This is a genomic window from Xanthomonas sp. NCPPB 1638 (genome assembly GCF_041475635.2).
GTDB lineage: Bacteria > Pseudomonadota > Gammaproteobacteria > Xanthomonadales > Xanthomonadaceae > Xanthomonas > Xanthomonas cucurbitae.
On sequence record NZ_CM192984.1, the window covers coordinates 2,572,690 to 2,629,926 of the forward strand.

General features: G+C 66.1%; 44 protein-coding genes, 5 tRNA genes and 3 pseudogenes (1 of these 52 only partly in view). 36 read left to right on the top strand and 16 right to left on the bottom strand.

Annotated features, from left to right (window positions below; translation table 11 throughout):
- Positions 1-13 precede the first annotated feature (13 nt).
- Both ACCQ13_RS11180 and ACCQ13_RS11185 read left to right on the top strand, forming a co-directional pair.
- Positions 14-520 (top strand): annotated as a pseudogene (locus ACCQ13_RS11180) (DUF1249 domain-containing protein); the annotation flags it as partial.
- Between the two features lie 213 nt (positions 521-733).
- Positions 734-1,222: an NUDIX hydrolase gene (locus ACCQ13_RS11185; protein ID WP_104604959.1), complete on the top strand. Its 489-nt coding sequence runs from the start codon at positions 734-736 to the stop codon at positions 1,220-1,222.
- 225 nt (positions 1,223-1,447) lie between these two features.
- Here the strand turns inward: ACCQ13_RS11185 and ACCQ13_RS11190 are convergent, their stop codons facing one another.
- Positions 1,448-2,206: a 3-hydroxybutyrate dehydrogenase gene (locus ACCQ13_RS11190; RefSeq protein ID WP_104604961.1), complete on the bottom strand. Its 759-nt coding sequence runs from the start codon at positions 2,204-2,206 to the stop codon at positions 1,448-1,450.
- Positions 2,207-2,346: 140 nt separating this feature from the next.
- Between ACCQ13_RS11190 and ACCQ13_RS11195 the strand changes: the two genes are divergently transcribed.
- The 5 genes from ACCQ13_RS11195 (at position 2,347) to ACCQ13_RS11215 (ending at position 5,990) form a co-directional block, all read left to right on the top strand.
- The gene (locus ACCQ13_RS11195; protein ID WP_167526901.1) at positions 2,347-2,961 is read left to right on the top strand and encodes a CDP-alcohol phosphatidyltransferase family protein; all 615 of its coding nucleotides are present in this window, start codon (positions 2,347-2,349) and stop codon (positions 2,959-2,961) included.
- A gap of 55 nt (positions 2,962-3,016) precedes the next feature.
- The gene (gene phaE / locus ACCQ13_RS11200; protein WP_104604963.1) at positions 3,017-4,150 is read left to right on the top strand and encodes a class III poly(R)-hydroxyalkanoic acid synthase subunit PhaE; all 1,134 of its coding nucleotides are present in this window, start codon (positions 3,017-3,019) and stop codon (positions 4,148-4,150) included.
- Positions 4,147-5,223, top strand: coding sequence for a class III poly(R)-hydroxyalkanoic acid synthase subunit PhaC (locus ACCQ13_RS11205; protein ID WP_104604964.1), 1,077 nt, complete (start codon positions 4,147-4,149; stop codon positions 5,221-5,223). The genes phaE and ACCQ13_RS11205 overlap by 4 nt, the downstream gene beginning before the upstream one ends.
- A gap of 114 nt (positions 5,224-5,337) precedes the next feature.
- A complete protein-coding gene (locus ACCQ13_RS11210) occupies positions 5,338-5,535 on the top strand; it encodes a PspC domain-containing protein (RefSeq protein WP_104604966.1) in 198 nt (65 codons plus the stop codon).
- A complete protein-coding gene (locus ACCQ13_RS11215) occupies positions 5,532-5,990 on the top strand; it encodes a hypothetical protein (protein WP_167526902.1) in 459 nt (152 codons plus the stop codon). Before ACCQ13_RS11210 ends, ACCQ13_RS11215 begins: the two co-directional genes overlap by 4 nt.
- 57 nt (positions 5,991-6,047) lie before the next feature.
- Here ACCQ13_RS11215 and ACCQ13_RS11220 read toward each other — a convergent pair whose 3' ends face one another.
- Positions 6,048-7,259 (bottom strand): NAD(P)/FAD-dependent oxidoreductase, encoded by a 1,212-nt coding sequence (locus tag ACCQ13_RS11220; RefSeq protein ID WP_159407192.1) that lies wholly within the window; start codon positions 7,257-7,259, stop codon positions 6,048-6,050.
- 188 nt (positions 7,260-7,447) lie between these two features.
- On the opposite strand from ACCQ13_RS11220, the gene ACCQ13_RS11225 reads away from it, so the two are divergent.
- From ACCQ13_RS11225 to ACCQ13_RS11240, 4 genes are all read left to right on the top strand, one after another.
- Positions 7,448-7,675 carry a hypothetical protein gene (locus tag ACCQ13_RS11225; protein ID WP_104604972.1) on the top strand — a complete coding sequence of 76 codons (228 nt, stop codon included), beginning with the start codon at positions 7,448-7,450 and terminating at the stop codon, positions 7,673-7,675.
- 100 nt (positions 7,676-7,775) lie between these two features.
- On the top strand, positions 7,776-10,139 hold the full coding sequence (locus tag ACCQ13_RS11230; RefSeq protein WP_104604974.1) for a Tex family protein: 2,364 nt from the start codon (positions 7,776-7,778) through the stop codon (positions 10,137-10,139).
- Positions 10,140-10,299: 160 nt separating this feature from the next.
- A tRNA-Ala gene (locus tag ACCQ13_RS11235) sits at positions 10,300-10,375 on the top strand.
- A gap of 47 nt (positions 10,376-10,422) precedes the next feature.
- Positions 10,423-10,498, top strand: a tRNA-Glu gene (locus tag ACCQ13_RS11240).
- A gap of 164 nt (positions 10,499-10,662) precedes the next feature.
- Here the strand turns inward: ACCQ13_RS11240 and ACCQ13_RS11245 are convergent.
- Positions 10,663-10,749 (bottom strand) — tRNA-Leu (locus ACCQ13_RS11245).
- 139 nt (positions 10,750-10,888) lie between these two features.
- Here ACCQ13_RS11245 and ACCQ13_RS11250 point away from each other — a divergent pair.
- Entirely contained in the window at positions 10,889-11,269 is a 381-nt protein-coding gene (locus ACCQ13_RS11250) for a response regulator (RefSeq protein ID WP_104604976.1), read from the top strand.
- A gap of 528 nt (positions 11,270-11,797) precedes the next feature.
- Positions 11,798-15,115: pseudogene (locus ACCQ13_RS11255) on the top strand (PAS domain S-box protein); the annotation flags it as partial.
- Positions 15,116-15,259: 144 nt separating this feature from the next.
- Here ACCQ13_RS11255 and ACCQ13_RS11260 read toward each other — a convergent pair.
- From ACCQ13_RS11260 to ACCQ13_RS11275, 4 genes are all read right to left on the bottom strand, one after another.
- Positions 15,260-15,335 (bottom strand) — tRNA-Glu (locus ACCQ13_RS11260).
- Between the two features lie 47 nt (positions 15,336-15,382).
- A tRNA-Ala gene (locus ACCQ13_RS11265) sits at positions 15,383-15,458 on the bottom strand.
- A gap of 93 nt (positions 15,459-15,551) precedes the next feature.
- Positions 15,552-16,013 (bottom strand): c-type cytochrome, encoded by a 462-nt coding sequence (locus tag ACCQ13_RS11270; RefSeq protein ID WP_167526903.1) that lies wholly within the window; start codon positions 16,011-16,013, stop codon positions 15,552-15,554.
- Positions 16,014-16,021: 8 nt separating this feature from the next.
- Entirely contained in the window at positions 16,022-16,432 is a 411-nt protein-coding gene (locus ACCQ13_RS11275; protein ID WP_104605575.1) for a c-type cytochrome, read from the bottom strand.
- 204 nt (positions 16,433-16,636) lie between these two features.
- On the opposite strand from ACCQ13_RS11275, the gene ACCQ13_RS11280 reads away from it, so the two are divergent.
- The 3 genes from ACCQ13_RS11280 to ACCQ13_RS11290 are packed head-to-tail and all read left to right on the top strand — an operon-like array spanning position 16,637 to position 24,359.
- Entirely contained in the window at positions 16,637-17,770 is a 1,134-nt protein-coding gene (locus ACCQ13_RS11280; RefSeq protein ID WP_104605573.1) for an efflux RND transporter periplasmic adaptor subunit, read from the top strand.
- Positions 17,767-21,273, top strand: coding sequence for an efflux RND transporter permease subunit (locus tag ACCQ13_RS11285; RefSeq protein ID WP_372372064.1), 3,507 nt, complete (start codon positions 17,767-17,769; stop codon positions 21,271-21,273). Before ACCQ13_RS11280 ends, ACCQ13_RS11285 begins: the two co-directional genes overlap by 4 nt.
- Positions 21,270-24,359 (top strand): efflux RND transporter permease subunit, encoded by a 3,090-nt coding sequence (locus tag ACCQ13_RS11290; RefSeq protein ID WP_159407193.1) that lies wholly within the window; start codon positions 21,270-21,272, stop codon positions 24,357-24,359. Before ACCQ13_RS11285 ends, ACCQ13_RS11290 begins: the two co-directional genes overlap by 4 nt.
- Before the next feature lie 265 nt (positions 24,360-24,624).
- Here ACCQ13_RS11290 and avrBs3 read toward each other — a convergent pair whose 3' ends face one another.
- The 6 genes from avrBs3 to zwf all read right to left on the bottom strand — a co-directional run bounded on the left by avrBs3 (position 24,625) and on the right by zwf (position 34,832).
- The gene (avrBs3, locus tag ACCQ13_RS11295) at positions 24,625-28,302 is read right to left on the bottom strand and encodes a type III secretion system effector avirulence protein AvrBs3 (RefSeq protein ID WP_274391943.1); all 3,678 of its coding nucleotides are present in this window, start codon (positions 28,300-28,302) and stop codon (positions 24,625-24,627) included.
- 539 nt (positions 28,303-28,841) lie between these two features.
- The gene (locus ACCQ13_RS11300; protein WP_104605136.1) at positions 28,842-29,501 is read right to left on the bottom strand and encodes a bifunctional 4-hydroxy-2-oxoglutarate aldolase/2-dehydro-3-deoxy-phosphogluconate aldolase; all 660 of its coding nucleotides are present in this window, start codon (positions 29,499-29,501) and stop codon (positions 28,842-28,844) included.
- Positions 29,502-29,552: 51 nt separating this feature from the next.
- The gene (gene edd / locus ACCQ13_RS11305) at positions 29,553-31,469 is read right to left on the bottom strand and encodes a phosphogluconate dehydratase (protein ID WP_104605134.1); all 1,917 of its coding nucleotides are present in this window, start codon (positions 31,467-31,469) and stop codon (positions 29,553-29,555) included.
- A 212-nt stretch (positions 31,470-31,681) separates the two neighbouring features.
- Positions 31,682-32,401 carry a 6-phosphogluconolactonase gene (gene pgl, locus ACCQ13_RS11310; RefSeq protein WP_104605132.1) on the bottom strand — a complete coding sequence of 240 codons (720 nt, stop codon included), beginning with the start codon at positions 32,399-32,401 and terminating at the stop codon, positions 31,682-31,684.
- Complete coding sequence (gene glk / locus ACCQ13_RS11315) at positions 32,398-33,405, bottom strand: glucokinase (protein WP_104605130.1); 1,008 nt, start codon at positions 33,403-33,405, stop codon at positions 32,398-32,400. Before glk ends, pgl begins: the two co-directional genes overlap by 4 nt.
- Positions 33,402-34,832, bottom strand: coding sequence for a glucose-6-phosphate dehydrogenase (gene zwf, locus ACCQ13_RS11320; protein WP_159407194.1), 1,431 nt, complete (start codon positions 34,830-34,832; stop codon positions 33,402-33,404). The genes glk and zwf overlap by 4 nt, the downstream gene beginning before the upstream one ends.
- Positions 34,833-34,972: 140 nt before the next feature.
- On the opposite strand from zwf, the gene ACCQ13_RS11325 reads away from it, so the two are divergent.
- Together ACCQ13_RS11325 and ACCQ13_RS11330 are read left to right on the top strand one after the other, a co-directional pair.
- Positions 34,973-35,128, top strand: coding sequence for a hypothetical protein (locus ACCQ13_RS11325; protein ID WP_159407195.1), 156 nt, complete (start codon positions 34,973-34,975; stop codon positions 35,126-35,128).
- 123 nt (positions 35,129-35,251) lie between these two features.
- On the top strand, positions 35,252-36,346 hold the full coding sequence (locus ACCQ13_RS11330; RefSeq protein WP_159407196.1) for an ABC transporter ATP-binding protein: 1,095 nt from the start codon (positions 35,252-35,254) through the stop codon (positions 36,344-36,346).
- Positions 36,347-36,498: 152 nt separating this feature from the next.
- On the opposite strand, the gene ygfZ is transcribed toward ACCQ13_RS11330, so the two are convergent.
- Positions 36,499-37,371, bottom strand: a complete 873-nt coding sequence (gene ygfZ / locus ACCQ13_RS11335; RefSeq protein WP_159407197.1) for a CAF17-like 4Fe-4S cluster assembly/insertion protein YgfZ — start codon at positions 37,369-37,371, stop codon at positions 36,499-36,501.
- A 39-nt stretch (positions 37,372-37,410) separates the two neighbouring features.
- On the opposite strand from ygfZ, the gene ACCQ13_RS11340 reads away from it, so the two are divergent.
- The 9 genes from ACCQ13_RS11340 (at position 37,411) to lolD (ending at position 43,909) form a co-directional block, all read left to right on the top strand.
- On the top strand, positions 37,411-37,581 hold the full coding sequence (locus ACCQ13_RS11340; protein ID WP_167526904.1) for a DUF1674 domain-containing protein: 171 nt from the start codon (positions 37,411-37,413) through the stop codon (positions 37,579-37,581).
- 56 nt (positions 37,582-37,637) lie between these two features.
- A complete protein-coding gene (gene sdhC, locus ACCQ13_RS11345; protein WP_104605120.1) occupies positions 37,638-38,030 on the top strand; it encodes a succinate dehydrogenase, cytochrome b556 subunit in 393 nt (130 codons plus the stop codon).
- On the top strand, positions 38,027-38,413 hold the full coding sequence (gene sdhD, locus ACCQ13_RS11350; protein WP_159407199.1) for a succinate dehydrogenase, hydrophobic membrane anchor protein: 387 nt from the start codon (positions 38,027-38,029) through the stop codon (positions 38,411-38,413). The genes sdhC and sdhD overlap by 4 nt, the downstream gene beginning before the upstream one ends.
- Before the next feature lie 34 nt (positions 38,414-38,447).
- Positions 38,448-40,238, top strand: coding sequence for a succinate dehydrogenase flavoprotein subunit (sdhA, locus tag ACCQ13_RS11355; RefSeq protein WP_104605118.1), 1,791 nt, complete (start codon positions 38,448-38,450; stop codon positions 40,236-40,238).
- A 114-nt stretch (positions 40,239-40,352) separates the two neighbouring features.
- Entirely contained in the window at positions 40,353-41,135 is a 783-nt protein-coding gene (locus ACCQ13_RS11360) for a succinate dehydrogenase iron-sulfur subunit (RefSeq protein WP_104605116.1), read from the top strand.
- Between the two features lie 109 nt (positions 41,136-41,244).
- Positions 41,245-41,493 (top strand): FAD assembly factor SdhE, encoded by a 249-nt coding sequence (locus ACCQ13_RS11365; RefSeq protein WP_104605114.1) that lies wholly within the window; start codon positions 41,245-41,247, stop codon positions 41,491-41,493.
- The gene (locus tag ACCQ13_RS11370; RefSeq protein WP_159407200.1) at positions 41,444-41,896 is read left to right on the top strand and encodes a hypothetical protein; all 453 of its coding nucleotides are present in this window, start codon (positions 41,444-41,446) and stop codon (positions 41,894-41,896) included. Before ACCQ13_RS11365 ends, ACCQ13_RS11370 begins: the two co-directional genes overlap by 50 nt.
- Positions 41,897-41,919: 23 nt before the next feature.
- Positions 41,920-43,161, top strand: a complete 1,242-nt coding sequence (locus ACCQ13_RS11375) for a lipoprotein-releasing ABC transporter permease subunit (protein ID WP_159407201.1) — start codon at positions 41,920-41,922, stop codon at positions 43,159-43,161.
- Between the two features lie 37 nt (positions 43,162-43,198).
- Positions 43,199-43,909 carry a lipoprotein-releasing ABC transporter ATP-binding protein LolD gene (gene lolD, locus ACCQ13_RS11380; RefSeq protein WP_167526905.1) on the top strand — a complete coding sequence of 237 codons (711 nt, stop codon included), beginning with the start codon at positions 43,199-43,201 and terminating at the stop codon, positions 43,907-43,909.
- 211 nt (positions 43,910-44,120) lie between these two features.
- On the opposite strand, the gene ACCQ13_RS11385 is transcribed toward lolD, so the two are convergent.
- The gene (locus tag ACCQ13_RS11385) at positions 44,121-45,185 is read right to left on the bottom strand and encodes an SDR family oxidoreductase (RefSeq protein WP_159407202.1); all 1,065 of its coding nucleotides are present in this window, start codon (positions 45,183-45,185) and stop codon (positions 44,121-44,123) included.
- 433 nt (positions 45,186-45,618) lie between these two features.
- On the opposite strand from ACCQ13_RS11385, the pseudogene ACCQ13_RS11390 reads away from it, so the two are divergent.
- From ACCQ13_RS11390 to lpxK, 5 genes and pseudogenes are all read left to right on the top strand, one after another.
- Positions 45,619-48,111, top strand: a pseudogene (locus ACCQ13_RS11390) (DNA internalization-related competence protein ComEC/Rec2).
- Positions 48,005-48,667, top strand: a complete 663-nt coding sequence (locus ACCQ13_RS11395) for a MotA/TolQ/ExbB proton channel family protein (RefSeq protein WP_159407204.1) — start codon at positions 48,005-48,007, stop codon at positions 48,665-48,667. Before ACCQ13_RS11390 ends, ACCQ13_RS11395 begins: the two are co-directional and overlap by 107 nt.
- Before the next feature lie 3 nt (positions 48,668-48,670).
- Positions 48,671-49,123, top strand: a complete 453-nt coding sequence (locus tag ACCQ13_RS11400; protein ID WP_104605102.1) for an ExbD/TolR family protein — start codon at positions 48,671-48,673, stop codon at positions 49,121-49,123.
- Entirely contained in the window at positions 49,120-50,889 is a 1,770-nt protein-coding gene (gene msbA / locus ACCQ13_RS11405; protein ID WP_159407205.1) for a lipid A export permease/ATP-binding protein MsbA, read from the top strand. The genes ACCQ13_RS11400 and msbA overlap by 4 nt, the downstream gene beginning before the upstream one ends.
- Positions 50,886-51,923, top strand: coding sequence for a tetraacyldisaccharide 4'-kinase (gene lpxK, locus ACCQ13_RS11410; protein ID WP_104605098.1), 1,038 nt, complete (start codon positions 50,886-50,888; stop codon positions 51,921-51,923). The genes msbA and lpxK overlap by 4 nt, the downstream gene beginning before the upstream one ends.
- Before the next feature lie 104 nt (positions 51,924-52,027).
- Here the strand turns inward: lpxK and ACCQ13_RS11415 are convergent, their stop codons facing one another.
- A complete protein-coding gene (locus tag ACCQ13_RS11415; RefSeq protein ID WP_159407206.1) occupies positions 52,028-54,151 on the bottom strand; it encodes a TonB-dependent siderophore receptor in 2,124 nt (707 codons plus the stop codon).
- A 151-nt stretch (positions 54,152-54,302) separates the two neighbouring features.
- On the opposite strand from ACCQ13_RS11415, the gene kdsB reads away from it, so the two are divergent.
- The 4 genes in view from kdsB to uvrC are tightly spaced (at most 23 nt apart) and all read left to right on the top strand, a layout consistent with a single transcriptional unit that may run on beyond the window.
- Positions 54,303-55,067 (top strand): 3-deoxy-manno-octulosonate cytidylyltransferase, encoded by a 765-nt coding sequence (gene kdsB, locus ACCQ13_RS11420; RefSeq protein ID WP_223214455.1) that lies wholly within the window; start codon positions 54,303-54,305, stop codon positions 55,065-55,067.
- A complete protein-coding gene (locus ACCQ13_RS11425) occupies positions 55,064-55,528 on the top strand; it encodes a low molecular weight protein-tyrosine-phosphatase (protein WP_104605425.1) in 465 nt (154 codons plus the stop codon). Before kdsB ends, ACCQ13_RS11425 begins: the two co-directional genes overlap by 4 nt.
- A gap of 23 nt (positions 55,529-55,551) precedes the next feature.
- Positions 55,552-56,970 (top strand): hypothetical protein, encoded by a 1,419-nt coding sequence (locus ACCQ13_RS11430; protein ID WP_167526906.1) that lies wholly within the window; start codon positions 55,552-55,554, stop codon positions 56,968-56,970.
- Positions 56,967-57,237, top strand: partial view of an excinuclease ABC subunit UvrC gene (gene uvrC / locus ACCQ13_RS11435; RefSeq protein ID WP_159407207.1) — the beginning only. 1,586 nt of this gene lie beyond the right edge of the window; only the first 271 of its 1,857 coding nucleotides appear in the window; its start codon is at positions 56,967-56,969; its stop codon lies off the right edge, out of view. Before ACCQ13_RS11430 ends, uvrC begins: the two co-directional genes overlap by 4 nt.

Genomic DNA, 57,237 nt, shown 5'->3' on the forward strand with positions numbered 1-57,237 from the left:
GTAGGATCGGTGCATGGCCCAGACCTTGAGCAAACTCGACATCATTCCCCGCCTGAGCCGGTTCGGCTGGTTGATGGGCCTGTATGCAGAGAACTTCCAGCATCTGACCCGCTTGTTCGCACCGGGCGACCTGGCACCGGGGTCGTACGTGTCCTCGATCGGTGATGGCCTGGACCTGCGCCTGGATGTGATCGAGTGCCACCGCTACACCGTCGAGCTGCGGTTGACCTACGATCTGTGCGACCCGGTCACCGGCGAGCCGGATCCCTCGGCATATGTGCGCCTGTACCGCGATGCTCGCCAGGCGGAGACCACGCATTGCTACGTGGGCCGTCGCTGGCAGGACGTGATGGGCATGTTCCCGCCGCCGGCCGAGCTCATCAGCCACCGCATGCGCATGAACACCTTCCTGGGCAAGTGGCTGGAGTATCTGGCCGAACGCGGCCATGGGGTGGCGACCTTGCGGCTGGATTCCGGGTACGTCGCTCCGCCAAGGCCGGGTGCGCAGGCCGTTGTTGGCTGGCATCCATCGCTGCGTTGCATCTGTCGGTGTAGCGGGCGCGACCATGATGGCCGATTGATCGCCACTCGGTCATCGGCCGGCCAGGCTGCAGATCGTGTGGCTGCTGCCCAAGATGCCGGCTCATCAAGGCGACGTGTCTTATGGCGATCACCTCTGCGTCCAGGCCATGGCATCGGTCATACTGATGCGCTTCGTGTCAGATCCTGTGCCATGCCCTATACCCCGATTGTCGCCACCCTGGGCTACCTGCTGTCGCCGGACGGCACGCAGGTACTGATGATCCATCGCAATGCGCGTCCCGGCGATCAGCACCTGGGCAAGTACAACGGTCTCGGGGGCAAGGTGGAGCCGGATGAGGACGTGCTGGCCTGCATGCGCCGCGAGATCCGCGAAGAAGCCGGTGTGGAGTGCGGCGACATGCAACTGCGCGGCACCATCAGCTGGCCCGGGTTCGGCAAGCAAGGCGAGGATTGGCTGGGGTTCGTGTTCCTGATCCGCAGCTTCGACGGCATCCCGCAGGCGTCCAATCCCGAAGGCACGCTGGAGTGGGTATCCCTCGCGCAGTTGGACCAGGTGCCGATGTGGGAGGGCGACCGCAACTTCCTGCCGCTGGTGTTCGATGGCGACCCGCGGCCGTTCCATGGCGTGATGCCGTATCGCGACGGGCGCATGCAGTCCTGGAGTTATTCGCGCGTTTGAGTGGATGGCGTGGCCGCCAGCACGCTGCGCGCAAGCCGCGTAGCCGATGCGGTGCGCCATCGTGAGCGGCCGAGGCGCCGGCCAGCGACTGGCAGCCCCCCTGGAGCCGTCGCACAGTTTTCCACACCGCCTGTGGATGGACGCTGCGCAAGTCTGTGGACAACCAATGGCAGCCCTTGCGCTGCAAGGCTGCCAATCTGGCTGGTGAAAATTTCACCAGTGCGGTTATTGGGCCGTCCAGCCGCCATCGATGGCGATGGATTGTCCGGTAATGTTGCGCGCGGCAGGCGTCATCAAAAAGGCCACCGTACCGGCCAGCTCGTCGTACTCGATGAAGGCGCCCTTGGGCATCGGCTGGAGCATCACCTCGCGGATCACCGTCGCTTCGGCAATGCCACGTGTGCGTGCCTGGTCGGCGATTTGGCGCTCCACCAGCGGCGTGCGCACATAGCTGGGGCATAGGGTGTTGACGGTGATGTCGCAGTCGGCGGTTTCCAGTGCGATCACCTTGGCCAGGCCGACCAGGCCATGCTTGGCCGCGACATAGGCGCTCTTGTACGGGCTGGCCACCAGCGAGTGGATGCTGCCGATGTTGACGATGCGCCCGTAGCCGGCCGCGCGCATGCCAGGCAACACCGCGCGGGTCAGGCGTGCGGCGCCGGTGAGCATCACATCCACCAGCACTGCCCAGCGCTGCATCGGAAACTCTTCCAGCGCAGCCACCTGCTGCAGGCCGGCGTTGTTCACCAGCACCTGCGGCGCGCGCGATGCGCTGGCCAGCGCGCCCGCAATGCTGTCTTCGTCGCCCACGTCCAGCGCCAGTGCCTCGGCCGAGCCGCCAGCGTGGCGCAGCTGCTGCGCGATCTGTTCGGCGGCGGCCAGGTCCATGTCGCTGACCAGCAGATGGTGGCCGTCGCGGGCCAGGTGGGTGGCGATGCCGGCGCCGATGCCGCTGCCGGCGCCAGTGATGAGGATGTTGCGCATCGGGTGTCCTTGAAGGTCGGGAAAGCGTGCGCGGCCGGGAGCGGCCACGCTGCTCGCCAGCCTAGCGGAGTGCGGGGGCAACGGTCGCCTGCGTGGCGCGCGCGCGTTACCCTTTGCACCCCGCTTTCTTCAGGCCCCGCATGAAACGCCATTTTTCGATGCTGCGCGATTTCCAACTCGCGGACTGGTTCACCCTGGCCAATGCCTTCTGCGGTACCGGGGCGATCTTCGCGGCGATGCGCTTCCTGCAGGAAGGCCATCGCGGCGACCTGCTGCTGGGCATGGCGTTGATTCCGCTGGCCTTCGTGTTCGATGCGCTGGACGGGCACGTCGCACGCTGGCGCAAGGCCTCGTCCACGCTGGGGCGCGAGCTGGACTCGCTGGCGGACGTGATCTCGTTCGGCGTCGCACCGGCTGCGCTCGGTTATGCCTGCGGCATGCGCGGTGGCTGGGACTGGCTGGTGTTGAGCTATTTCGTCTGTTGCGGCGTGAGCCGGCTGGCGCGCTACAACGTGACTGCCGAAGAGATCGCCGGCGAGGCGGACAAGGTGCCGTACTTCGAAGGCACGCCAATTCCCACCAGCCTGGCGCTGGTGATCCTGCTGGCGGTGGCCGCCAGCACCGGGCGTGTCGGCGAGGCCCTGTGGTGGGGACAGTGGCAGTTGGGTCCCTGGCAGTTCCACCCATTGGTGCTGCTGTTTGCGGTCTCCGGCTCGCTGATGATCAGCAAGACGCTGCGGATCCCAAAACCCTGACCAGCAAAGCCCGGTACACGCGGTAGGATGGCCGGGTGGACACACCGACGAGGGGATGATGGCAAGCAGTGGCTCGGACAATGGCAATTTTCAGGACAAGGCGCGCCAGTACTGGGCGGCTTGGGGAGATGCCATGCGTCACGGCCAGGCTGGCGCCGCTGCGCAACCGCCGCCTGCAGGCGGCGATGCCCCGCAGGACTGGCGCAAGGCGGTGGATTGGTGGTCGCAGCTGTTGCCCACCCAGGCCGCACCGCAGGCGCAGGAGGCCATTGACCGCTTCCGTAGCCAGGCCGGCGACTGGTTCGGCACCATGCAGCAGGTTGCCGCGCAGTTTGCCGGGCGCGACACCTCGGCCAACGAGGTCTCCGATGCCTGGCGACGTGCCGTGCAGGGGCAGGGCGAGCAATTGATGCAATGGACCCTGGGCTCGCTGCGCGGCGGCAGCCCCGGCGGTTTCGACCCCTGGCTGCAGCAGGCGGCCCAGGCGCTGGGCAAATGGCGGGAGGAAAACGCGCCATGGCTGGACATGCCCGCGTTCGGGCTGAACCGCAATCACCAGGCACGCCTGCAGAAGCTGGCGCGTGCCCAACAAGACTTCCAGGCCCAGTCGCAGGCCTATGGCGAGCAGTTGAAGGCGGCGATCGAGCAGGCCTTTGCTCGCTTCACCAGCAAGCTCGGCGAACACGAAAGCAGCGGCAGCCAGCTGACCAGCGCGCGCGCCCTGTTCGATCTGTGGATCGAGGCGGCCGAAGAGTCCTACGCCGACATCGCGCTGTCGGACCAGTTTCGCGCGGTCTACGGCGGCTTTGCCAATGCGCATATGCGTCTGCGCGCCGCGCTGCAGGAAGAGGTGGAGCAGCTCAGCGAACGCTTCGGCATGCCCACGCGCTCGGAAATGGACGCTGCACATCGCCGCATCGCCGAACTGGAGCGGACGGTGCGGCGCATGCTGCGCAGTGCGACCAGCGCATCGGGCAAGGCGCGGGCACCTGACGCACTCGAGGCCGAGCCGGTGACGGCAGCATCGCCGCGGCGCAGGGCGGCATCGGCCGCGGGGGCGGCGCGCAAGCCGGCTGCTGCCGCGAAGCCGGTCAAAAAGACTGCGGCGACTAAGCCGGCCTCCAGCGCTGGCGCGGGTAAGGCCGCAGGCAAGTCCACTGCCGGCAAGCCGCGTGGAGCCAGGTCATGAAGGGGCCGCTGGGATTCAGTGCCGAAGACCTGATGCAGGAGACGCTATCGCTGCAGCGCAAGTTGCGCGACGGTCTCAAGTTGCTGCCCGGCGTGGAGGATGTCGATTACGGCGTCACCGAGCGCGAGGAAATCTGGCGCGATGGCAAGGTGGTGCTGTATCGCTTCGTCGGCGACCAGGCGCCGGTGGCCAGGACACCGCTGCTGATCGTCTACGCGCTGGTCAATCGCCCGTACATGGTCGACCTGCAGGCCGATCGCTCGCTGGTCAAGGGCTTGTTGAGCCATGGCCAGGATGTCTACGTGCTGGACTGGGGCTACCCGGACCGCTCCGAGCGCTATCTCACGTTGGAAGACTATCTGCTGCGCTACCTCGACGGCGCGGTGGATCACCTGCGCGAGCACGCCGGGGTGGACGCGGTGGACGTGCTCGGCATCTGCCAGGGCGGCACCTTCTCGCTGTGTTACGCCGCGCTGCAGCGGCGCAAGGTACGCAACCTCATCACCATGGTCACCCCGGTGGATTTCCACACCCCCGACAACATGCTGTCCAACTGGGCGCGCATGGTCGATGTGGATCTGTTTGTGGACACCATGGGCAATGTCCCAGCGGACCTGATGAACGCCAGTTACCTGATGCTCAAGCCATTCCGGCTCAACCTGCAGAAGTATGTCGGTCTGCTCGACATCCTCGACGACAAGCAGGCGCTGGAGGATTTCCTGCGTATGGAAAAGTGGATCTTCGATTCACCCGACCTGGCGGGCGAGGCGTTCCGCGAATTCGTCACCCTGTTCTACCAGCGCAACGGGTTGGTCACCGGCCAGGTGCGCATCGGCGGGCAGCTGGTCGATTTGCAACAGCTCGACATGCCGGTACTGAACATCTACGCAGAACATGACCACCTGGTGCCGCCGGATGCCTCGCGCGCCCTGCGTGGGCTGGTGGGGAGTGCGGATTACAGCGAGCTGGGTTTTCGCGGCGGGCATATCGGAATCTATGTCTCCGGACGCGCGCAGCGCGAGGTGCCAGTGGCGATCCATCGCTGGTTGCAGGAGCGCGACGTTGTTGCCTGATGCCGTCGATGCTGATGGGCGCGTGCCTGCGGGCGTCCACCGTCCGGGCCATGCCGTCACGGCATGCTGGCGCGCGGTTTTCTAGACTGCCTGTCACGTTCAAGGAGCCTGACCATGGCCGCTACCGGATTATCCCGTTCCCTCAACGACCGCATGATCGCCGGCGTCGTCGGCGGCATTGCGCGCCGCATGGGGTGGAACTCCACCTTGCTACGCGTGTTGTTCGTGGTGGTATCGCTCGCCTCGGCCGCATTCCCGGGCATCCTGGTCTATCTGATCCTGTGGCTGTTGATCCCGACGCAAACCGATTGAGTCCGCCGCCGCAAGGCCGGCCGGTCCTGCTGGCAGTCGGCGCGTTGTGGACGCTGCCCAACACTGTGCTTGGCCTGCTGGCCGGCGCGCTTGGAAGCTGTTTCGGTGCACGCCCACGCTGGTCCGCACGGGAGTTGGTGATCGTGTTTCATGCCTGGCCCTGGGGGCCGGGCGGGGCGATGACATTGGGTAACGTGATCCTGCTCAAGGGCGCGTCGCTGGATCTGCGCTGCAGTACCTATGCGCATGCGGCCGGGCGCTGCGAGCATCCGCCGGTGCGGCTAGGCGATCACGAACGTGCCCACGTCTATCAATACATGCTGCTCGGGCCGTTGTTCCTGCCGGTGTACCTGCTGTGTGGCGGTATCCACGTGCGCAATCCGCTGGAGCGCGCTGCCGATCGCTATGCGCTGCAAGGCTGCGGCTGGTGGCCTTGGACGTTGCGCAGCGGCTGATGATGCGAAGGCCGTGACGTGGTTCGCTGCTGGCACCCGAACGTTGGCTGGCGGTGCTCAGCGCAGCCGCGAGAAACCGAACAGCGTCGACAGCGGATGCGGCTTGCCCTCCAGCTGCGCCCGCAGCAGGCCCGCGCCAATGGCGCTGTAGGTGATGCCATTGCCGCCGTAGGCCATGGCAAAGGCCACGCGTGGCCCCAATTCCACGTGCTGGCCGAAGAACGGCAGCCCGTCGGCGGTCTCGGCGAACGTACCGGCCCAGGAGAACACCGGACGCAGGCTGACATCGGGCATGCGCTTGCCGATCTTCTGCAACAGCGTCTTCAGCTTGCCCTGGACGCGCGCATCGCGCCGCGCCGGAATATCCACGTCGTCGTCCTCGCCGCCTGCGACCACACGGCCATCCGGCGTGCTGCGCAGATACAGATACGGGCGTGAGGTTTCCCACATCATGGTGTGCTTGAGTGCTCCCATCTCGCGGTCGTGCAGCGGGTCGGTGACCAAGGCATAGCTGCTGCGGTTGCGCGCAACCCGCTGCGACAGCCACTGCTGATTGGAGTAGCCGGCGGCCATGATGACGTGCCGGGCGCGTATGCCAACGCCTTCGTCGGTGCGCAGGTGGACGTACGGGCCCTGGGGGACGACGGAGGCGATGGTGGTACGGTCGAAGATGCGCGCACCGTCTTGTTCGCATTCGGCGAACAGGCGGTAGCACAGCCGGTAGGGATCGACACTGGCAGCCAGATGGCTGAGGATTGCCCCGTCCGAGCGTACGCCGTAGTCGTGCCATAGCGCGGGGCGCGTGATCCAGTCCACCGGAAGCCGATGTGCCTGGCGGGTATCGAACTCGCGACGCAGGTCATTCACATCGCGCGCCCGGCTGGCGTAATACAGGCTGTCCTGGCGGGTGAAATCGCAGCCGCCCAGACTGTCGCATAGATCCTGTAGGTCGACGATGGCCTGCGCGCATGCGCCATACGCCAGCGCGGCCGCTGGCAAGCCGTGCCGCTTGGCCAGATCGATCATCGGCGTGTCGATTTCGTACTGCAGCAACGCGGTGCTGGCCGAGGTACTGCCCCAGCCGATCTCGCGCTGCTCGATTACCAGTACCTCGTGTCCGTGACGCACCAGCTCATGCGCGATCAATGCGGCAGTGACGCCACCCCCGACGATCGCCACTTCGCTGCTGGTGTCTTGCTCCAGGCGTGGATAGGCGCGCATCAATCCATTGCGGATCGACCAGAACGGATAGCCACTCTTGAGGTCCATGCGATGTCCTACAGAGGGGAAGGATGGCGATTGGACGGCCAGGCGGGGTGACGCGGCCGTGATGCGCGAGCTGCCTTGTGCCCGTCACCAAACCGCAAACAGCCGGCGTTAACGTGCGTGGAAAGCTCCTCACGACGCGCTGGGTATGCTCGCGTCCCTAACGTAGTAGTGCAGCAAGGGGGTCTTGTATGTCGGTCGTCCTGTACGTAGGTGGCAGCAAGGATGGCAACAAGGGCGTGGTGCCTTACGGTTTCAGCAAGTCGCGCGCCATGACCGACGCCGGCCCGGAAGTCTATGTGGAACGCATGGTGCCGCTGAAGAACCTCGGGCGGGTCAGGGTGATGGCATTGGAGTCCCTGCACGAAAGCATTCTGGTCGAACGCGCCGCGACCCACTACGCCCACCGCGCCCGCTGAGCGCGGCAGAGGTTTGGCATCGCGCTGTCAATGGGTTTCCGCGGCGGGCGCGCACTGCGAAAATGCGGTTTTCCAGTGAAGCGGGTCGCCCCGCGCCGCCATGCACGATAGCCAGCTTGCCCAGCAGATTGCCCGCACCATCGCCGATGAGATCGGTGCCCAACCCGCCCAGGCGCGCGCCGCCATTGCCCTGCTGGACGAAGGTGCCAGCGTTCCGTTCATCGCCCGCTACCGCAAGGAAGTCACAGGCGGTCTGGACGATACGCAATTGCGTAACCTGGAGACCCGCCTGACCTATCTGCGTGAGCTGGAAGACCGCCGCGCGGCCATCCTGTCCAGCATCGACGAGCAGGGCAAGCTCAGCGACGAACTGCGCAACGAGATCGCCGCCGCCGACACCAAGTCGCGGCTGGAAGATCTGTATCTGCCCTACAAGCCCAAGCGCCGCACCCGTGCGCAGATCGCACGCGAAGCCGGGCTGGAGCCACTGGCCGACGGGCTGTTGACCGACCCGACCCAGGCACCCGAGGTGGCGGCGGCGGCCTTCATCGACGCCGAGAAGGGCGTGGCCGATAGCAAGGCCGCGCTGGAAGGGGCCCGCGCTATCCTGATGGAGCGCTGGGGCGAAGATGCTGCCCTGGTTGGCGAGCTGCGCAGCTGGTTGAACGATAACGGCATCATCCGCGCGCGCGTTGCCGAGGGCAAGGAAGAGGCCGGTGCCAAGTACCGCGATTACTTCGACCATGCCGAGTCGCTGGCAAAGATCCCCTCGCACCGCCTGCTGGCGTTGTTCCGCGCGCGGCGCGAAGAGTTCCTGCATCTGGACCTGGACCCGGGCACCGATGCCGAGGCGGGGCACCAGTACGCCGAAGGCCGGGTGGCGCGCAATGCCGGTATTTCCAACGGCGGCCGTCCGGCCGACCGCTGGTTGCTGGACGCCTGCCGGCTGACCTGGCGCGCCAAGCTGCACATGCACCTGCTGCTGGACCTGTTCAATCAGGCGCGCGAAAAGGCCGAGGCCGAAGCGATCGCGGTGTTCGGCGACAACCTCAAGGACCTGATGCTGGCCGCCCCGGCCGGACCGCGCGTGGTGCTGGGCCTGGACCCGGGCATCCGCACCGGCTGCAAGATCGCCGTGGTCGATGCGACCGGCAAGCTGGTGGCCACCGAAACCATCTATCCGCATGAGCCCAAACGGCAGTGGGGCCAGTCGCTGCAGACCATCAGAACGTTGTGCATGCGGCACAACGTGGAGCTGATCGCGATCGGCAACGGCACTGCCAGTCGCGAGACCGACAAGCTGGCCGGGGAGGCGATTGCGCTGTGCGAAGGCGCCAAGCTGCAGAAGATCGTGGTCAGCGAAGCGGGCGCGTCGGTGTATTCGGCGTCCGAGTTCGCCGCCAGGGAATTTCCGGAGCTGGATGTGTCGCTGCGCGGCGCGGTGTCGATCGCACGGCGCCTGCAGGACCCGCTGGCCGAACTGGTCAAGATCGAGCCCAAGGCGATCGGTGTGGGCCAGTACCAGCACGACGTGGACCAGTATCGCCTGGCCAAGGCGCTGGAAGCGCGCGTGGAAGACTGCGTCAACGCGGTAGGCGTGTACGTCAACACCGCCTCGGCGGCGCTGTTGTCGCGCGTGTCCGGGCTGTCCAGCACGGTGGCCGACAACATCGTGCGCCATCGCGACGACAACGGCCCGTTCAAACGCCGCAAGGACCTGCTCAAGGTGCCGCGCCTGGGCGACAAGACCTTCGAACAATGCGCCGGCTTCCTGCGCATCGCCGATGGTGACGAGCCGCTGGACGTCTCGGCGGTGCACCCGGAAGCGTATCCGGTGGTCGAGCGCATCGTGGCCAACACCGGCAAGCCGATCAAGGCCCTGCTGGGCGATGGCAGCTTCCTGCGCGGACTCAAGGCGGAGCTGTTCACCGACGACCAGTTCGGTGTGCCGACCGTGCGCGACATCCTCAAGGAGCTGGAAAAACCCGGCCGCGATCCGCGCCCCGAGTTCAAGGCAGCACAGTTCGCCGAGGGCATCGAGGACATCAAGCACCTCAAGCCGGGCATGATTCTGGAAGGCGTGGTCAGCAACGTCGCCGCATTCGGCGCCTTCGTCGATATCGGCGTGCATCAGGATGGCCTGGTGCACATCTCCGCGCTGTCGGACACCTTCGTCAAGGATCCACGCGATGTGGTCAAGGCCGGCGACATCGTCAAGGTCAAGGTGCTGGAAGTGGATGTGGCGCGCAAGCGCATCGCCTTGACCCGACGGCTGTCCGACACGCCACCGCCGGCCGATGCCGCCGCGCAGTCGCGCGATACGCGTGGCACCGGCGGGCCAGGGCAGGGGCGTCGCGACGGTGGTGGTCGCGGGACGACCACGGCCAACAGCAAGCCACGCAGCAGTGCCCCGCCGGCCGACAATGCACTGGCCGCCGCCTTCGCCCGCGCCAAGCGCAGCTGACCGCTGACGTTGCGCCCCGGTGACATTGCCGGGGCCGGCGTTGCCCTGCAGCGGCGACCGACGCGTGCTGATACATGCGACCGGCTGCGCAAGGAAAATGTTGAACGATCACTTCCCAAAGACATTTTTTGTCGTTATGATTGCCGGCTAGCAGCAACGCGGGGCCATAGCTCAGCTGGGAGAGCGCCTGCATGGCATGCAGGAGGTCGGCGGTTCGATCCCGCCTGGCTCCACCACTTCAGACATTAGGCCGTCTGGATTGGACAACGAGGTTTTGATACGCGTCCCCATCGTCTAGAGGCCTAGGACACCACCCTTTCACGGTGGACACCGGGGTTCGAATCCCCGTGGGGACGCCAATCATCTAGAGCCCTGGCATTGCCGGGGCTTTTTTCATTCCTGCACCGCAGAATCGTGCTCGCGTATTGCATGAAGGTGTGGAGCGTCCGTGCCTGTCGCAACGCGCCCAAGCAAAAAGCCCCTCCGGGGTTGCCGGAAGGGCTTTGCTGGTACTGCAGTATCCTGGTGCCGAAGGTGGGACTCGAACCCACACGCTTTTAAGGGCGGCGGATTTTGAGTCCGCTGCGTCTACCGATTCCGCCACTTCGGCGTGGTCCCGCAGTATAGCGTCTTGGCAATGAAACGAACAGTGTTGCCATGCGCCTGACGAATTCAGCTGCAAGCGAAGGCGGCAGCGCCGTAGCCGACCCTGCCCGATATACTGGCCGGCTTCGGTGAAGGAGTCAGTAATGTCGGCGTTGCATGAAGTTCGAGTGCTCGTGGTCGAAAACGATGACATGAATGCCATGCTGCTCGATCTGCAGCTCGTCCACGCCGGCGCGATCGTGGTCGGTCCGGTCGGTCACGTCGAAGAAGCCATGCAGCTGATCCGAACCAATGCGCCTGATATGGCGGTGCTGGATTACCGGCTGGCCAACGGCGAAACCAGTGAGCCGGTGGCGCGGCTGCTGTCCGAGCGCGGCATTCCGTTTGTGCTGGCCACCGGCGTGGCCCGCGGCAGCATCCCGGGTGGCTTCGAGCGCGGGGTCATTCTCACCAAGCCTTATCTCGCCAGCGAACTGGTTGCCGCGTTGTCGCGCGCGCGGCAAGCGAGCGGCAACAACGGCTGAGCGCGCGTTCGGCCAGGTTGCCACTAGAATCCTGGCAACGAAGAATCATGGGTGGGTCGCCGGATGGAGATCGCAGCGGCGTTTGCGGGGCTGCTGCCCCAGGCGAGCGAGACGGCCGGCTTGTTGCTGCTGGCCGACGATGTCGCCGACACGTCGCTACGCGAGATGGCGGCGTTGCGCACCACGCTCTCGGTGTGCCTGCATGCGCGGCATCCGATGGTGTTGGTCTGGGGCGAGGACGCGCGCTGCATCTATAACGATGCCTGCATTGCGCTGCTGGGTGGCTGGCATCCTGCGGCCTTCGGGCAGCCATTGGCACAACTGCCGGTCATTGCCGTCACCCATGGCGGGGCTGGCGATGCCTGCCCGCTTGCGGATCTATCGCGCTGGTCGTGCAGCCCGGTGTTTGAGGGCGACCGCCAGGTAGGCGCGCTCTACGTCGCCCCCGTGGCGGCGGACGGCATGCCCCCGGCGTGCGCTGACAGCACCGTCGATCGTGCCGAGGTGGCCGCGACCTCGCGGGCGAGGGCGCTGGCGCAATCTCCCGCGTTCATGGCCGTGCTGCGCGGCCCCGACTATGTCATCGAACGCATCAACCAGCGCTTTCGCGACATGGTCGGTGAACGGCCGCTGCTGGGGCGGCCCTTGCTGGAGGCGATTCCGGAGATCATCGATCAAGGTTATCCGGACCTGCTCGACGAGGTGTGGCGCAGCGGCCAACCCTTCATTGGCGAATCGATGAAGGCCTACCTGCGGCGTACGCCTGGCAGTGCGCTCGAAGAAGCCATCGTGGATTTCCTGTACCAACCGATGCGAGACAGCGATGGCCGCATCGCTGCGATCCTGTTGCACGGCTTCGACGTGACCGCGCAGCGGCGCATCGAAAGCCGTGACAGCTTCCTGCTGGCACTTGAAGATGCGTTGCAGCACGTCTCCGATCCTGGCCTGATCGTCGATGCCAGCATGCGTCTGCTGGCAGACCATCTGCAGGCCAGCCGCTGCGCATTCGGGCTGGCCGCCGCCGACGGCAGCAGCATGCATGTGATCGGCGACCAGGCGCAGGACGTGTCGGGCGCGCAAGGTGACTTTCCGTTGGAGGCGGTGCACGGCCTGCGCGATGCGCTGCTGGAAAACCGTCCCTGGGTCTCCACCGACTTGCTGGCGCCGGGTGCGCCGGCGTCCATGCTCGAACAGTACCGGCGCTCCGGTCTGCGCGCATCGCTGGCGATTCCGTTGCACAAGCACGGGCGGCTGGTCGCGGCCGTCGGCGTCCACCAGCGCACGCCACGGCACTGGCTGTCCACCGACATCGAACTGGTGCGACTGGTCGCTGCGCGTTGCTGGGAATCGATGCAGCGCGCCAGGGCACAACAGCAGCTGGCCGCGAGCGAGGCGCGCCTGCGTCGGTTGGCCGACACGCTGCCGCAGATCATCTTCATCGCCGGGCCGGATGGGCAGCCGCATTATTTCAATCAGCGCTGGTACGAGTACACCGGCCTGGATCCGGCGGCCAGCACGGCGGATGCGTGGCAGCAGGCGCATACCGCCCATGGCCTGCAACGGTCGGTGCAGACATGGCGGCAGGCCTTGCAGCATGAGCGCGCGTACGAGGTCGAATGTGAATTGCACGGCCGCGACGGCCAGGCGCGCTGGCATCTGGCACGCGCCCTGCCGGTACGTGGCGACGACGGCGGCATCAGCGAGTGGATCGGCACCTACACCGACATCCACGACCGTCGCGCCGTCGAACAGCAACTGCGTGAAAGCGAGATCCGTTTCCGCGCGCTGTGCGAGACCGTGCCGGCGATGATCTGGATGGCCGACGCGCAAGGCGATTGCGTGTACTGGAATCCACGGTGGTACCACTTCACCGGCCAGGGCGAGGACCAGGCATTGGAGCAGGGGTGGTGGGATGTGGTCCACCCGGACGATGCCGTGCGGGTGCGCCAGACATTTGCCCAGGCGCTGGAGCAACGTGGCGAATTCGTCGCCGAGTATCGGGTGCGCCGTCACGACGGGCAGTATCGGTGGTGCATCGACCACGCATCGCCGCATTGCGCCAGCGACGGTCGGTTTCTCGGCCACATCGGCTCGCTGACCGACATCTCCGAGCGCAAGCTTGTCGAAGACGCCACGGCGTCCGACCGCGCGATCCTGAGCCTGATTACCACCGGCGCGCCGCTGCGGGTGGTGCTGGATGCCATTGCGCAGAGCGTGGAGGCGCGCGGCGAGATTGCGCTGTACTGCTCGGTGATGGTGCGCGACGAGGTTCGCCACAGCTTGCGGTTCGGGTCGGCCGTGCATTTTCCGCACGCGCATCCTGGCCCGTTCGATGCAGTGCCGATTGCTGCGGATGGGCCGCCCTGCGCGCGCTCGGCGCATCTGGGCCGGCAAGTCATCTGCGCCGACATCCAGGCCGACCCCGGCTTCAGCCGCCAGCATGCGATTTCCACAACGCTGGGGATCGCTGCGTGTTGCGTCACGCCGATTTTGGCCAGCAACGGCCAGGTGCTGGGCACCCTCAACATCTATTACGACCGCCCCCATCTGTCCTCGCTGCGCGAGCAGGCCATGGCCCGCTCGGCATCGCACCTGGCCGGCATCGTCATCGAGCGCGCCCGCGTGGACGCCAAGCTCAAGCAATCGTTGCAGGCGGAGACCGCCGCCCGTAATCAGGCCGAGCATGCCAACCGGGTCAAGGACGAGTTCCTGGCTACGCTCAGCCACGAATTGCGCACGCCGCTCAACGCAATCCTGGGGTGGTCGCGGCTGATGCAGTCGCAGGCGATGGAATCGACCAAGCTGGGCAATGGCCTGGCCATCATCGAGCGCAGTGCGCGCGGGCAGACCCAGATCATCGACGACCTGCTGGACATGAGTGCCATCCTCTCGGGCAAGCTGCGCCTGCATGCCGAGCATTTCGACATCGCCAACCTGGCACGCAGTGCGGTGGAGCTGATGCAGCCGGCCGCGCTGGCGCGCGAGATCACGCTGGAGCTGGATGCGCCGGCCGGCTGCGAACTGTGGTTCTTCGGCGATGCCGGGCGGCTGCAACAGGTGCTGACCAACCTGCTCAGCAACGCGCTCAAATTCACCGCTGCCGGTGGCTCGGTGCGGGTGGTACTCGATGTCGAGGACGGCGGGCTGCGGCTGTGCGTGCACGACACCGGCATCGGCATCGCGCCCGATTTCCTGCCGCATGTCTTCGATCGCTTTCGGCAAGCCGACGCCGGCACCACGCGCCGTGTCGGCGGACTGGGATTGGGTTTGTCGATCTCGCGACAACTGGTGGACCTGCATGGCGGCAGCCTGGGTGCGTCCAGTGCGGGCGAAGGCCAGGGCTCGGTCTTTACGGTCGTGCTGCCATTCCAGCATGGCGTCACCGATCTGCGCCCGGCCTCGGCAACACCGGCGGCGCCCGGCGCGTCGTCGGCCGACTGCCATGATCGCCTGCGCGGCGTGCGCATACTGCTGGTGGACGATGATCAGGATTCCCGCGACGCGGTCTTGCACTTTCTGCAGCAAGCCGGCGCACAGGTGCAGGCTGCGGGCACGGTGGACCTGGCCGAACGTCACCTGGCCGATGCCTGCTTCGATGTACTAGTCAGCGATATCGCCATGCCGCAACGCGATGGCTACGACCTGATTCGCAGCCTGCGTGGCGGACTGGCGCCGCTGCATCGGCATCTGCCAGCGATTGCGCTCACCGCCTATGTGCGCGACGAGGACCGCGACCGGGCCGTGATCGCCGGTTTCGATGCGCACATGGGCAAGCCGGTGGATCCACCCGGCCTGGTGGATCTGATCGAACGCTTGCTGGCCACCGGGCGCGCGCTGCCGGTGTAGTCGCAGGCCGTCATGCGGGCAACGGCAGGACATCCGTACCAACGAGGTCGTTCGCAGCAGCTTGCCTGTTGCAGCATGCTGCTGCCTCGTCTGGGGAAACGACAACGCATAAAAAACCCCGGCAGTGCCGGGGTTCTGGATGATTGGCGTCCCCACGGGGATTCGAACCCCGGTGTCCACCGTGAAAGGGTGGTGTCCTAGGCCTCTAGACGATGGGGACGCGTATCAAAACCTCGTTGTCCAATCCAGACGGCCTAATGTCTGGAGTGGTGGAGCCAGGCGGGATCGAACCGCCGACCTCCTGCATGCCATGCAGGCGCTCTCCCAGCTGAGCTATGGCCCCACGAAACTGAGAACGAAATGATAGCGGCCTGTTAATGTTCGCGCAAGCGCTTTTTCATTCCGATTGAGACGGCGCGCGCGTGGGGCATGCGCGTCATTGGACGCCGTGCAGGTCGCGCAGCTGTGTCTGGCGCGACCCGAAGTAAGCGGCGAGATCGGCAATGTCCTGGTCGCTGAGCGCAGTGGCCTGCGCGGTCATCAATGGATGCTGGCGATCGCCGCTGCGGTACGCCTGCAGCGCATGCGCCAGATAGTCGCCGTATTGCCCGCCGAGCTTGGGATAGCTGGGGTCGATCGGTACGTTGCCGTCGGCACCATGGCAGTCCACGCAACTCTGCCCAGTGGCTTTGCCCTTGGCATGCGCAAGCGTGTCGCCGGCGTTTGCACGACCGGTGGGCAACCCGGCCGAGGAACTGGAGCCGTGTTCGCCGCTGGCATGGCCGGCATCGCCGGCGGAATGATCGGGGGATTCGACCTGGGATTGGGAGCAGGCCGCCAGCGTGAGGGCAGCGACCAGGACGATGGCTAGACGCGGAGCGTGCAGGGCGTTCGGCATGTGGGCGCTTATTTGAGAGTGGACAGGAAGGCGGAGATGTCGGCGATGTCCTGCTCGGAGAAACTCTGCGCCTGGGCCTGCATGGTCGGATGCTTGCGCTTGCCCTGGCGGTATTCGATCAGCGCCTGGGTCAGGTATTGGCCGGACTGGCCCCCGATCTTGGGCACGCGATAACTGGGGTAGGCATTCTTGTAGCCGGTGACGCCGTGGCAGCCCTGGCAGGTGTAGGCGAGCAGGCGGCCCTTGGTCGGATCGCCGGTGGGCGCGGCAGGCGCCGCTGTGGCAGTGGCAGGCACTGTCGTGGAGGCAGGCGTCGGCGTGGCCGGTGCTGCAGGGGTAACTGGCGGTGTCGCTGATGCGCCCCCAAACGGCAGGAAGACGACCAGAGCGAGACAAGCGGCGAGCGGCTGCGGGCGCATGGTTTCGTATCCGGAAGACTGATTGAGCGTCCGCACGTGGGGGCGTGACGGAACCGGACCGAGTATGCCTGCGATTTGGCGCGGCGCAAACCGGGTGAATACGCGAAGTTGAACAGACCATGACCTTTGGCGCATTGGCGACATGAGTATCCAGGTGGTCTACTTGCCTACAACACCTGTTCACGCATCCACTAGGACACGACGATGTCGCCACTCTCCTTCCTACCCCGTTTCAGCGGCCCCTGCGTTGCGGCGCTGTTGATGACCACCAGCCTGGTATTGGGCGGTTGCAAGGCTGGCGACGGCCAGGCCAAGGCAGCGGACGAAAAGAAGGTCGTGGATGCCGTGCCGGTGGAGGCGACCAAAGCCGCGCGCCGCGCGGTGGCTGCCAGCTACACCGGTACCGCAGCGCTGGAGCCGCGTGCGGAAGCGCAGGTGGTGGCCAGGACCTCCGGGGTGGCGCTGGCGGTCCTGGTGGAAGAAGGCCAGAAGGTGGCGGCCGGCCAGGCGCTGGTGCGGCTGGACCCGGACCGTGCGCACCTGGCCGTGGCACAGACCGAGGCGCAGTTGCGCAAGCTGGAAAACAGTTATCGCCGCGCCACCCAACTGGTGGGCCAGCAATTGGTGAGCGCAGCCGATGTGGACCAGCTCAAGTTCGACGTGGAAAACAGCCGCGCGCAGCACCGGCTGGCGTCGCTGGAGCTGTCCTACACCACGGTGCAGGCGCCGATTTCCGGTGTGGTTGCCTCGCGCTCCATCAAGACCGGCAACTTCGTGCAGATCAACACGCCGATCTTCCGCATCGTCGACGATTCGCAGCTGGAGGCCACGCTCAACGTGCCCGAGCGCGAACTGGCAACGCTCAAATCCGGCCAGCCGGTGACCTTGCTCGCCGATGCGTTGCCGGGCCAGCAGTTCGTGGGCAAGGTGGACCGCATTGCGCCGGTGGTGGATTCGGGCAGCGGCACGTTCCGGGTGGTGTGCGCCTTCGGCAAGGGCGCCGAATCGCTGCAGCCGGGCATGTTCGGGCGCATCCGTATCGATTACGACCAGCGCAAGGACGCCCTGGTGATTCCGCGCCTGGCGCTGCTGGACGACGGCGAGCCGGCGGTGTTTGTGGTGCGCAATGGCAAGGCCAGCCGGGTGCCGGTGAAGCTGGGCTACGCCGAAGGGCCGTGGCTGGAAGTGCGGCAAGGCCTGAAGGAAGGCGACCAGGTGGTGACGGCCGGCAAGGTGGCGCTGCGCGATGGCACCACGGTACAGGTGATCGGCCAGCCGGATCGCAAGCCGGTGGCGGCCAAGGCTGTGGCCCCCGTGCGTGATGAGACCAAGGCATGAGCGAGCACGCCAACCCGCACGGTCCCGTGCACGACCCACATGCGCCATCGCCCGGTGGCGTGCTGGTCGCCTTCGCCACGCGGCGGCGGGTGACCATCGCGATGATCACCGTGACCATGCTGCTGTTCGGCCTGATCGCGCTGCGCAGCCTCAAGGTCAATCTGCTGCCGGACCTGAGCTATCCCACGCTCACCGTGCGCACCGAATACACCGGCGCGGCGCCGACGGAGATCGAGACGTTGGTGACCGAGCCGGTGGAGGAAGCCGTTGGCGTGGTCAAGAACCTGCGCAAGCTCAAGTCGATCTCGCGCACCGGGCAGAGCGATGTGGTGCTGGAGTTCGCCTGGGGCACCAACATGGACCAGGCCGGGCTGGAGGTACGCGACAAGATGGAAGCGCTGTCGCTGCCACTGGAAACCAAGCCGCCGGTGCTGCTGCGCTTCAATCCGTCCACCGAGCCGATCATGCGCCTGGCGCTGTCGCCCAGGCAGGCGCCTGCTTCTGACGCCGATGCGATCCGCCAGCTCACCGGGCTGCGCCGCTACGCCGATGAGGACCTGAAAAAGAAGCTCGAACCGGTGGCCGGCGTGGCGGCGGTCAAGGTCGGCGGCGGGCTGGAAGACGAGATCCAGGTGGATATCGACCAGCAGAAGCTCGCCCAGCTGAATCTACCGATCGACACCATCATTACCCGGCTCAAGGAGGAGAACGTCAACCTCTCCGGCGGGCGGCTGGAAGAGGGTTCACAGCGCTATCTGGTGCGTACGGTCAATCAGTTCGTGGATGTGGAGGAGATCGGCAACATGCTGGTCACCACGCAGAGCAGCAGTCGCAGCGCCGCCGATGCAGCAATGCAGCAGATGTATGCAATCGCCGCCTCCACCGGTTCGCAGGCGGCGCTGGCGGCGGCGGCCGAAGTGCAGAGCACCTCCTCGTCGTCTAGCAGCAGCATCGCCAGCGGCATGCCGGTGCGATTGAAAGATGTGGCGCAGGTACGTCAGGGTTACAAGGAGCGCGAGGCGATCATTCGCCTGGGCGGCAAGGAAGCGGTGGAACTGGCGATCTACAAGGAAGGCGATGCCAATACCGTGTCCACGGCAGCGGCGCTGCGCCAGCGCCTGGAGCAACTGAAGGCGACGGTGCCGGGCGATGTGGAGATCACCACCATCGAGGATCAATCGCACTTCATCGAACATGCGATCAGCGATGTGAAAAAAGATGCAGTGATCGGTGGCGTACTGGCAATCCTCATCATCTTCCTGTTCCTGCGCGATGGCTGGAGCACCTTCGTGATCAGCCTGTCGCTGCCGGTGTCGATCATCACCACGTTCTTCTTCATGGGCCAGTTGGGGCTGAGCCTCAACGTGATGTCGCTGGGTGGCCTGGCCTTGGCCACTGGCCTGGTGGTGGACGACTCCATCGTGGTGCTGGAGAGCATCGCCAAGGCGCGCGAGCGCGGCCTGAGCGTGCTGGATGCAGCCATGGCCGGTACCCGCGAGGTGAGCATGGCGGTGATGGCCTCCACCCTGACCACCATCGCGGTGTTCCTGCCGCTGGTGTTCGTCGAAGGCATTGCGGGGCAGTTGTTCCGCGATCAGGCGCTGACGGTGGCGATCGCCATTGCGATCTCGCTGGTGGTGTCGATGACGCTGATTCCGATGCTGAGTTCGCTCAAGGGCGCGCCGCCGATGGCGTTTCCGGATGAGCCGAGCCACCCGCAGTGGCAGCCCGAGCAGCGCTGGCTCAAGCCGGTGGCGGCCGGTCGTCGCGGTGCAGGGACCAGTGTGCGCTACGCCTTCTTCGGCGCGGCGTGGGCGGTGGTGAAGCTGTGGCGCGGGCTGAGCAGGGTGGTGGGGCCGGTGATGCGCAAGGCCAGCGATGTGGCGATGGCGCCGTATGGCCGCGCCGAGCGTGGCTATCTGGCCATGCTGCCGGCGGCCTTGCGCCGGCCGTGGTTGGTGCTCGGCCTGGCCGCTGCGGCATTCATCGGCACCGTGCTGCTGGTGCCGCTGCTGGGCGCGGACCTGATCCCGCAGCTGGCGCAGGACCGCTTCGAGATGACGGTGAAGCTGCCTTCCGGCACGCCGCTGGCGCAGACCGATGCGCTGGTGCGCGAGTTGCAGCTGGCGCACGACAAGGACCCGGGTATCGCCTCGCTGTATGGCGTCAGCGGCAGCGGCACGCGGCTGGATGCCAACCCCACCGAAAGCGGCGAAAACATCGGCAAGCTCACCGTGGTGATGGCCGGTGGCGGTAGTGCGGAAGTGGAAGCGGCGACCACGCAGCGGTTGCGTGGCAGCATGGTGGTGCATCCAGGCGCGCAGGTGGATTTCGCGCGGCCGGCATTGTTCAGTTTTTCCACGCCGCTGGAAGTGGAATTGCGCGGGCAGGATCTGGGTGAGCTGGAACAGGCTGGGCAGAAGCTGGCCGCACGGCTGCGCGCCAATGGTCACTATGCGGACGTGAAGTCCACGGTGGAAGAGGGTTTCCCGGAAATCCAGATCCGCTTCGACCAGGAGCGCGCCGGTGCGCTGGGGCTGACCACGCGGCAGATTGCCGATGTGATCGTCAAGAAGGTGCGCGGCGATGTGGCCACGCGCTACAGCTTCCGCGATCGCAAGATCGATGTCCTGGTGCGTGCGCAGCACAGCGACCGTGCCAGCGTGGAGGCGATCCGTCAGTTGATCGTCAACCCCGGCAGCAGCCGGCCGGTGCGTCTGGCGGCAGTGGCCGAGGTGATGGCAACCACCGGTCCCAGCGAGATCCATCGTGCCGATCAGACGCGGGTGGCAATCGTGTCGGCCAGCCTGAAGGACATCGACCTGGGCGGTGCGGTGCGCGAAGTGGAGACGATGGTGCGCAAGGACCCGTTGGCCGCCGGCGTGGGCATGCATATCGGCGGCCAGGGCGAGGAACTGGCGCAATCGGTGAAGTCGCTGCTGTTTGCGTTCGGGCTGGCGATCTTCCTGGTCTATCTAGTGATGGCCTCCCAGTTCGAATCGCTGCTGCATCCGTTCGTCATCCTGTTCACCATCCCGCTGGCGATGGTGGGTGCGGTGCTGGCATTGCTGATGACCGGCAAGCCGGTGTCGGTGGTGGTGTTCATCGGCCTGATCCTGCTGGTGGGCCTGGTGACCAAGAACGCCATCATCCTGATCGACAAGGTCAACCAGTTGCGCGAAGAGGGCGTGCCCAAGCGCGAGGCCTTGATCGAAGGCGCACGCTCGCGCTTGCGGCCGATCATCATGACCACGCTGTGCACGTTGTTCGGCTTCCTGCCGCTGGCAGTAGCGATGGGTGAGGGTGCGGAAGTGCGTGCGCCGATGGCGATCACCGTGATCGGTGGCCTGCTGGTGTCCACGCTGCTGACCTTGCTGGTGATCCCGGTGGTGTACGACTTGCTGGACCGTCGTGCCGATGCCTACTACCTGGAGCGCGGCCGGCGCATGGCGCGTCGGCAGGCGCCGGAAAGCGGCCATGCCGACGGCCTGGAGGCGTTATGAGCGTTGCCGCTTTCAGTATCCGCCGCCCAGTCACCACCATCATGTGTTTCGTCTCGCTGGTGGTGGTGGGGCTGATCGCCGCGTTTCGGCTACCGCTGGAAGCCTTGCCGGACATTTCCGCACCGTTTCTGTTCGTGCAGTTGCCGTATACCGACTCCACCCCGGACGAGGTGGAGCGCAACCTGGTGCGGCCGGCGGAAGAAGCCTTGGCCACGATGACCGGCATCAAGCGCATGCGCTCGACCGCCACCGCCGATGGCGCCAACATCTTTATCGAGTTCAGCGACTGGGACCGCGATATCGCCATCGCCGCATCGGATGCGCGCGAGCGGCTGGACGCCATCCGCGACGATCTGCCGGACGATCTGCAGCGCTTCCATATCTTCAAGTGGTCCAGCAGCGACGAACCGGTGCTCAAGGTGCGCCTGGCCAGCCAGGCCGACCTGACTGGTGCGTACGACATGCTCGACCGCGAGTTCAAGCGGCGCATCGAGCGCATCCCCGGCGTGGCCAAGGTAGAGATCTCCGGCGCACCGCCAAACGAGGTGGAGATCGCGATCACGCCGGACCGGCTCACCGCGCACGACCTCAGCCTCAACGATCTGAGCGAGCGTCTGGGCAAGCTCAATTTTTCGGTGTCGGCCGGTCAGATCGACGACAACGGCCAGCGCATCCGCGTGCAGCCGCTCGGCGAGCTGCGCGACCTGCAGGAACTGCGCGAGCTGGTGCTCAATGCCAAGGGCCTGCGCCTGGGCGATATCGCGCAGGTGCGCCTCAAGCCCACGCGCATGAACTACGGACGCCGGCTGGATGGGCGCCCGGCAATCGGCCTGGATATCTACAAGGAACGCAGCGCCAACCTGGTGGACGTCTCGCGGCTGGCCTTGAAGGAAGTCGAAGACATCCGCGCAGAACCTGCGATGCGCGACATGCAGATCAAGGTGATCGACAACCAGGGCAAGGCGGTGACCTCGTCGCTGGCCGAACTGGCCGAGGCCGGCGCGGTCGGCCTGCTGCTGTCGATCACGGTGTTGTTCTTCTTCCTGCGGCATTGGCCATCGACGTTGATGGTGACGCTGGCAATCCCGATCTGCTTTGCGATCACATTGGGCTTCATGTACTTCGTCGGGGTCACGCTCAATATCCTGACCATGATGGGGCTGCTGTTGGCAGTGGGCATGCTGGTGGACAACGCCGTGGTGGTGGTGGAAAGCATCTACCAGGAACGCGAGCGCCTGCCAGGGCAACCGCAACTGGCGGCGCTGCTCGGCACCCGCAACGTGGCGATTGCGCTCAGCGCCGGCACCTTGTGCCATTGCATCGTGTTCGTGCCGAACCTGTTCGGCGAGACCAACAACATCAGTATCTTCATGGCGCAGATCGCGATCACCATCTCGGTGTCGCTGCTGGCCTCGTGGCTGGTGGCGATCAGCCTGATCCCGATGCTGTCGGCGCGCATGAAGACGCCGCCGATGGTGACCTCCGAGCGCGGCATCATCGCCCAGCTGCAACGGCGCTATGCACGCATCCTGACGTGGACGCTGGCGCACCGTGGCTGGAGCGTGTCCGGAATCGTCCTGGTGAGTGCGATCAGCCTGGTACCGATGAAGCTGACCAAGGTGGACATGTTCGGCGGGGATGGCGGCAACGAAGCCTTCATCCAATACCAGTGGAAGGGCTCGTACACACGCGAGCAGATGGGCGAGGAGGTCGGCCGCGTCGAGCAGTATCTCCAGGCCAATCGCGCCAGGTACCACATCACCCAGATCTACTCGTGGTTCAGCGAGGTGGAAGGCGGCAATACCGTAGTGACCTTCGACGCGGGCAAGGTCAAGGACCTGCCGCCGTTGCTGGAAAAGATTCGCAAGGCGCTGCCACGCTCGGCAAGTGCCGATTACAGCATCGGCAACCAGGGCGGCGGTGACGGCAGCGGCAACCAGGGCGTGCAGGTGCAACTGGTGGGCGATTCGACCGAGGCGCTCAAGGCGCTGGCCGACGACGTGGTGCCATTGCTTGCGCAGCGCAAGGAGCTGCGCGACGTGCATGTGGATAACGGCGACCGCACCAGCGAACTGGCGATCCGCGTCGACCGCGAACGCGCCGCGGCATTTGGCTTCAGTGCCGAGCAGGTGGCCAGTTTCGTGGGCCTGGCGCTGCGCGGCACGCCATTGCGCGAGTTCCGGCGTGGCGATAACGAGGTACCGGTGTGGGTGCGTTTTGCCGGCGCCGAGCAGAGCAAGCCGGAAGACCTGGCCGGCTTCACCGTGCGCACCAAGGATGGCCGCAGTGTCCCGCTGCTGTCGCTGGTGGACGTGCAGATCCGGCCTGCCGCTACCCAGATCGGGCGCACCAACCGCCAGACCACGCTGACCATCAAGGCCAATCTGGCCGACAAGGTCACCATGCCGGAAGCGCGTGCGGCGATGGAAAAACCGCTCAAGGCCATGCGCTTCCCGGCCGGTTACAGCTATACCTTCGACGGCGGCGACTACCAGAACGATGGCGAGGCGATGGGCCAGATGGGGTTCAATCTGGTGATCGCGCTGGTGATGATCTACGTGGTGATGGCGGCGGTGTTCGAATCGCTGCTGTTCCCGGCGGCGATCATGAGCGGGGTGCTGTTTTCGATCTTCGGGGTGTTCTGGCTGTTCTGGATCACCGGCACCGCGTTCGGGATCATGTCCTTCATCGGCATCCTGGTGTTGATGGGCGTGGTGGTGAACAACGGCATCGTGATGATCGAGCACATCAACAACCTGCGCCGCCGCGGCATGGGGCGCACGCAGGCGCTGGTGGAGGGCTCGCGCGAACGGCTGCGGCCGATCATGATGACCATGGGCACTGCCATCCTGGCGATGGTGCCGATCTCGTTGACCAGCACCACCATGTTCAGCGACGGCCCGCCGTACTTCCCGATGGCCCGCGCCATCGCCGGTGGCCTGGCGTTCTCGACCGTGGTGAGCCTGCTGTTCCTGCCGACGATCTACGCGATTCTCGATGACATGAGCAGCGGTGCAGCGGCACTGGTGCGACGTGCGCGTGGTGTGCCCAAGGCGATGCCGTCCAATGCTGCGTTGGAGTCCTGAGCAACGCACTCAGCAGGACTCGACAAGGTCACGCGCATCCAAGCACCTCTCCCGTCGGGAGAGGGGTTGGGGTGAGGGTACGGTGTCCCGGTTAGTGCCGAGCATGCGGCTGTCAGTCACTGACTTCGGCGGCAGGCGGCAGCGCAACCGGGCATGAGGGTCGGCAGGGATTAGTGTAGAAAACAGCCAAAAGTGAGCTAGCTCATTGAGTGAGAGGTTTATTACACCCATCCCTGCCAACGCTCAGGTAATCCCCGACTGAGCCTCACTGAGGAAATAGGTCCATCAACCATGCCATCTCCTCTTCGTTGAATGCCGGGAAATCATCCGCCGCCCCTGCGAAGGGGTCCGCGTCTTGTTCCCAGATCATGGTGCTGGACGCTGCCAGATCGGCCTCCATGGGTGTACCAGGATCCGGGAGGCCGCCCCCGATCCTGGTACGCAGGCGTTTTACACCCCAGCTGAGGGGGGGGGCATGCAGCCCATCGCGCTGTTCGGGAACGCGCACCTCGACAGTTTGCTGTGCGAAGGAGCCGGTGACAGAACTCTCCGATCGGGACCGTTTACGGCTGCTGCTTGCCAGCGCCTGGCCCGCCCGGTCTATTGGGCTGGGCGCATCCAGCTCACGCTCCAGCGAATCGGCGAATGCATGCAAAGACGCCTGGTCCGGCGTTTGAGCCGAAGCACAGGACGGTTTGGCCCCTTTCATCCCTGATGCCTGGAGGATACGGTGCCAACGCTGCGGGGCTGGGGGGAGCGTTCCACTGCGGGCTTCGAGTTCGGTGACGCCCACTCTGCGAAATAGCTGTAACAACCCGTGCCTGCTCATCCCGAACTGCGTCATGGCTTCATCAAATGCTTGCGCTGGGTGGGAGTGGCACTGGAAAAAACTCAGCACGCGAGCCACTTGCGCGTGGTCGGCAACGCGATGGGACGGGCGTTCGGGAAGACGGCGATTGGTTCTTTTGATCAAGGTCGGCGCGTGCGGCAATCCCTTTTTCACTGCCTCCAGCGCAGGACGCCCGCCGAGGCAGGCCAAGGCAACGAGGTGGTCGTTGGTCAACGCGGCCAACGCCTGATCAGGGCGAGATAACTGGGCAAAAATGCTCTCCAGCGCCTGCTTGCCGCCATCGTGGCTGGCGATGGCCACCACCTGGTCCGGGGTCAGGCCATGGGCCTGGCACAGCACCGGCAACAGCCGCTGCACCGTCTCCAGCGCCGGCTTGCCGCCATCGTGGCTGGCGATGGCCACCACCTGGTCCCGGGTCAGGCCATGGGCCTGGCACAGCACCGGCAACAGCCGCTGCACCGTCTCCAGCGCCTGCTTGCCGCCGTTATTGCTGGCGATGGCCACCACCTGGTCCGGGGTCAGGCCATGGGCCTGGCACAGCACCGGCAACAGCCGCTGCACCGTCTCCAGCGCCTGCTTGCCGCCATCGTGGCTGGCGATGGCCACCACCTGGTCCGGGGTCAGGCCATGGGCCTGGCACAGCACCGGCAACAGCCGCTGCACCGTCTCCAGCGCCTGCTTGCCGCCGCCATTGCTGGCGATGGCCACCACCTGGTCCCGGGTCAGGCCATGGGCCTGGCACAGCACCGGCAACAGCCGCTGCACCGTCTCCAGCGCCTGCTTGCCGCCATAGTGGCTGGCGATGGCCACCACCTGGTCCCGGGTCAGGCCATGGGCCTGGCACAGCACCGGCAACAGCCGCTGCACCGTCTCCAGCGCCTGCTTGCCGCCATCGTGGCTGGCGATGGCCACCACCTGGTCCCGGGTCAGGCCATGGGCCTGGCACAGCACCGGCAACAGCCGCTGCACCGTCTCCAGCGCCTGCTTGCCGCCGCCATTGCTGGCGATGGCCACCACCTGGTCCCGGGTCAGGCCATGGGCCTGGCACAGCACCGGCAACAGCCGCTGCACCGTCTCCAGCGCCTGCTTGCCGCCGCCATTGCTGGCGATGGCCACCACCTGGTCCCGGGTCAGGCCATGGGCCTGGCACAGCACCGGCAACAGCCGCTGCACCGTCTCCAGCGCCTGCTTGCCGCCGCCATTGCTGGCGATGGCCACCACCTGGTCCCGGGTCAGGCCATGGGCCTGGCACAGCACCGGCAACAGCCGCTGCACCGTCTCCAGCGCCTGCTTGCCGCCGCCATTGCTGGCGATGGCCACCACCTGGTCCCGGGTCAGGTCATGGGCCTGGCACAGCGCCGGCAACAGCCGCTGCACCGTCTCCAGCGCCTGCTTGCCGCCATCGTGGCTGGCGATGGCCACCACCTGGTCCGGGGGCAGGCCATGGGCCTGGCACAGCACCGGCAACAGCCGCTGCACCGTCTCCAGCGCTTGCTTGCCGCCATCGTGGCTGGCGATGGCCACCACCTGGTCCGGGGTCAGGCCATGGGCCTGGCACAGCACCGGCAACAGCCGCTGCACCGTCTCCAGCGCCTGCTTGCCGCCATCGTGGCTGGCGATGGCCACCACCTGGTCCGGGGTCAGGCCATGGGCCTGGCACAGCACCGGCAACAGCCGCTGCACCGTCTCCAGCGCCTGCTTGCCGCCATCGTGTCTGGCGATGGCCACCACCTGGTCCGGGGTCAGGCCATGGGCCTGGCACAGCACCGGCAACAGCCGCTGCACCGTCTCCAGCGCCTGCTTGCCGCCATCGTGGCTGGCGATGGCCACCACCTGGTCCGGGGTCAGGCCATGGGCCTGGCACAGCACCGGCAACAGCCGCTGCACCGTCTCCAGCGCCTGCTTGCCGCCGTTATTGCTGGCGATGGCCACCACCTGGTCCGGGGTCAGGCCATGGGCCTGGCACAGCACCGGCAACAGCCGCTGCACCGTCTCCAGCGCCTGCTTGCCGCCGTTATTGCTGGCGATGGCCACCACCTGGTCCGGGGTCAGGCCATGGGCCTGGCACAGCACCGGCAACAGCCGCTGCACCGTCTCCAGCGCCTGCTTGCCGCCGTTATTGCTGGCGATGGCTAACACCTGGTCCGGGGTCAGGCCATGGGCCTGGCACAGCACCGGCAACAGCCGCTGCACCGTCTCCAGCGCCTGCTTGCCGCCATCGTGGCTGGCGATGGCCACCACCTGGTCCGGGGTCAGGTTCAGGGGAGCGCCCGTCAGTGCATTGCGCCATGCATGCACTGCCTCCACCGCGGTCACGCCGCCACGTTTTGCAATCTTGAGAAGTTGGCCTGTGTCCAACTGTAATGGTGGACCTCTCAACTCTCCCGACACCGTGAGCAATGCTTCCAGGGCGCGTGCGCCGGACCACTGCTTGCCGACGCCAACGATGTCTTCATGTGTCGCCTCCGGCAACGCCGCGATCATGGCCTGGTACTTGACAGCGACGGTCCCTAATGCTGCCGGGTGTTGGCTGAGCGTAACGATGTGCGCATGTGTAAACCCATGGCCGATCAGTGCCTCGTGGTGCTGTGCTACTGTCGAACGAGCATTCGGTTTGATCTTCTCTTGCTGCTGCTGGCTGTAGCCAAGCGTGCATAGATCCACCTGCGCGGCCGGCGAAGCGTCGGGGGGGGGCGCAGCACGCCGTCGCGGCGCCGGCTTGGCGCGCGGCGGCCGCGCGGCCGTCACAGCGACGTGCACGGTGGGTTGCGGGTCATCGGCTGCACGCAGACCCGATTGCATCTCATCCCCCTCTCCTGAGGCAGCCTCTGTATGAGGAGCGCCGAAGGCAGACATCGAATCAAAAAGCGATGTATCAAGAAGCCACGGATGGAAGAACGCAGGCAAGGGGGCAGGGGGAGACGGGACACGGGGCCGGGACATCGTCCGTCGAGCGGGCAAGCCATCCAGGGGGCTGCCAGCAGGCGGAGACCCCCCACGATCTGCAGTCGGCTGCGGCTGAACCCTATCCGGCTGGGGTCTGGCCAGAAGTTCGTGGGTAGGACTTGGCAGGCGCGGACGAATGGGATCCATCAGGCATACCTCATTTATAGGAAAGATGGTCGCCTCAAGAGTAAAAGGTCTCTGGTCCCTCCACTCCTTGCCGAATCCGCATGGCAGCACACAACTTCGGGGGATCCTGACAACTCTAGACGACCGGGGTTGAGGCGCAGACATGAAGGTGATCCTGGACCCGTATGGAGGGCCGGCAGGAAGTTGTGAAAAATTTCTTTTCTGACAGCAAGTTAGCTCACTTTTGGCTGTTTTTTACACGAATCCCTGCCGACCCTCGGCATCGGCTCTTCGGCGCGGCACATCCCTGTGCCGCTCTCCGCCAATCCCAGGCCACGCTGCCGCCTCGGTTTGTCATTGTCATCGCTTCTAACAACAAAAGTCGCTTGGCCAGCGACGTTTTGAACGATCTTTGCCAGCTTGCGATCGAGAGTTGGAGTGGCAACTACCACGCATCAGCACTTGGTCGCCAAACCTTGTTGAAAGAATCAACACGTCCTTTCTGACGAGCACATCCAATCACATAGGTCATCAAGTCGCCGACCAAAGCGCCCAGGCAATCAACCCGCCCGCACCTGCCGTACGATCGCCGCCGCCTTGGCCGAGCTGTCCTTGACCTTGTCCCACTGGCCCTGGGCCAGCCAGTCCTTGGGCACCATCCACGACCCGCCGATGCAGACCACATTCGGCTGCGACAGGAACTCGGCGGCGTTGGCTTCGCTGATGCCGCCGGTGGGGCACAGCTTGAGGTCGGACAGCGCGCCGGCCAGACCCTTGAGCATCTGCAGGCCGCCCACGGCGGTGGCCGGAAACAGCTTGCATACGCGGAACCCCAGGCCCATCAGGGTCAGCAGTTCGGTCGGCGTGGCGGCGCCGGGCACCGCCGGGATCGGCGCATCGGCCAGCAGGCGCGCCAGCGGGGCAGGCGTGCCTGGAGTCACCAGGAAATCCGCGCCGGCATCCACCGACTGACGCAGCTGCAGTTCGCTCAACACGGTGCCGGCGCCGATCACGATGTTGGGCAGTTCGCGCTTGAGCATGGCCAGCGCATCGATCGCCACCGGCGTGCGCAGGGTCAGCTCGATGGCGGGCAGGCCGCCTTCCAGCAGCGCGTCGGCGACGCGGCGTGCCTGGTCCAGCGTATCGACGGTGACCACCGGCAGGATGCCGGCGTCGCGCAGCAGCTGTTCGGCGGTGTTCTGGGTCTGGGCAATCGTCATTGCAACTCCGTTGGACGGCGGCCGCCGAAGCGGTCGCCAAAGTGGGAAGGATCAGGCGTCCTTGGACTCGTGCGGTGCGTCGGCAGCAGCGGCGTCGGCGCCCAGTTCGTATTCGGCGTCGTAGCTCCACAGCGCGCCGTCCGGATGGGTGGGACCGCAGGAAATGGAGATCGCGCCCTGGTCGGCCGGGCCGACGACCTGGCGGTTGATGGCGAACAGGTTGCGGCCCAGGTCGTTGCCGGCCACCGTGGTGTTCGGCGCGACCTCGCGCGAGGCCCATTCTTCGGCCGACACCAGCACTTCCAGGGTGCCGGCTTCGCCATCCAGGCGCACGATGTCGCCCTCGCGCACGCGCCCGATCGGGCCGCCGCGCGCGGCTTCGGGAGTCAGGTGGATGGCCGCCGGGAACTTGCCCGACGCACCGGACAGGCGGCCGTCGGTGACCAGCGCCACGCGCCGGCCCTGGTTCTGCAGCAGGCCCAGCAACGGTGCCATCGAATGCAGTTCCGGCATGCCGTTTGCCCGCGGGCCCTGGTAGCGCAGCACCACCACGAAATCGTGCGGCAGCACGCCGGCTGCATGCAGCTTGTTGAGCACCTGCGGGGTGTCGATCACCACGGCAGGCGCCTGGATGCTGCGGTGCTGCGGCTTGACCGCCGACAGCTTAATCAGCGAACGGCCCAGGTTGCCGCGCAACAGACGCAGGCCACCCTGGGCTTCGAACGCAGCGCTGACCGGCCGCGCGACGCTGTCGTCGGCGGTGGTCGCGGTGCCGGGCACGTAGGTGACCTTGCCGTCCTGCAGGCGCGGCTCGTTGACGTAGGCGCGCATGCCGCCTTCGACCACGGTGGGCAGGTCGTCGTGCATGTAGCCGGCGTCCATCAATTCGCGGAACACGAACGCGGTGCCGCCGGCGGCCTGGAAGCGGTTCACGTCGGCTTCGCCGTTCGGGTAGACGCGGGTCAGCAGCGGCACGGTCTGCGAGATCAGGTCCATGTCGTCCCAGGTGAGCACGATACCGGCCGCACGGGCCACTGCAATCCAGTGGATGGTGTGGTTGGTGGAGCCGCCGGTGGCCATCAGCGCGACCACCGCGTTGACGATGGCGCGTTCGTCGATCAGGCGGCCGAACGGGCGGAAATCCTGGCCCAGTGCAGAGATCGCCAGCGCACGCGCGGTACCCTCGCGGGTCAGCGCATCGCGCAACGGCAGTTCCGGGTTGACGAACGAGGCGCCGGGCAGCTGCACGCCCATCGCTTCGAGCAATACCTGGTTGGAGTTGGCGGTGCCGTAGAAGGTGCAGGTGCCGGGCGAGTGGTAGGACGCCGATTCGGCTTCCAGCAACTCGGCGCGGGTGGCTTCTCCGGCGGCGTAGCGTTCGCGTACTTCCGCTTTTTGCTTGTTCGGAATGCCGGGCGTCATCGGGCCAGCCGGCATGAAGATCGCCGGCAGGTGCCCGAATGCCAGCGCGCCGATCAGCAGGCCCGGCACGATCTTGTCGCACACGCCCAGGTACACCACGCTGTCGAACATGTCGTGGCTCAGGCCGATCGCGGCGGCCTGGGCGATGTTGTCGCGCGAGAACAGCGACAGCTCCATGCCCGCGCGGCCCTGGGTGACGCCATCGCACATCGCCGGCACGCCGCCGGCCACCTGCGCGGTGGCGCCGAGCGCACGCGCGGTGTCGCGGATCAGCTGCGGATAATGCTCGAACGGCTGGTGCGCCGACAGCATGTCGTTATAGGCGGTGATGATGCCCAGGTTGGGCGTGGCCGCGCCGCGCAGGCGCGATTTGTCGGTGGGCTCGGAGGCCGCGAAGCCATGCGCGAGATTGCCGCAGCTCAACCGGCTACGGAACGGACCCTCACGCAGGGCGGCATTGATGCCGGCCAGATAGGCCGCGCGCGAGGGCGCGCTGCGCTTGCGGATGCGGTCGGTGACAGCTTGGATGTTCGGATGCAGGCTCATTGGCTACCGGCTATGAGAAACGGGGAAGGGGATGCGTTGACACGAATTCCTGCAGCCCTGGGGCGCAGGATGTTGTAACCGAGGCCGAGTAAGCCCTGTGGCGGCCATGCGCTGCCGACGCTGTGCTGGCCCTGCACCGGGCAGGAACGTTGCGCAAGCGTGCGGTGCGGGATCGCCGTGCAGCACGGCCTGCATGACCGGTACACGGCACATCAGGCACACCAGTGCACGCGCAGCGGTGGTCCAGGCTGCTGCAGGGCCACCCGGATTGGGTAGGCGTTGATCTCTTCGCCGGCCAGCGCCGCCTGCAGGACCTCGAGCTTTTGCTTGCCGCGCAGCAATAGCAGCCGGCTGGGAATCGGTGCCAGCCCGGCGGGGGTCAGGGTGATGCGCAGCGGCCATTGGTTGGCACCGGGGCAGCCGGTGGCATCCAGGGAGGCGTAGGGCTGGGGGCTGGCCAGGGCCTTGGGCAGGTCGGTGGCTCCTGGAAACAGCGAGGCGGTGTGCCCATCGCCGCCCATGCCCAGCGCCGCCAGGCACGCGGGTTCGGCATGCCTGGCCTGCAGGTTCGCCGTGTGCACGCACTCGGGCAGCTGCTTGCCAGGGCGCACCAGCGGAATGAAGGTTGCAGCCGCCGCGTGGGTCAGGAAGCTGTGCCTGACCAGCCATGCGTTGCTGTCCTGGTCCTGCGGCGACAGCCAGCGCTCATCGACCAGGCCGACTTCCACGCGTGACCAGTCCAGCGGGCGATGCGCCAGCGATTCATAGACAGGTGCAGGCGTGGTCCCGCCGGAGAGCAGCATGCGTGCCTGCCCGCGGCGGGAGATCTCCTGCTCCAGCAGATCAGCCATTTCGCTGGCCACCGCCTCGGTCCACTCGGCCGGGTCGTCGTAACGCACCAGGACGATGCGCGGGTCGCTTGGCAGGCTCATCGCTGCTCTCCTGGATGCTTGCGCTGCGCGTCCACCGCATACGCCGCGGCGCCGAGCAAGCCGGCATGCGGGTGCATCACCGCCAGCGAAGGCACCCTGGACATGATCGCGGAGAACCGGCCCTTGTGCTCGAAGCGCTGGCGAAAGCCGGAATGCTGCAGCGAATCCAGCACCTTGGGCACCAGCCCGCCGGTGAGGAAGACGCCGTCCCAGGCGCCCTGCATCAGCACCATGTCGCCGGCAATGGCACCGAAGATGGCGCAGAACAGGTCGATGGTGCGCCCCGCGCGCGGGTCACCGGCCGCCGCACGGGCGGTGATGTCCTTGGGTTGCAGCGGGCCGGGATCGACACCGGCGATCTCGCTGAGCGCACGGTGGATGTTGACCAGGCCCGGGCCGCAGATCAGGCGCTCGTTGGACACTCGCCCGAATTGCTCGGACAGGATCTCCAGGATGCGGATTTCTTCCGGCGTGCCCGGCGGAAAGCTGACGTGGCCGCCCTCGGTCTCCAGCGGAAAACAGCGCCCATTGCGGATAATCAGGCCGCCCACGCCCAGGCCGGTGCCTGGGCCGATCACGCCGTAGTTGCGCGGCTGATCGATGGGGGCGGGCCGCCAGCTGGCGCCGCCCACCTGCACCACGTCCTGCGGGCGCAGCAGGCTGATCGCCATTGCCTGCGCGGCGAAGTCGTTGATGAGGTGCAAGGTGCTGAAACCCAGCATGCTGGCGGTGCGCGTGCGCGAAATTACCCACGGATGGTTGGTGATGCGTGCTTCATCGCCATCCACGCGCCCGGCCACGGCGAACACGCCCTGAGTGGCCTGCACGCCGATCTGGTCCAGGTAGTAGCGTGCGGCTTCGCCAAGCGAGGCGAATTCCACCACCGCGAATTCGCGCGAGGTGTCGTCCAGCAACGGCACCGAGGCGTTCACATCGGCCAGTGCGAAGCGCGCATTGGTCCCGCCGATATCGGCAACCAGCACCGGCTTGGAAAGAGCGGTCATGCGTTGTTTCCCTGTGCGTCGGTGGCCGGGGGCAGGAACGGGGCGGCCGATTCCGGCCCCCAACTGCCGGCCGGGTAGAGCTGTAGTGGCAGCGCCGCGCTCTTCCAGGCATCGCTGACACTGTCGATCCAGGCCCAGGCGGCCTTGACCTCGTCGTCGCGCACGAACAGCGCCGGGTTGCCGTTGAAGGCATCGGCGAACAAGCGTTCATAGGCAATGCGGCGGTGCAGGCCGGTCGGCACCGATAGCTCCAGCTCCAGCGGCTGCAGTTCGATCGCACCCCATTCCGGGCCGGCCAGGCTGCTCATCAGGCCCAGTTCGATGTTTTCCTGCGGCTGCAACTGGAAGGTCAGGCGGTTGGGCACCGCATTCTGCCGGCCCGGCCGCTCGAACAGCCAGTGAGTCACCGGCTTGAGCGTGACCACGATGCGGGTGGAGCGTTCGGCCAGGCGCTTGCCGGTGCACAAGTGGAACGGCACCCCGGCCCAGCGCCAGTTGTCGATGTGCGCGGTCACCGCGACGAAGGTTTCCACGTCGCTGCCTTCCGGCGGCTGGTAGGCCTGCGCGGGCTGGCCATTGATGCTGCCGGCGGTGTAGCGGCCGCGCACGCTGTCGTGCGCGGCGTGTACGGCGGTCATCGGGCGCAACGCACGCAGCACCTTGACCTTCTCGTCGCGGATGCGGTCGGCTTCCAGCGAGGCCGGCGGCTCCATCGCCACCAGGCACAGCAGCTGCAGGATATGGCTCTGCACCATGTCGCGCAGCGCACCGGAACGGGCGTAGTAGGCATCGCGCCCGTCCACGCCTTCGCTTTCGGCCACCAGGATTTGCACCGATTCGATGTAGGTGCGGTTCCAGACCGCCTCCAGCAGGGTATTGCCAAAGCGCAGTGCCACCAGGTTCTGGACTGCCGCCTTGCCCAGGTAATGGTCCAGGCGGAACACGCGGTCTTCGTCGATCAGCGCGCCGATCGACTGCAGGATCTCGCGGGCGCTGTCCGAATCGTGGCCGATCGGCTTTTCCAGCATCAGCCGGTGCGGCGCCGCCAGTGCGCCACCCAGGGCCAGGCCCTGGCAGGTGCTGATGTACAGGCCCGGCGGAATCGCCAGGTAGCTGACAATCTGGCGGCTTGCCAGCTCACGCACCGCCTCGGCCACCGATTCGGCGTTGCGCAGGTCCACCGAGCGGTAATCGACCCGCTGCAACAGCGCCTGGATCTGCGCGGGCGTGGCGATCGGCAGTGCGTCGGTCAGGCGCGGGCGCAGCACCTCGCGGAACGCCTCGGTGTCGTGCGGCGACAATGCCAGTGCAAGGATGCGAAAGTCGTCGGGCAGCAGCCCATCGATGAACAGGCGCAGCAAGGAGGGGAACAGATAGCGCTGGGCAAGATCGCCGGTGGCGCCAAACAGGATCAGGGTGTTGTGCATGGAGCGCGTTTCGGATTCTGGGGACATCGTTATCAGCAGCTTGGCGGAAAGGCGCCGGGCAGCCGGCGGTCGGTGGGTCTGTTCCTGCACGACACTTGCGTGGGCGCAGCGGGGGATGGACGCTCACGCCCAATCCCCGATTGTTGCAGCAACTGGCGGTCAGCGGCGAGCGCATCGACGGAGTGGCGGCAAATGCGCGGCGCAATGGCGACACCGCATCGCTGCCAATGCCATCGATCACGGCCGCATGGCGCGATTGCGGCATGATTCCTCACGCAGCCGATGTTGCCATGTGAAAACGATTACATGTCAGAATAAACCAATGCATTCGTTTGCAGGGACACTCCTTGCGGGTGGGTCGGTCGTCACTGCCGTCGGGAGGGCCGAGGGCAGGGCGCATACACAGTTGAGGCCGAACGATGGCGAAAGTGCAGCTGGAAGGGGTCCGCAAGGTCTACGACAACGGCCAGGTGGCGGTGCAGGGCGCGAGCTTCGAGGTCGCCGATGGCGAGCTAATGGTGTTGGTGGGGCCATCGGGCTGCGGCAAGTCGACCTTGTTGCGCATGATCGCCGGGCTCGAAGACATCAGTGCGGGCACGCTGAGGATCGGCGAGCGCGTGGTCAACGACGTGGCGCCCAAGGACCGTGACATCGCCATGGTGTTCCAGAGTTACGCGCTGTATCCGCACATGACCGTGGCCGAGAACCTGGCCTTCGGGCTCAAGCTGCGCGGCCACCCCAAACAGGTGATTGCCGAGCGCGTCAACAACGCCGCCGCGTTGCTCGGGCTGACTCCGATGCTGGACAAGCTGCCCAAGGCGATGTCCGGCGGCCAGCGCCAGCGCGTGGCGCTGGGGCGGGCGATGGTGCGTGAATCGTCGGTGTTCCTGCTCGACGAGCCGCTGTCGAACCTGGACGCAAAGCTGCGCCACAGCGTGCGCACCGAGATCGCGCAGCTGCACCGCAAGCTCGGCACTACCATGATCTACGTCACCCACGACCAGGTCGAAGCGATGACGCTGGGCCAGCGCATCGTGGTGCTCAAGGACGGCGTGATCCAGCAGATCGACAGCCCGATGGCGCTGTACGACCGCCCGGCCAACCTGTTCGTGGCCGGTTTCCTGGGCAGCCCGGCGATGAACCTGCTGCAGGGCCGGCTGGAGGAGCAGGACGGCCTGCAGTTGCTGCTGGCCGATGGCTGGCGTGTGCCATTGGGTGCCGCGCAGGTGGATCGCCGCTGGTTCGGCCAGGATGTGATCGTCGGGGTGCGACCGGAGCACTTGCAGCCATCCAGCGATCCAGCGTTGGGCTTTGAGGCACGTATCGAGGTGATCGAGCCGGTGGGCAACGAGATCTTCCTCAACCTGGATCGCGGCGGGCAACCGCTGGTGATCCGCGTCGCACCGCAGGCCTTGCCGGCGGTCGGTCAGCCGCTGCGACTGGCGCTACGCAGCGATGCGCTGCACTTCTTCGACCCAGCGACTGGCGAGCGTTTGACCCTTGCCACTGCCTGAGCACGGCGTTGCGCTGCCGGCGTCTCCAGGCCGGTAGCGGAACAAAACAGGTGCTCCATGCCTGTGCGGGACAATGCTGGCTGCACGCTTCCCATCGCCGCCGTTCGGGCGTGCGCGGCCCGGGGCCCTGCCAATACAGACGCGGGTATGCCTCAGCGCGCCAGCCCAGGCACCATCTGCAGCAATCTGGCAGGAACATCCCCTGCCGTCAGCGCCATGCCGTCGCCGATGACCAGCTCCAGCGGTAGCACCGCCAGGGCCAGGGTGCCGGCGACGCTGACCACGGTGCCCACCTCGGCGCCGTCCAGGCTGATCGCATCGCCCAGCGCGACGGCGGTGTCGCTGTCGAGCAGGTGCACAGCGCGCTTGGCCTTGCCGAGGAAATGTGTACGCGCCACGATTTCCTGGCCGGGATAGCAGCCCTTCTTGACGCTGAAGGCCTGCAGGCGGTCGAGTGCCAGTTGCTGCGGGGTCCACTGCTCGCGCTGCGCCTGCGGCAGGCGCACCAGGCCCAGGTGCAGATCGGCGCATCGCCATTGGGCGTCGATGCCGGGCAGATCGATAGGCGCAGCCAATGCCTCGCTTGTCAGCAGCACCAATGTGCGCGGCAGGGCACTGCTGCCGAAATCCAGTTCGATGTGCTGCGCAGCGATGGCCGCCTGTGCGCCTTGTGCCTGCTGCGGCGCCTGGAAGCCGGCATAGGCCGCAAGCGTGGCCACTGCGATCTTCAGCTTGCGCCGGAACACGAAACGCCCCAGTTGCGCGGCGATCTCGGCCGCGTTGCCATCGGGCAGCATCATCAGCAGGTGCGTGTCGTCCTCACGCAGGAGTGCGAAGATGGCGATCACGCGCCCCTTCGCCGTCAACCACGCATTCCATTGCCACTGCCCGATCGCCAGCGCCTGGACGTCGTTGGCAAATTGCGCATGCGCGAACGCCACCGCATCCGCCCCGATCAAGCGGACGTATTGCATGTCGTGCAGGGAGCCAAAACCCTGCGGAATAAGATTCAGGTTGTCAGCCACGGAAGGGGAGGACTAAAATCGCAACGTTGTGAGACCACTATGATAGGCCATCCAACCCCCACGCCAGCGCAGAATTCCGAGACGCAGCCTTCCTCTCAGGAGCATATTCCCGAGACGCAGCCCCTGCCCAAGGAGATCGGTGGGCGCGACGGCCCCGAGCCGACGCGCTATGGCGACTGGGAAAAAAATGGACGCTGCATCGATTTTTGAGCAGCCTTTAGCCACAGCGGCCTAATGCCGCCCAGCCGAGATAACGAGCCCAGCGAATGGCGATCCGCGAACGTCCCACTTCCCCACATCTGCAGGTATATCGCTGGCAGATCCAGATGGCGACCTCGATCCTGCATCGAGCCACCGGCGTCATTCTTTCCGGAGGGGCGCTGGTCATTGCCGTCGCTCTGCTGGTGTTGATGCTTGGGCAGGACCACTGGTCGTGCCTCACCCAACAGCTGGGCGCCTGGTATGGCCAGCTGTTCCTGTTTGCATGGTCATGGGCGTTTGCCTATCACCTGTCCAACGGCATCCGCCACATCGTGCAGGACTTCGGCCACGGCTTCAGCATCCCGGCCTTCGTGCGGAGCAGCTGGACCTCGGTGGTCGCCAGCCTGGTCATCACCGCCGCGATCTGGGCCTACGTCTTGACCGGAGCCGCCGCATGAGCCGTTACCGTACCCCGTTGAAGACCGTGCGCGGCCTGGGCGCCGCCAAGACCGGGACCGAGCACTTCGTGCTGCAGCGCCTGACCGCTACGGCGCTGGTGGTGCTGGCGATCTGGTTCGTGGTGTTCGTGCTGAGCCTGCTCGGTTCCGACTACCCGACCGCAGTGGCGGCGGTCTCCAAGCCCTGGAATGCCGTATTGCTGGTGGGTTTCCTGGTGGCGATGTTCTGGCACGCGCAGCTTGGGCTGCAGGTCGTGCTCGAGGACTACATCCACAATTCGCTGCTGGCACTGGCGTTGCAGACCACGGTGAAGTTCATCGCCGTGCTTGGCGTGATCGTCAGCATTTTCGCAGTGGCGCGCATCGCGCTGGGCGGTGCCTGAGTCATCGGGCGCACTGAACAGGAATCCAGATTAGATGTCCGCTTACAAGATCACTGAACACAAGTACGACATGGTCGTGGTGGGCGCCGGCGGTGCCGGCCTGCGCGCAACCTTCGGCCTGGCCCAGAAGGGTCTGCAGACGGTTTGCCTGACCAAGGTCTTCCCGACCCGTTCGCACACCGTGGCGGCGCAGGGCGGTATTTCCGCCGCGCTCGGCAACATGGGTGAGGACGACTGGCGCTACCACTTCTACGACACCATCAAGGGGTCGGACTGGCTGGGCGACCAGGACGCCATCGAATACATGTGCCGCGAAGCGATTCCGGCCATCATCGAGCTGGAACACTACGGCGTGCCGTTCTCGCGCACCGAAGAAGGCAAGATCTACCAGCGTCCGTTCGGCGGCATGACCACCAAGTACGGCGAAGGCCCGTCCGCGCAGCGCACCTGCGCCGCCGCCGACCGCACCGGCCACGCGATGCTGCACACGCTGTACCAGCAGTCGCTTGCGCACAACGCGCGTTTCATGATTGAGTATTTCGCGCTCGACCTGATTTTCGACGAAGAAGGCGTCTGCCGCGGCGTGCTCGCGCTGGACATGGCCGAAGGCTCGCTGCACCTGTTCCGCGCCCATGGCGTGGTGCTGGCGACCGGCGGCTACGGCCGCGCGTATTTCAGCGCAACCTCCGCCCATACCTGTACCGGCGATGGCGGCGGCCTGGTGATGCGTGCCGGCCTGCCGATGCAGGACATGGAGTTCGTGCAGTTCCACCCCACCGGCATCTACGGTGCGGGCTGCCTGATTACCGAAGGCGTGCGTGGCGAAGGCGGCATCCTGCGCAACAGCAACGGCGAGCGCTTCATGGAGCGCTATGCACCGCACTACAAGGACCTGGCTTCGCGCGACGTGGTGTCGCGTTCGATGACCATCGAAATCCGCGAAGGCCGCGGCGTGGGCGAGCACAAGGACCATATCCTGCTCGACCTGACCCACCTCGGCCCGGAAGTCATCAACGACAAGCTGCCCGGCATTGCCGAGAGCGCGCACATCTTTGCGGGTGTGGACGTGGCCAAGCAGCCGATTCCGGTGCTGCCGACCGTGCATTACAACATGGGCGGCATTCCCACCAACTACCACGGCGAAGTCGTACGCAAGCAAGGCGACAACCCGGATGCGGTGGTCCCCGGCCTGTACGCCATCGGCGAAGCGGCCTGCGTGTCGGTGCACGGCGCCAACCGCCTGGGCTCCAACTCGCTGCTGGACCTGGTGGTGTTCGGCCGCGCAGTGGCTAACCGGTGCGCCGAGACGGTCAAGACCAACCAGCCGCACAAGCCGTTGCCGTCCGATGCCTGCGACAAGGCGCTGGGCCTGCTGGACAAGTTGCGCCACGCCAACGGCTCCACGCCGACCTCGGTGATCCGCGACAACATGCAGCGCACCATGCAATCGGACGCGGCGGTGTTCCGTACCAGCAAGACACTGAAGGAAGGCGTGGACAAGATGGCGGAGATTTTCGCCACCTTCGAAGACGTCAAGGTGTCGGACCGCTCGCTGGTATGGAATTCGGACCTGATCGAGACCTACGAATTGAACAACCTGCTGCTCAACGCAGTGGCGACGATCAATTCGGCCGAGCAACGCAAGGAAAGCCGCGGCGCGCATGCGCACGAGGACTTCCCCGACCGCGACGACGTCAACTGGCAGAAGCACACGCTGGTCACCGTGGACGACAAGGGCCAGTGCGATTTCGATTATCGCCCGGTCCACATGTACACGCTGAGCAAGGAAGTGGATGTGGTTCCGCCGAAGCCGCGCGTCTACTGACCAAAGCCGGGAATCGGGAATCGGGAATCGGGAATCGAATGCGGCGCAAGCGCGCTTCGTGTCCCGGCTTTCCGATTCCCCATTCCCCAATCCTCATTCCCGGATTTTAAAGCCATGGCAGAGTTCACCCTCCCCAAGAATTCCAAGATCGGCAAGGGCAAGCATTACCCTGCTCAAGGTGCCAAGAACACCCGCACCTTCAAGGTCTACCGTTGGGATCCGGATGGCGACGCCAATCCGCGCACCGACAGCTACGAGATCGATCTGGACAAGTGCGGTCCGATGGTGCTGGACGCACTCATCAAGATCAAGAACGAGGTCGACCCGACCCTGACCTTCCGCCGCTCCTGCCGCGAAGGCATCTGTGGTTCGTGCGCAATGAACATCGACGGCACCAATACACTGGCCTGCACCAAGGCGATTGCCGCCTGCGGCAAGGCCGAGGTGCCGATCTATCCGCTGCCGCACATGGACGTCATCAAGGACCTGGTGCCGGACCTGACGCATTTCTATGCGCAGTACGCCTCGATCAAGCCGTGGATCCGCACCCAGACCCCGGCACCGCCGGACCGCGAGCGCCTGCAGTCACCGGAAGACCGCAAGAAGCTCGATGGCCTGTACGAATGCATCCTGTGCGCCTGCTGCTCGACCAGCTGCCCAAGCTACTGGTGGAACGGTGAGCGTTATCTGGGGCCTGCAATCCTGCTGCAAGCCTACCGCTGGATCATCGACTCGCGCGACGAGGACACCGGTGCGCGTCTGGACGACCTGGAAGACCCGTTCAAGCTGTATCGCTGCCACACCATCATGAACTGCGCACGCACCTGCCCGAAGGGCTTGAATCCGGCATTGGCCATCGCCGAGATCAAGAAGCTGATGATGGCGCGTCGCGCCTGATCGCACGGCAATATGGTCCCGCCCGGCGGGATGTGGTTTGCAGCGGCACCGGCCCCAGGTCAGGTGCCGCTGTCGTTTTCGGCCCGCCGCGGGGCGGGGGGAGAGAGGGATGGACGAAGAGACCTTGCTGAAGAAACTGCGCTGGCGTTGCCGGCGCGGCATGCGCGAGCTGGATCAGTTGTTCGGCCGCTACCTGGACCGCCGCTGGGCGCAAGCACCTGCGGCAGAGCGCGCGGTTTTCCTACAGCTACTGGATTGCGAAGACGATAAGTTGTGGCGCTGGTTCATGGGATACGAGGCCTGCCCCGATGCCGATAACGCCGCCCTCATCGCCGATATCCGCGCCATGCCGGCTTGATTGGCGGCCTTCGCGCGCTCTAGCCTGCGCGCTGGTGCTGATGGCGCTGTTGGCCCAGTGCGCGGTATGGCGCTGCGGCGTGCCGATCTGGGCTGCGCTGTTGTTGTCCGGCTATGCCGCGCTGCTGGGCACGGATTCGCTGCGCCGGCTGTTGCGCTCGCCGCTCCGTCAGCTGGTGGTGCCGTGGAGCGATGCGGCGGCCAGCGTCGACGGGGAGCGGGTGGAAGACATGCAGGTGCGGTGGCGCGGGCCGATCGCGGTGGTGTCCTGGCGGGGTACCGCTAAACGCCGCAATCGGCTGCATTTCTGGCCGGATACCCTGCCGGCAGCGCAGCGACGTGAACTGCGTCTGGCCGCCCAGGCGCATGCGATTTCGTCTCGGGCGCTGCAAGTGGCACCATAGCGTCCCTTTCACGGTTGAACCGCATGTTCAAACCCATCCCGGTTGCCATCGGCTTGCGCTACCTGCGTGCCAAGCGGCGCAATGGCTTCATCTCCTTCATCTCGATGGCATCGATCCTGGGCATCGCCCTGGGCGTGACCGTGCTCATCACCACGCTGGCGGTGATGAGCGGGTTCCAGAAGGAAATTCGCGACCGCCTGCTACAGATGGCCGCGCATGCCACGGTCAGCGCCGAAGGTGCGCCGATGCGTGACTGGCCGCGTGCGGTTGCGGTCGCTACCGCCGATCCGCGCGTGGTCGGCGCTGCGCCCTACATCGAAACCGAATCATTGCTGCAGGGCCCGCGCAAGCAACCGGCCATCGTGCGTGGCGTGATTCCCTCCGAAGAAGCCAAGGTGTCGGTGCTGGCCAAGAAGATGCAGCAGGGCTCGGTCGACAGCCTGACGCCAGGTTCCTACAACATCGTCATCGGCAAGGAGCTGGCGCTTTGGCTGGGGGTGGACGTGGGCGACGGTATCGTCGTGCTGCTCAGCGATACCCAGGCCACCCCGTTGGGCGCAATGCCGCGGCTCAAGCGCTTCACCGTCAGCGGCATCTTCGAGGCCGGCTACAACGAGATCGACCGCGGCCTGGCGGTGGTCAACATGCAGGACCTGGCGCGCGTGCTGCGCATGGACGGGGTGACAGGCGTGCGGCTGCGCCTGCATGACATGGACCAGGCCTGGAACGTGGCGCGCGACCTGGCGCTCAAGTTGCGCGGCCCGTATCTGGTCAGCGACTGGACCCGCGAAAACGCCAACCTCTATCACTCCTTGAAGATGGAAAAGACCGTGATGGGCATCCTGCTGTCGTTGATCGTGGCGATGGGCGCGTTCAACCTCGTGTCCTCGCAGGTGATGCTGGTCACCGACAAGCAGGCCGATATCGCCATCCTGCGCACGCTGGGCCTGTCGCCCGGTGGCGTGATGCAGGTGTTCATGGTGCAGGGGGCGCTGATCGGCTTCATGGGCACCATCATGGGCGTGATCGGCGGTATCGTGCTGACGCTCAATCTCGAACGCATCCTTGGCGTGATCGAAGCAGTGTTCAACGTGAAACTGCTGCCGGAGGACGTGTACTACATCACCGGCCTGCCGACCGACATGCAAACCCAGGACGTGGTGGTCATCACCGTGGTGGCGTTGGTCATGAGCTTCTTGGCCACCCTGTACCCGGCGTGGCGCGCCTCGCGGACCCAACCGGCGGAGGCGCTGCGTTATGAATGAGATCCGGGAATCGGGAGGCGAGAATCGGGAGTCGGGGATGCAGCAGCCGAACCAATCCGATGTGGTGATCCGCGCCGAGGCGTTGGCCAAGACCTATGCCGAAGGCAAGATGCGCACGCCGGTGTTCGACGGCCTGGATCTGTCGGTAGCGACCGGTGAAACCGTCGCAATCGTCGGCGCGTCCGGTGCCGGCAAGAGCACGCTTTTGCATCTGCTGGGCGGGCTGGATACTCCTACCTCCGGCGAGGTGTACGTCGCAGGCCAACGCATGTCTGCGCTGTCCGACGGCCAGCGCGGCAAGTTGCGCAACCAGGCACTGGGCTTCGTCTACCAGTTCCACCATCTGTTGCCGGAATTCACTGCGCTGGAGAACGTGATGATGCCGGTGCTGCTGTCGGGCAAGGACGTGGCGGTGGCGCGCGGGCAGGCACTGCAGCTGCTGGAGTCGGTCGGGCTTGGGCATCGTATCGAACACAAGCCAGGCGAGTTGTCCGGCGGCGAGCGCCAGCGCTGCGCAGTGGCACGGGCCCTGGTCAACCGTCCCGGTTGCGTGCTGGGCGACGAGCCTACCGGCAACCTCGACGACAAGACCGCCGGCACGGTGTTCGAGCTGATGCTGGACCTCAACCGCGCCCAGCGCACCAGCCTGGTGCTGGTCACCCATGACCGTAGCCTGGCACGTCGGCTGGATCGCGTGCTGGAGCTGCATCAAGGCAAGCTGCGCGAGCTGGCGGCGTCGGCGGTGTAATTACAGTCGGCTTCATCGGTGTGCCGATGGCGTTACTGCTGATGCGGTGGGGGATCACCAGTAAGTGCTGTTTGCGATGGATGCAGCGTTTTCACGTTGTACCGAGTCACCACGCCCCATCGGTTGATCGATGGAGCATCCGTGCCGTGACGACGGCGAACATCTGCACGCCGCAGGCCATTGACCACCTGCGGCGATGCGTTGGCAGCGATCAGGGAATGATGCGCCGTGCACGCAGCCGGGTGAACAGCTCCAAGAACGAGGCACGGCTGTCGTAGAAATCCAGGAAGCCCAGCTCGCGGCTTTTGGTCATGTCGTTGACGCACTCGATCTCACGGCCCAGATCTGCATCGGTGTGCCACCACGAGGCCAGTCGATTGACGTCCGATTCCACCAGATCGTGCTTTGCCGCCAGTTCGGCCCACAGCGCAGGAGCGGTGTTGGTCAGGCGCGCTTCCAGCGGCTGCGGCGTGTCGGGGCAGGGCGCGGCGTCGAGTTCGAAGAACGCCGCAATTTCGCCCCACATCCAACGCCAGCGGAACACATCGCCGTTGACCGTGTTGAAGGCCTGGTTGCGCGCTGCCGGGCTCAGGCCAGCCCAGGCCAACTGACGACCGAGCAGGCCGGCATCGGTGAGATCGGTGAGGCTGTTCCACTGCGCCTGCGAGCCCGGAAACACGAAGGGCTGACCGGTGTGCTTGCACAGTGACGCATAGACCGCCAGGGTCACGCCCATGTTCATGGCATTGCTCCCGTTCGCCATGCCGATCATGGTGTGCGAGCGATGCACACTCCATCCGAAGCCGTGGCGCTCGGCATGAGCGAACAATAGGTCTTCGAGCGTGTAGTAGAAATTCTCGCCCGGCTGGCGCGGCTCGCTCTCGCGAAATGGAGTTTCTGCCTCGCCGCTGCCGTAATTCTCGAATGCACCCAGATAGTGTTTGGTACCGGTGACCAGCGCCATGTGCTGCAGCGGTGCGTCACGCAATCCATCGCAGAGATGACGCATCATCGCGCCATTGGCCTCGATGTTCTCGCGCTCGGTGTCGCGACGTGTCCAGGTGCAGAAGAACACATGGGTGATCGGCAGATCGCGCAATGCCTTGCGGGTTCCGTCCGCATCGAGCAGATCGGTTGCCACGGGAATGACGCCATCCTGCGGCAACGGGTGGCGTGCAAGACCGTAAACAGTCCAGCCATCGGCCACCAGCATGTTGGCCAGGTTGTAACCGGAGATGCCGGTCACGCCGACGATCAGTGCAATGCCTTTCCGCACAGGATTAACTCCTCAAAATAGCGCGAAAGCATAGCCTTCGCACCATGAAATCGAGGCGAACATCGCGTTAGTCAGTAATCGGTTGCAGAAGCCTCTGTCGCCCATGGCGTAGTCCCCGTCGTCTTGCCACTTGCGGCCCGCACCCGAGTGCGGTTCATCAACTTGATGCCAGTGACGCAGGTCGTTACCTGCGCGGCGGGCATCCTTCGGCGCCGTTGCGCCATCGGATCCGGCAAGGTGCCCAGGCCGTGTATGGCCGCAAACTCCCACGACGCATCGTTCTTCCCCTACACGCGCGTGCGCTGGTTTCCGCTGTCGCGACGGGTCCTGCAGGCCTAACGTGGCCTGATGAACCGAGGGCGATCAGGGTGGAACGATCAGGGTGGAAACAGACGAGAGGAAAGGGACCGCCGAGCGTGCGCCTCTGCCGCACATGACCGCCGTGCCTGTCGCGGCGGCATTCCTGTTCGGCGTCATGGCGTGTGCGTGGTCGCCTGTAGTGGCATCGCCGGTGGCCTATGCCAGTTGCGTGCTGGCCGCCGGGTTCGGAACGGGGCTGATCCTGTGGCGGCGTCCAAGCTGGAGTGCATGGGGGCTGGCACTGGCCACGGCCATCCTGGGCTTCGGACTCACTGGCTGGCAGGCCGTGTCTGTATTGCGGGCGCAATTGCAGCCCGCCGAGGAAGGTCGCATTGTCAGCGTACGCGGCTGGATCGTCGGGTTGCCGGTGGTCGAGCCGCGGCGCACCCGGTTCCAGTTGCGCGTCGACGACGACCAGGCACAATCGCCTGCATTGCGCGGCCAGCTGCTGCAGCTGGCGTGGTACGACCCATACGGGGCCGAGCAGATCGGGCCGCGCGCGGCACTGCGTGCCGGGACGAGCTGGCAGTTGCAGCTCAGGCTGCGGGCAACCCGCGGCTTGCGCAACCCGGGTGGCTTGGATGCCGAACGTCAGGCGCTGGCGCAACGTCTTGCCGCAACCGGTGCCGTGCACACCCCCGCTGCCGCGCGTCAACTCGCTGCCCCCCAGGGCGTAGACGCCTGGCGCGAGCGGATGTCGCTGCGTATTGCCGAACAGGTGCCGGGCCCATCTGCCCCCTATCTGCGGGCCTTGGCGCTGGGCGATACCCGGGGGCTGGATGACGCCGCGTGGGCAACCTTGCGCGCTACCGGGCTGAGCCATCTGATCGCCATCTCGGGATTTCACGTCGGCCTGGTGGGCGCATGCCTGGCGTTGCTGGCGTCTGGGCTGTGGCGCTGGTGGCCCGGCCTGGGCACGCTGATCCCGCGTCTGCATGTCGCTGCGATCGCCGCATTGGTCGGCGCCGCAGGCTATGCGGTGCTGGCAGGCCTGGCCCTGCCCACCGTGCGAACGGTGCTGATGATCGCGGTGGTCGCGTTGGCGCGGGTCTTGCGGCGGCGGGCCACGACCCCGCAGATCCTCGCGCTGGCCCTGTTGGCGGTGTTGGGGTGGGACCCGTTGAGCGTGCTGGTGGCAGGCTTCTGGTTGAGCTTTGCCGGCGTCGCCTGGTTGGTCTGGTGCCTGCCATCGGATGATCGCGCGGTGATCCGGGGGTTCCTTTCTGCCCAGGCAGTCGCCACGGTGGGTCTGCTGCCGCTGACGGTCAGTCTGTTCGGGCAGGCCTCGTTGGTCGGGCCGCTGGCCAACCTGGTCGCCATTCCCTGGTGGACCTGCGTGGTCGTGCCGCTGTGCCTGCTGGGGACCGCGCTTGAAGCGCTGTCTCCCGGCGCCGGCACCTGGGCATGGCAACTGGCAGGCTGGTGCTTCGAGCTGACCTGGCCCGGCTTCGTCTGGCTGGGGCAGACACGGGTGGCATTGTGGTGGGTGCCCGAATCCGATGCCATCGCGTTGATTGCTGCCCTGCTTGGGGCATTCTGGCTGCTGCTGCCACGCGGCACGCCCGGCAAGACGCTGGCAATCATGCTCTGGCTGCCGCTGCTGTGGCCGGACCGCGCCCTGCCCGCAGCCGGGGAGGCCGACCTGCACCTGCTCGATGTCGGCCAGGGTCTGGCCGTGCTGGTGCGCACGCAGCGGCACGCGCTGCTGTTGGACACCGGCCCGGCGGTGCGTGATGGTTTCGATGCCGGGGAGCGTGTGGTCCTGCCGGCCTTGCGCGCACTCGGCGTGGGTCGACTGGACGCGCTGATCCTCAGCCACGCCGATGCCGACCATGCCGGTGGTTACGCCGCCGTGCGCGCCGGCTTGCCGGTCGCAACGACCGCGGCGCCGGCAGGTGCGCCAGTGGATGTCGCCACCCGCTGCCAGGCCGGCCAACACTGGGAATGGGACGGCGTACGCTTCGCATTCCTGCATCCGGGCCCAGGCTTCCCGTATCTGCGCAATCACTCCAGCTGCGTGCTGCACGTCACAACGCGGTATGGGAGTGTGCTGTTACCAGGTGATATCGGCGAGCTGGTCGAGCGACGCCTGCTGCGCGACCATGCAGCGGCGTTGCGGGCGGACGTGGTGGTGGTTCCCCACCACGGCAGCGCCGATGGCTCGCACGCCGGCTTCATCGCGGCCACCAACGCGCGGCTCGCGTTGGTGTCGGCAGGGCATGGCAACCGCTTCGGGCATCCGCGCGCGCCTGTGGTACAGCGCTGGCAGGCGCATGGCGCCGAAGTGCTCAACACGGCAGAGTCCGGCGCGTTGCGGGTCTGGCTGGGCGCCGGTGGCCTGCAGGTCCGCGAGCGACGGCGGTGGCAGCCGCGGCTATGGGATGCTGCGGAACGGCGGCGGTCGGCTGTTATCCTAGCGGCCAGCGAATAGGCGGCTGCGTCGCCGGAGGAATCGAATCGTGTTGGAGCTGGTCAAGGCGGGCGGTTGGCCGATGGTGCCGTTGCTGTTGTTGGGCGTGATTGCGTTGGCGATCGTGCTGGAACGTCTATGGACCTTGCGCCGTAACGAAGTGACGCCCCCCGGCCTGGGCGAAGAGGTGCGCAACTGGGCCGCGCGCGGCAGGCTCGATCCCACGCATATCGAGTCGCTGCGCCGCAATTCGCCATTGGGCGCCTTGCTGGCCGCCGCGCTGGACATGCGCGGTCGCCCGCGCGAGCTGGTCCGCGAACGGATCGAGGACACCGGCCGCCATGTGGTCCATCGCATGGAGCGCTATTTGAACGCGTTGGGCACGATTGCCTCGGCCGGCCCGTTGCTGGGCCTGCTGGGTACCGTGGTCGGCATGATCCAGATGTTTCTGGGCATCCTCGACCACGGCGTGGGCGATGTGAATCAGCTGGCCGGCGGCATCGGCAAGGCGCTGGTGTGCACCGCCACCGGCATGATGATCGCGGTTCCGGCGTTGATCGCGCATCGCTTCTTCAAAGGGCGTATCGCCGGCTACGTCATCGAGATGGAACAGGAGGCTACGTTGCTGCTGGATACGATGGATGGCCGCGTGGTGCCTGCGGCCGCAGCGCCGAGTTCGGCTGGCACCACCCCTGCCGCGGCGAAGGGCTGACGGATGCGCATCGGCAGCGACCGGAGCCAGGACGAGCCGCAGATCGACCTGGTGCCATTGATCGACGTCATCCTCGTCCTCATTATCTTCTTCGTGGTGACCACGACCTTCGACGCACGCTCCACGTTGCAGCTGCAGTTGCCGACCGCCAGCGACCAGAACACCAGTGCGCCCCCGCGCTCGCTGAGCGTGCTGGTCAATGCGGACGGCCATTACTTCATCAACGATCAGGAGGTACTGCGTGCGGATGTGGACGCGCTGAAGCAGACCATCGCCCAGATCGCCGGCGACGACCGTGAGCAGACGGTGTTGATGCGTGCCGATGCGCGTACCCCGTACCAGGCCGTGGTGACGGCGCAGGATGCGTTGGGCCAGCTCGGTTTCCGGCGTATCGCCATCGCCACGGCACCGCCATCTCCCGCCGGCACGACCAGCAAGAACGGAACCCGCCAGTGACCAACCCCAACGACCGCCCGGCGCCAGCGTCGTCCTGGCGCACGTACCGTCGCCTGTTAACCTTCGCCAAGCCGTATCGGCTGCTGCTGGTCGCCGCGTTGATCGCTGCGTTGATCGAAGCCGCAGGCACCACCGGTTTCCTGGCGTTGATGAAGCCGATCACCGACGAAACCTTCATCTACAAGAATCCCGACGTCAGCCGCTGGCTGCCGGTGCAGATCATCCTGCTGTTCGTGGTGCGTGGCATTGCCGGCTACATCACCGACATGGCGATGGGCAAGTCCGCACGCAGCATCGCGCGCGATCTGCGGGTCAAGGTGATGTCCAAGTACCTGCGCCTGCCCGGGTCGCGCTTCGATTCGGAGCCGGTGCCCTCGATGCTGATCCGGCTGGGCTCGGATTCGGATCAGGTTGCACAGGCCGCGGTGGACGCGGTCAAGGTGATGATCCAGCAGTCGCTGCAGGTGATCGGCGCCCTGGCGCTGATGCTGTGGCATAGCTGGCAGGTCACCCTGACCATCGTGGTGCTGGCGCCGGTGCTGGCCTGGGTGATGGACAAGGTGGCGCGGCGCTATCGGCGCATCAGCCACAGCATCCAGGAAAGTGGCGCGCATCTGTTGCAGGCGGCCGACCAGACCTTGTCCAGTCACCAGGAGGTCAAGATCTACGGCGCGCAACAATCGGAAATGGAGCGCTATGGCGCGCTGGCAGACCGCAATCTGCGTCTGGCGATGAAGGTTGAATCCACGCGCGGCATTTCCACCGCCACGGTGCAGATGATCGGCGCGATCGGCCTGTCGGCGCTGTTGTTCGTTGCCGGCGCGCAGGCGCTGGCCGGGCGCCTGACCGCAGGCGACTTCGTGGTGCTGATGACCTCGATGCTGACGATCATCCCGGGGCTCAAGCAGCTCACCAACGTGCAGAACATGGTGCAGCGCGGCCTGGCATCGGCCGAACGCCTGTTTTCTGTGCTGGACAGCCCGGACGAGCCGGACCAGGGCGTGCGGCCGTTGACGCGCGCCAAGGGTCTGATCGAATTTCGCGGCGTGACCGCGCGCTATCCGGAGCAGGTGAACCCGGCTTTGGCCGATGTCAGTTTCGTCGCCCAGCCCGGCACGGTCACCGCGATCGTCGGCCGATCCGGTAGCGGCAAATCCAGCCTCATCAAGCTGATTCCGCGCTTCTACGAAGCCGAGGCAGGGCAGATCCTGCTCGACGGACACCCGCTGCAGGCGTATTCGCTGGCCGATCTGCGTCGCCAGATCGCGCTGGTCGGCCAGCAGGTGATGCTGTTCGACGGCAGCATCGCCGACAATGTCGCCTATGGCGAAATGCGCACCGCCGATGCCGGGCAACTGGAGCGTGCGATTCTCGGTGCCAACGCGATGGAGTTCGTCGAGCAGCTGCCGGATGGCCTGCAGTCGTATGTGGGGACCAAGGGCGGGCGGCTGTCCGGCGGCCAGCGCCAGCGGCTGGCCATCGCACGCGCGATGCTCAAGGACGCGCCGATCCTGATCCTGGACGAAGCAACCGCCGCGCTGGACAACGAATCCGAACGGCTGGTACAGGACGCCCTGCACAAACTGATGCCGGACCGTACCACGCTGGTGATCGCGCACCGGCTGTCCACCATCGAGCATGCCGACCAGGTGCTGGTGATGGATCAGGGCCGCATCGTCGAGCGTGGCACCCACACCGAATTGCTGGCGCAGGGCGGGTTGTACTCGCATCTGCATGGCATGCAGTTTCGCGAACGGCAGGCATGAGCAAGCGCGGCACCCGCACGCCGGGGTATTGGTACGACAACGCGCCCATCCCGTTGCCCGCACGCCTGCTGGCGCCGGTCTACGGTGCAGTCACCGCGTTGCGCCGTGGTCTGTACCGGCGCGGATGGTTCAAGCGCCGCGGCGTGCCGGTGCCGGTGGTGGTGGTGGGAAATGTCACTGCCGGTGGCACCGGCAAGACGCCGCTGACCATCGCGCTGGTCTCCAAGCTGCAGGAGGCGGGCTGGACGCCTGGCGTGGCCAGTCGCGGCTATGGCCGCGACGATGCCGGCACTGCCCGTTGGGTCGATGCGGACACGCCAGTCGCACTCGCGGGCGACGAGCCGGTCCTGATCGCCTGGAAGACCGGTGCGCGCGTGCGCGTGGACAGCGATCGCGTGGCCGCAGCGCGGGCGCTGGTGGAGGCGGGCTGCGACATCGTCGTCTGCGACGATGGGCTACAGCACTACCGGCTGGCGCGCGATGTGGAAATCGAAGTGGTGGACGGTCAGCGCCGCTACGGCAACGGCCGCCTGCTGCCGGCCGGCCCGCTGCGCGAACCGGTCGCGCGTGCGCACGATTGCGACTTCCGCGTGGTCAATCTCGGCCAGGCCAGTGCCACTGCCGCCACCCAGCCAGCCGGCGATGCCGGGTTCGGCGAATGGCAGATGCGCTTGAGCATCGACAGCGTGCAGCCGATGGATGGCAAACGCGTGCAACCGCTGGGTGTTCTGGCTGGGCAACGCGTGCATGCGGTGGCCGGTATCGCGCACCCGGAACGTTTCTTCGCCATGCTGCGCGCACGCGGCATCGGCGTGGTGCCGCATGCGTTTCCCGATCATCATGTCTACAAGGCTGCCGACTTCAGTTTCGGCAGCCGCCTGCCGGTCCTGATGACCGAAAAAGACGCGGTGAAGTGCCGTGCGTTCGCCGACGAGTGGTTGTATAGCGTGCCGCTCAAGGCCGAACTGCCGGCCGCATTCTGGGTGAGCCTGCTGGATCGCCTGGACACGCTGGCCAGCCGACGCACCGACTAGCCGGCGCGCCAATCACGCGTGCGCCCTCGCCAACCAACGCACTCCATGGCGGGCGCGTGCCTCGCCCGCTTCGCTGTTTCGCCCGATCCTTGGCCGCGCGCCGATCAGAACCGGTAGTTCAGTGATAGCCACCAGTTGCGTCCCGCGCCGACATAGCCCTGATCCCAGTACAGGCTGTTGATGTAACGCCGATCGGCAAGGTTGTTGACGTTGAGCGTGGCGTTGAACTGTGGCGATAACGCATAGCTGGCCATCAGGCCTGCCAACGCATAGCTCGGTTGCCGGACGATGCCCGGGCCGGCGTCCTGCACCCGCGTGATGGCGTCCTGCCAGCGCAGGTTGAACCCGAGCTTGAGCTGTTCCAGTCCGGGAATGCTGTAGGTCGTCGCAAGTTTGGCCATGCGACGCGGCACGTACGAACGCACGTTGTTTCCGGCATCGTCCTGGATCCCCAGCTGGGTGTAACTGGCGCTCAGCTGCCAGGAGTCGCTTACGCGGCCGGCGATTTCTGCCTCGTAGCCGGTCGAGGTGGCGTCGATGCCGCGATAGACCAGCAGCGTGCCGACGCTGCCGTCGCTTTCGGCGGTGTTGTCCTGCTTGGCGCGGAACAGCGCGAACGCGGCATTGACGCGGCCATCCAGCCACTGGCCCTTGATTCCCAGTTCGGTGTTGCTGCCGGTGATCGGCTGCAGCACGTTGAGCGCGCGATCCAGCTGCGTCTGTGGGTTGAAGATCTCCGCATAGCTGGCATACAGCGCGTAGTTCGGAGCGAAGCTGTAGACCGCACCGACGAAGGGCAGGGTGCGATCGCGGGCGTAGCGGTGCTGCAGGCCGTAGCTGCGACCGTCGCTCTCCACCCGGGTCTGGTTGACGCCGGTGATGAGCTTGAGCCGCTCGCCCAGGCTCCAGCGTGCGGTGGCGTAGGCGGTGCGGCGGGTGGTATCGAATTCGGCGCCATCACGACCGGCATCGAAGGGCGGTTTGGGAGAGTCGCCGGTCCAGTCCTCCAGGCGCGGCAAGGGGGTGCCGATACCGCGCCCGTAGAGCGACAACTGGTCGGCTTCCATCCTGCCCCAGTTCACTCCGGCCACCAGGTCGTGGCGCCTGCCGGCCAGCGCGAAGCTGCCGGAGATGGCGATGTCGCCGAAGGTCTGCGTTTCGTTGCTGCGGTAGTACGAGGGATAGGCGAACAAACCCAGGCCGGTCTGCCGATCCGGTTGCCCATAGACGTAGAACAGATCGCCTTCGGTGGCGAAGCGGCGATGGTTGAGCGAGGCCTTGAGCGTCCAGTCGGCGGACAACGCTTGTTGCAGCTCCACGAAGGTGCGCGTGTCGCTGCTGTTCCAGCCACTCCAATCCGCCGCGGTGCTGGCCGAGCGGGCATAGCGCGTCGGTGTGCCGTCGCTGTCGTACAACGGCAGGGCGCCCCACATACCGCCGGTGGGCCTGTTGTCCTGGTGGCTGGCACCGACTGTCAGCAAGGTGCTGTCGCTCAGGTCCGCTTCGAGCACGCCATAGAACACCTGCTTTTGCAGCGCATAGCGATCCAGGTGGCTCTCGCCGTCCTGCCAGGCACCGACCACGCGACCGCGAACGCGGCCGGAGGCCACCAGCGGGCCGGAGACGTCGGCATCGACGCGGCGGTTGGACCACGACCCGCCACTGAGCGAAAGCGCGCCGGTCAGCGCATCGGTCGGGCGCTTGCGCACGAAATTGATGGTCGCCGACGGATTGCCGGTGGACGACAGCAGGCCATTGGCCCCGCGCAGCACGTCCACCCGCTCATAGATCGCCGTGTCCACATCGCCTTCGCCCAACCCATTGGTGAAGGGCAGGCCCAGCCCATCGACCTGGAAGTTCAGGATGTCGAAGCCGCGCGCGGTGTAATAGGTGCGTTCGGTTTCCACGCGTTCGACATTGACGCCGGCCGCCAGTGCCAGCACGTCGTTGGCGTTGTTGAGGGCGAAATCGTCCATCTGCTGGCGCGACACGGTGCTGATCGACTGCGGGGTCTCCAGCGGCGTCAGTGCCAATCGGGTCGCGGTGTCGCTCCGGCGCACGGTGTAGCCATCCGCGCGTTCGGCTTGCACGCTGACTGCATCGAGGGTGCGGGCGTCGGTGGTGGCATCGTCGGCGCGCGCGACAGACGGCAGGGCCAGGCAGAGCAGCAGCGCGACCGACAGGGGACGCTGCTCGGGGCAACGTGGGAGGAGAGGGGAGGCGGTCATGGGGTCGCTAGAATGTGGAGGTGGCAGCAGTGGCTGACGATGGTCGAAAAACGATTCCGTCGCTCGATGAATAAGAATTATTCTCATTAATGGAGTCAAAATGCAAACAGGCGCCTCCGTGCACGCAGTCCCCGGTCCGTCCCAGGCCGACCTGCCTCCCTTCGTGGTCGCCGTGCCGGCGCGCTATGCCTCCACCCGCCTGCCAGGCAAGCCGCTGTGTGCGATTGGCGACAGGCCGATGATCCGGCATGTGGCCGAGCGCGCCCTGGCCGCCGGCGCCCGGGAGGTCTGGGTGGCCACCGACGATGCCCGTGTTGCCGATGCCATCCAGGGCCTGGCCGGCGTGCGTGTGGCGATGACCAGCGCGGTGCATGTCTCGGGCACCGATCGACTCGCCGAATGCGCCCGCATCGCCGGTTGGGACGCTGACACCTGCGTGGTGAACCTGCAGGGCGACGAACCCTTCGCGCCGACCGCCGGCATCCGCGCGGTGGCCGAACTGCTGCTGCAGTCCGGCGCCGACATGGCCACACTGGCCGCACCGGTGGATGACGCGCACGATCTGTTCGATCCCAATGTGGTCAAGCTGGTCCGCAGCGCTGGCGGCGATGCCCTGTACTTCAGCCGTGCGCCGATTCCCTGGCACCGCGACAGCTTCGCCAACCAGCGCGATCATCTGCCGCATGACGGCCACTGGCTGCGCCATATCGGCATCTACGCCTATCGTGCCGGGTTCCTGCAGCACTTCGCGGCGATGCCGCCGGGTCAGCTGGAGCGCATCGAATCGCTGGAGCAGCTCCGCGCGATGGAAGCCGGCCATCGCATCGCTGTTGCTCTGACCCCGGAACAGTTTCCGCCTGGCATCGATACGCCCGACGACCTGGCCCGCGCGCAGGCCCGCGTGGCGGCGGCATGAAGCTGCTGATCGTGTGCCTGGGCAATATCTGCCGCTCGCCGATGGGCGAAGGGGCGCTGCGTGCCCGGCTGGACGAGGCGCGCCTGTCGCGGCGGATCCAGGTCGATTCGGCAGGCACCGGCGATTGGCATGCCGGCGAGCCGCCGGACCCGCGCGCCATCCGCTGTGCACGCGGCCACGGTGTCGATCTGTCCGGCCTGCGCGCCCGTCAGCTGGTACGCGAGGACTTCGACCACTTCGACTGGCTGCTCTGCGCAGACGCCAGCAATCTGCGCGATCTGCAGAAGCTTGCGCCCGCGTCGCTGCGCGACAAAGTCACGCTCTGGCTGCCTTGGGCGGGTGTGCAGGCACGCCAGGAGATCCCCGACCCGTATACCGGTGACAGCGAGGCGTTCGAGGATGTCTGGCAGCTGGTCGATGCCGCTGCACGCCAGACCGTGGCCAGGCTCACCCGCGGCTGATCGCGCTTGGGCATAATCCCTGCATGACTGCCCAGCCCACCCAGGAACTGCCGGAATTTCCCACCTGGCTCAACGCCAGGCCCTCCACCTTGCAGGAGCATCGCGGCCGCGCCTTGGTGCTGGCGTTCGTCAATGCCAGCTCGGTGTGGTGCGCCGAGCGGCTGGCCGAGCTGGCGCAATGGCAGGCGCGCAACCCTGGGCGCCTGCAGCTGATCGTGGTGCAGGTGCCGCGCTTTGACAGCGAACGCCAGCCGCAACGCGCGCTCAAGCAGTTGCGTGGGCATGGCGTCACTGCGCCGATCCTGCTCGACCGCGACTGGGAGACCTGGCGCCGTTTCGGCATTGAATCCTGGCCGACGTTGGTGCTGCTGGATGCACACGGCCGCGAACGCCAGCGTTTGGTAGGCATCACCAGCGACCTGGACAAGGCGCTGGCGGCGCTGTGCGAAGGCCAGCAGCCACCGTCCGATGCGGACCTGCAGGGCGTGCCCGAAGGCAACCCCGAGCCGCGTCTGGCACTGCGCTTTCCCACTGGGCTGGCCGCGACCGAGGACCGCCTGTATGTCGCCGACACCGGCCACCATCGCGTGCTCGAATGTACGCATGGCGGGCGCATGCTGCGTCAGTTCGGTCACGGCAATGCCGATCTGATCGATGGCGGTGTGGGTGAGGCCGCATTCCGCCGCCCACAAGGCCTGGCCCTGGAACGCGACCAGCTGTATGTCGCCGATACCGGTAACCATGCGCTACGCCGCATCAATCTGCGCAATGGACAGGTCGATACCCTGTGCGGGACCGGTCGCCCGGGTGAGCCGGTGGAAGGGCCGCTGGCGTTTGCCGGCGCCTCCGCACTGAACTCCCCGCAGGGGCTGGCCACCGCCGACAATCAGCTATTGATCGCCATGGCCGGCGATCACCGCATCTGGAGCTACGACCTGGGGCGCGCCGCACTGCGAGCGCGTGCCGGTAACGGCGCGCTCGACATGCGCGACGGCAGTGGTCAGCTGGCGGCATTCGCGCAACCGGCAGGCGTGGCGGCGGTGCAGCAGGTTGCCTACGTCTGCGATGGCCTGGGATCGTCGATTCGCACCATGCAACTGCGCGGCGACCTGGTGCAGACGCTGGTGGGCGGGCAGGGCCTTTGGCAGTTCGGCGACCAGGACGGGCCGCGTGGCACGGCACAGTTGCAATTCCCGCAGGCCATCGCGCTGGCGGCGGATTCGCCGCTGCTGTGGATCGCCGATACCGGCAACGGACGATTGCGTTGCCTGCGGCTGGGCGGCGGCGAACTGACCACCATCGAGCTGCCGCGCCGCCTGCATGGCCCGGCTGGCTTGGCGGTGACGGCCGGCGCAGTGTGGATTGCCGAAACCGACGCACATGCCGTCCTGCGCTACGACCTGGCGAGCGGCGTGCTGAGTGATGTTGCGATAGACGAATGAGTGCAAGACCCCAAGCCGATTTCGATGGAAAGGCGTTTGTCACCCAGCTGAGTACTGCGCCGGGTGTCTATCGCATGTACGCGGCCGACGATACCTTGCTGTACGTCGGCAAGGCCGGCGCCCTGCGCAAGCGCGTGGGCAGCTATTTCAACGGCACGCCGAAGAATGCGCGGCTGACCTCCATGCTCTCGCAGGTCGCGCGCATGGACGTCACCGTCACCCGCAGCGAAGCCGAGGCCCTGCTGCTGGAGAACCAGCTGATCAAGT

What these genes read in the sequence shown, in the direction of transcription:
- ACCQ13_RS11185 (WP_104604959.1), top strand. Translation starts at nt 734, where the DNA reads ATGCCCTATACCCCGATTGTCGCCACCCTGGGCTACCTGCTGTCGCCG.
- ACCQ13_RS11190 (WP_104604961.1), bottom strand. Translation starts at nt 2,206, where the DNA reads ATGCGCAACATCCTCATCACTGGCGCCGGCAGCGGCATCGGCGCCGGC.
- ACCQ13_RS11195 (WP_167526901.1), top strand. Translation starts at nt 2,347, where the DNA reads ATGAAACGCCATTTTTCGATGCTGCGCGATTTCCAACTCGCGGACTGG.
- phaE (WP_104604963.1), top strand. Translation starts at nt 3,017, where the DNA reads ATGATGGCAAGCAGTGGCTCGGACAATGGCAATTTTCAGGACAAGGCG.
- ACCQ13_RS11205 (WP_104604964.1), top strand. Translation starts at nt 4,147, where the DNA reads ATGAAGGGGCCGCTGGGATTCAGTGCCGAAGACCTGATGCAGGAGACG.
- ACCQ13_RS11210 (WP_104604966.1), top strand. Translation starts at nt 5,338, where the DNA reads ATGGCCGCTACCGGATTATCCCGTTCCCTCAACGACCGCATGATCGCC.
- ACCQ13_RS11220 (WP_159407192.1), bottom strand. Translation starts at nt 7,259, where the DNA reads ATGGACCTCAAGAGTGGCTATCCGTTCTGGTCGATCCGCAATGGATTG.
- ACCQ13_RS11225 (WP_104604972.1), top strand. Translation starts at nt 7,448, where the DNA reads ATGTCGGTCGTCCTGTACGTAGGTGGCAGCAAGGATGGCAACAAGGGC.
- ACCQ13_RS11230 (WP_104604974.1), top strand. Translation starts at nt 7,776, where the DNA reads ATGCACGATAGCCAGCTTGCCCAGCAGATTGCCCGCACCATCGCCGAT.
- ACCQ13_RS11250 (WP_104604976.1), top strand. Translation starts at nt 10,889, where the DNA reads ATGTCGGCGTTGCATGAAGTTCGAGTGCTCGTGGTCGAAAACGATGAC.
- ACCQ13_RS11270 (WP_167526903.1), bottom strand. Translation starts at nt 16,013, where the DNA reads ATGCCGAACGCCCTGCACGCTCCGCGTCTAGCCATCGTCCTGGTCGCT.
- ACCQ13_RS11275 (WP_104605575.1), bottom strand. Translation starts at nt 16,432, where the DNA reads ATGCGCCCGCAGCCGCTCGCCGCTTGTCTCGCTCTGGTCGTCTTCCTG.
- ACCQ13_RS11280 (WP_104605573.1), top strand. Translation starts at nt 16,637, where the DNA reads ATGTCGCCACTCTCCTTCCTACCCCGTTTCAGCGGCCCCTGCGTTGCG.
- ACCQ13_RS11285 (WP_372372064.1), top strand. Translation starts at nt 17,767, where the DNA reads ATGAGCGAGCACGCCAACCCGCACGGTCCCGTGCACGACCCACATGCG.
- ACCQ13_RS11290 (WP_159407193.1), top strand. Translation starts at nt 21,270, where the DNA reads ATGAGCGTTGCCGCTTTCAGTATCCGCCGCCCAGTCACCACCATCATG.
- avrBs3 (WP_274391943.1), bottom strand. Translation starts at nt 28,302, where the DNA reads ATGGATCCCATTCGTCCGCGCCTGCCAAGTCCTACCCACGAACTTCTG.
- ACCQ13_RS11300 (WP_104605136.1), bottom strand. Translation starts at nt 29,501, where the DNA reads ATGACGATTGCCCAGACCCAGAACACCGCCGAACAGCTGCTGCGCGAC.
- edd (WP_104605134.1), bottom strand. Translation starts at nt 31,469, where the DNA reads ATGAGCCTGCATCCGAACATCCAAGCTGTCACCGACCGCATCCGCAAG.
- pgl (WP_104605132.1), bottom strand. Translation starts at nt 32,401, where the DNA reads ATGAGCCTGCCAAGCGACCCGCGCATCGTCCTGGTGCGTTACGACGAC.
- glk (WP_104605130.1), bottom strand. Translation starts at nt 33,405, where the DNA reads ATGACCGCTCTTTCCAAGCCGGTGCTGGTTGCCGATATCGGCGGGACC.
- zwf (WP_159407194.1), bottom strand. Translation starts at nt 34,832, where the DNA reads ATGCACAACACCCTGATCCTGTTTGGCGCCACCGGCGATCTTGCCCAG.
- ACCQ13_RS11330 (WP_159407196.1), top strand. Translation starts at nt 35,252, where the DNA reads ATGGCGAAAGTGCAGCTGGAAGGGGTCCGCAAGGTCTACGACAACGGC.
- ACCQ13_RS11340 (WP_167526904.1), top strand. Translation starts at nt 37,411, where the DNA reads ATGATAGGCCATCCAACCCCCACGCCAGCGCAGAATTCCGAGACGCAG.
- sdhC (WP_104605120.1), top strand. Translation starts at nt 37,638, where the DNA reads ATGGCGATCCGCGAACGTCCCACTTCCCCACATCTGCAGGTATATCGC.
- sdhD (WP_159407199.1), top strand. Translation starts at nt 38,027, where the DNA reads ATGAGCCGTTACCGTACCCCGTTGAAGACCGTGCGCGGCCTGGGCGCC.
- sdhA (WP_104605118.1), top strand. Translation starts at nt 38,448, where the DNA reads ATGTCCGCTTACAAGATCACTGAACACAAGTACGACATGGTCGTGGTG.
- ACCQ13_RS11360 (WP_104605116.1), top strand. Translation starts at nt 40,353, where the DNA reads ATGGCAGAGTTCACCCTCCCCAAGAATTCCAAGATCGGCAAGGGCAAG.
- ACCQ13_RS11365 (WP_104605114.1), top strand. Translation starts at nt 41,245, where the DNA reads ATGGACGAAGAGACCTTGCTGAAGAAACTGCGCTGGCGTTGCCGGCGC.
- ACCQ13_RS11370 (WP_159407200.1), top strand. Translation starts at nt 41,444, where the DNA reads ATGCCGATAACGCCGCCCTCATCGCCGATATCCGCGCCATGCCGGCTT.
- ACCQ13_RS11375 (WP_159407201.1), top strand. Translation starts at nt 41,920, where the DNA reads ATGTTCAAACCCATCCCGGTTGCCATCGGCTTGCGCTACCTGCGTGCC.
- lolD (WP_167526905.1), top strand. Translation starts at nt 43,199, where the DNA reads ATGCAGCAGCCGAACCAATCCGATGTGGTGATCCGCGCCGAGGCGTTG.
- ACCQ13_RS11400 (WP_104605102.1), top strand. Translation starts at nt 48,671, where the DNA reads ATGCGCATCGGCAGCGACCGGAGCCAGGACGAGCCGCAGATCGACCTG.
- lpxK (WP_104605098.1), top strand. Translation starts at nt 50,886, where the DNA reads ATGAGCAAGCGCGGCACCCGCACGCCGGGGTATTGGTACGACAACGCG.
- ACCQ13_RS11415 (WP_159407206.1), bottom strand. Translation starts at nt 54,151, where the DNA reads ATGACCGCCTCCCCTCTCCTCCCACGTTGCCCCGAGCAGCGTCCCCTG.
- ACCQ13_RS11425 (WP_104605425.1), top strand. Translation starts at nt 55,064, where the DNA reads ATGAAGCTGCTGATCGTGTGCCTGGGCAATATCTGCCGCTCGCCGATG.
- ACCQ13_RS11430 (WP_167526906.1), top strand. Translation starts at nt 55,552, where the DNA reads ATGACTGCCCAGCCCACCCAGGAACTGCCGGAATTTCCCACCTGGCTC.